58 protein-coding genes and 1 pseudogene (2 of these 59 only partly in view) are annotated in these 54,901 nt (G+C 70.4%); 29 read left to right on the forward strand and 30 right to left on the reverse strand.

What is annotated here, in order from left to right:
• A protein-coding gene (locus tag BLQ91_RS25980; protein ID WP_090100692.1) for an alpha/beta fold hydrolase crosses the window boundary here: on the forward strand, window positions 1-323 show its 3' end. 1,096 nt of this gene lie to the left of the window's left edge; only the last 323 of its 1,419 coding nucleotides appear in the window; its start codon lies beyond the left edge, outside the window; the stop codon is at window positions 321-323.
• 884 nt (window positions 324-1,207) lie between these two features.
• On the opposite strand, the gene BLQ91_RS25985 is transcribed toward BLQ91_RS25980, so the two are convergent.
• Complete coding sequence (locus BLQ91_RS25985; protein ID WP_143022811.1) at window positions 1,208-1,690, reverse strand: hypothetical protein; 483 nt, start codon at window positions 1,688-1,690, stop codon at window positions 1,208-1,210.
• A gap of 218 nt (window positions 1,691-1,908) precedes the next feature.
• Between BLQ91_RS25985 and BLQ91_RS25990 the strand changes: the two genes are divergently transcribed.
• Window positions 1,909-3,336: a DHA2 family efflux MFS transporter permease subunit gene (locus BLQ91_RS25990; protein WP_090100697.1), complete on the forward strand. Its 1,428-nt coding sequence runs from the start codon at window positions 1,909-1,911 to the stop codon at window positions 3,334-3,336.
• A gap of 62 nt (window positions 3,337-3,398) precedes the next feature.
• On the opposite strand, the gene BLQ91_RS25995 is transcribed toward BLQ91_RS25990, so the two are convergent.
• On the reverse strand, window positions 3,399-4,520 hold the full coding sequence (locus BLQ91_RS25995; protein WP_090100699.1) for an epoxide hydrolase family protein: 1,122 nt from the start codon (window positions 4,518-4,520) through the stop codon (window positions 3,399-3,401).
• Between the two features lie 143 nt (window positions 4,521-4,663).
• Here BLQ91_RS25995 and BLQ91_RS26000 point away from each other — a divergent pair, with 143 nt between their 5' ends.
• From BLQ91_RS26000 to BLQ91_RS26015, 4 genes are all read left to right on the forward strand, one after another.
• Entirely contained in the window at window positions 4,664-5,908 is a 1,245-nt protein-coding gene (locus BLQ91_RS26000; RefSeq protein WP_090100701.1) for a cytochrome P450, read from the forward strand.
• A 239-nt stretch (window positions 5,909-6,147) separates the two neighbouring features.
• A complete protein-coding gene (locus tag BLQ91_RS26005) occupies window positions 6,148-6,471 on the forward strand; it encodes a 2Fe-2S iron-sulfur cluster-binding protein (protein ID WP_090100703.1) in 324 nt (107 codons plus the stop codon).
• A gap of 13 nt (window positions 6,472-6,484) precedes the next feature.
• Complete coding sequence (locus BLQ91_RS26010) at window positions 6,485-7,264, forward strand: SDR family NAD(P)-dependent oxidoreductase (protein ID WP_090100705.1); 780 nt, start codon at window positions 6,485-6,487, stop codon at window positions 7,262-7,264.
• Between the two features lies 1 nt (window position 7,265).
• Window positions 7,266-8,483: an NAD(P)/FAD-dependent oxidoreductase gene (locus tag BLQ91_RS26015; RefSeq protein WP_090100707.1), complete on the forward strand. Its 1,218-nt coding sequence runs from the start codon at window positions 7,266-7,268 to the stop codon at window positions 8,481-8,483.
• A gap of 109 nt (window positions 8,484-8,592) precedes the next feature.
• Here the strand turns inward: BLQ91_RS26015 and BLQ91_RS26020 are convergent, their stop codons facing one another.
• Window positions 8,593-9,198, reverse strand: coding sequence for a response regulator transcription factor (locus tag BLQ91_RS26020; protein WP_090100709.1), 606 nt, complete (start codon window positions 9,196-9,198; stop codon window positions 8,593-8,595).
• A 108-nt stretch (window positions 9,199-9,306) separates the two neighbouring features.
• Between BLQ91_RS26020 and BLQ91_RS26025 the strand changes: the two genes are divergently transcribed.
• Together BLQ91_RS26025 and BLQ91_RS26030 are read left to right on the forward strand one after the other, a co-directional pair.
• Window positions 9,307-9,894 carry a flavodoxin family protein gene (locus BLQ91_RS26025; RefSeq protein WP_090100711.1) on the forward strand — a complete coding sequence of 196 codons (588 nt, stop codon included), beginning with the start codon at window positions 9,307-9,309 and terminating at the stop codon, window positions 9,892-9,894.
• 5 nt (window positions 9,895-9,899) lie between these two features.
• A complete protein-coding gene (locus BLQ91_RS26030; RefSeq protein WP_090100713.1) occupies window positions 9,900-10,907 on the forward strand; it encodes a ketoacyl-ACP synthase III family protein in 1,008 nt (335 codons plus the stop codon).
• A 57-nt stretch (window positions 10,908-10,964) separates the two neighbouring features.
• Here BLQ91_RS26030 and BLQ91_RS26035 read toward each other — a convergent pair whose 3' ends face one another.
• The 5 genes from BLQ91_RS26035 to BLQ91_RS40485 form a co-directional block, all read right to left on the reverse strand.
• Complete coding sequence (locus BLQ91_RS26035; RefSeq protein WP_090100715.1) at window positions 10,965-12,494, reverse strand: FAD-dependent monooxygenase; 1,530 nt, start codon at window positions 12,492-12,494, stop codon at window positions 10,965-10,967.
• Between the two features lie 146 nt (window positions 12,495-12,640).
• Entirely contained in the window at window positions 12,641-14,866 is a 2,226-nt protein-coding gene (locus BLQ91_RS26040; RefSeq protein ID WP_176959961.1) for a sensor histidine kinase, read from the reverse strand.
• Between the two features lie 126 nt (window positions 14,867-14,992).
• Complete coding sequence (locus tag BLQ91_RS26045) at window positions 14,993-15,637, reverse strand: hypothetical protein (RefSeq protein WP_090100720.1); 645 nt, start codon at window positions 15,635-15,637, stop codon at window positions 14,993-14,995.
• Window positions 15,638-15,656: 19 nt separating this feature from the next.
• A complete protein-coding gene (locus BLQ91_RS26050) occupies window positions 15,657-17,918 on the reverse strand; it encodes a TOMM precursor leader peptide-binding protein (protein WP_090100722.1) in 2,262 nt (753 codons plus the stop codon).
• Entirely contained in the window at window positions 17,915-18,097 is a 183-nt protein-coding gene (locus BLQ91_RS40485; RefSeq protein ID WP_143022812.1) for a hypothetical protein, read from the reverse strand. Before BLQ91_RS40485 ends, BLQ91_RS26050 begins: the two co-directional genes overlap by 4 nt.
• 209 nt (window positions 18,098-18,306) lie before the next feature.
• Here BLQ91_RS40485 and BLQ91_RS26055 point away from each other — a divergent pair, with 209 nt between their 5' ends.
• From BLQ91_RS26055 to BLQ91_RS26090, 7 genes and pseudogenes are all read left to right on the forward strand, one after another.
• The gene (locus tag BLQ91_RS26055) at window positions 18,307-19,116 is read left to right on the forward strand and encodes an AfsR/SARP family transcriptional regulator (protein ID WP_090100848.1); all 810 of its coding nucleotides are present in this window, start codon (window positions 18,307-18,309) and stop codon (window positions 19,114-19,116) included.
• Between the two features lie 210 nt (window positions 19,117-19,326).
• On the forward strand, window positions 19,327-19,578 hold the full coding sequence (locus BLQ91_RS26060) for an acyl carrier protein (protein WP_090100723.1): 252 nt from the start codon (window positions 19,327-19,329) through the stop codon (window positions 19,576-19,578).
• 27 nt (window positions 19,579-19,605) lie between these two features.
• Window positions 19,606-20,535 carry an aromatase/cyclase gene (locus tag BLQ91_RS26065; protein WP_090100726.1) on the forward strand — a complete coding sequence of 310 codons (930 nt, stop codon included), beginning with the start codon at window positions 19,606-19,608 and terminating at the stop codon, window positions 20,533-20,535.
• 216 nt (window positions 20,536-20,751) lie between these two features.
• Window positions 20,752-21,366: pseudogene (locus BLQ91_RS26075) on the forward strand (beta/alpha barrel domain-containing protein); the annotation flags it as partial.
• A gap of 95 nt (window positions 21,367-21,461) precedes the next feature.
• Window positions 21,462-22,730 (forward strand): beta-ketoacyl-[acyl-carrier-protein] synthase family protein, encoded by a 1,269-nt coding sequence (locus BLQ91_RS26080; protein ID WP_090100733.1) that lies wholly within the window; start codon window positions 21,462-21,464, stop codon window positions 22,728-22,730.
• Window positions 22,727-23,941 carry a ketosynthase chain-length factor gene (locus tag BLQ91_RS26085; protein WP_090100735.1) on the forward strand — a complete coding sequence of 405 codons (1,215 nt, stop codon included), beginning with the start codon at window positions 22,727-22,729 and terminating at the stop codon, window positions 23,939-23,941. The genes BLQ91_RS26080 and BLQ91_RS26085 overlap by 4 nt, the downstream gene beginning before the upstream one ends.
• 67 nt (window positions 23,942-24,008) lie before the next feature.
• Window positions 24,009-24,926 carry an acyltransferase domain-containing protein gene (locus tag BLQ91_RS26090; protein WP_143022813.1) on the forward strand — a complete coding sequence of 306 codons (918 nt, stop codon included), beginning with the start codon at window positions 24,009-24,011 and terminating at the stop codon, window positions 24,924-24,926.
• A 139-nt stretch (window positions 24,927-25,065) separates the two neighbouring features.
• On the opposite strand, the gene BLQ91_RS26095 is transcribed toward BLQ91_RS26090, so the two are convergent.
• A complete protein-coding gene (locus BLQ91_RS26095; protein WP_090100740.1) occupies window positions 25,066-25,860 on the reverse strand; it encodes a cyclase family protein in 795 nt (264 codons plus the stop codon).
• Between the two features lie 113 nt (window positions 25,861-25,973).
• Between BLQ91_RS26095 and BLQ91_RS26100 the strand changes: the two genes are divergently transcribed.
• Genes BLQ91_RS26100 through BLQ91_RS26110 form a run of 3 tightly spaced genes read left to right on the forward strand, consistent with a single transcriptional unit; the run spans window position 25,974 to window position 28,203 of the window.
• Window positions 25,974-26,264, forward strand: a complete 291-nt coding sequence (locus tag BLQ91_RS26100; protein WP_090100742.1) for an antibiotic biosynthesis monooxygenase family protein — start codon at window positions 25,974-25,976, stop codon at window positions 26,262-26,264.
• Complete coding sequence (locus tag BLQ91_RS26105; protein ID WP_090100849.1) at window positions 26,264-27,262, forward strand: CaiB/BaiF CoA transferase family protein; 999 nt, start codon at window positions 26,264-26,266, stop codon at window positions 27,260-27,262. Before BLQ91_RS26100 ends, BLQ91_RS26105 begins: the two co-directional genes overlap by 1 nt.
• An 11-nt stretch (window positions 27,263-27,273) precedes the next feature.
• Entirely contained in the window at window positions 27,274-28,203 is a 930-nt protein-coding gene (locus tag BLQ91_RS26110) for an LLM class F420-dependent oxidoreductase (RefSeq protein WP_090100744.1), read from the forward strand.
• A gap of 18 nt (window positions 28,204-28,221) precedes the next feature.
• Here BLQ91_RS26110 and BLQ91_RS26115 read toward each other — a convergent pair whose 3' ends face one another.
• The 6 genes from BLQ91_RS26115 to lpdA form a co-directional block, all read right to left on the reverse strand.
• Complete coding sequence (locus tag BLQ91_RS26115; protein WP_143022814.1) at window positions 28,222-28,719, reverse strand: hypothetical protein; 498 nt, start codon at window positions 28,717-28,719, stop codon at window positions 28,222-28,224.
• A gap of 56 nt (window positions 28,720-28,775) precedes the next feature.
• Window positions 28,776-29,504, reverse strand: coding sequence for a lipoyl(octanoyl) transferase LipB (gene lipB / locus BLQ91_RS26120; RefSeq protein WP_090100748.1), 729 nt, complete (start codon window positions 29,502-29,504; stop codon window positions 28,776-28,778).
• Window positions 29,461-30,039 carry a phosphatase PAP2 family protein gene (locus BLQ91_RS26125; protein WP_090100751.1) on the reverse strand — a complete coding sequence of 193 codons (579 nt, stop codon included), beginning with the start codon at window positions 30,037-30,039 and terminating at the stop codon, window positions 29,461-29,463. The genes lipB and BLQ91_RS26125 overlap by 44 nt, the downstream gene beginning before the upstream one ends.
• A complete protein-coding gene (locus BLQ91_RS26130) occupies window positions 30,036-30,926 on the reverse strand; it encodes a TIGR01777 family oxidoreductase (RefSeq protein WP_090100753.1) in 891 nt (296 codons plus the stop codon). The genes BLQ91_RS26125 and BLQ91_RS26130 overlap by 4 nt, the downstream gene beginning before the upstream one ends.
• A gap of 104 nt (window positions 30,927-31,030) precedes the next feature.
• Window positions 31,031-32,809: a 2-oxoglutarate dehydrogenase, E2 component, dihydrolipoamide succinyltransferase gene (gene sucB, locus BLQ91_RS26135; RefSeq protein WP_090100755.1), complete on the reverse strand. Its 1,779-nt coding sequence runs from the start codon at window positions 32,807-32,809 to the stop codon at window positions 31,031-31,033.
• Window positions 32,810-32,860: 51 nt separating this feature from the next.
• Complete coding sequence (lpdA, locus tag BLQ91_RS26140; protein WP_245733812.1) at window positions 32,861-34,249, reverse strand: dihydrolipoyl dehydrogenase; 1,389 nt, start codon at window positions 34,247-34,249, stop codon at window positions 32,861-32,863.
• Between the two features lie 181 nt (window positions 34,250-34,430).
• On the opposite strand from lpdA, the gene BLQ91_RS26145 reads away from it, so the two are divergent.
• Entirely contained in the window at window positions 34,431-34,757 is a 327-nt protein-coding gene (locus BLQ91_RS26145) for an oxidoreductase (protein ID WP_090100757.1), read from the forward strand.
• Here BLQ91_RS26145 and BLQ91_RS40490 read toward each other — a convergent pair.
• The 3 genes from BLQ91_RS40490 to BLQ91_RS26155 all read right to left on the reverse strand — a co-directional run bounded on the left by BLQ91_RS40490 (window position 34,721) and on the right by BLQ91_RS26155 (window position 36,187).
• Complete coding sequence (locus BLQ91_RS40490; RefSeq protein WP_143022815.1) at window positions 34,721-35,086, reverse strand: hypothetical protein; 366 nt, start codon at window positions 35,084-35,086, stop codon at window positions 34,721-34,723. The two genes, BLQ91_RS26145 and BLQ91_RS40490, sit on opposite strands and share 37 nt — an antisense overlap.
• Before the next feature lie 241 nt (window positions 35,087-35,327).
• The gene (locus BLQ91_RS26150) at window positions 35,328-35,789 is read right to left on the reverse strand and encodes an OsmC family protein (RefSeq protein ID WP_090100759.1); all 462 of its coding nucleotides are present in this window, start codon (window positions 35,787-35,789) and stop codon (window positions 35,328-35,330) included.
• Window positions 35,790-35,839: 50 nt separating this feature from the next.
• The gene (locus tag BLQ91_RS26155) at window positions 35,840-36,187 is read right to left on the reverse strand and encodes a S1 RNA-binding domain-containing protein (RefSeq protein ID WP_143022816.1); all 348 of its coding nucleotides are present in this window, start codon (window positions 36,185-36,187) and stop codon (window positions 35,840-35,842) included.
• Between the two features lie 315 nt (window positions 36,188-36,502).
• On the opposite strand from BLQ91_RS26155, the gene BLQ91_RS26160 reads away from it, so the two are divergent.
• Window positions 36,503-37,102, forward strand: coding sequence for a nucleotidyltransferase family protein (locus BLQ91_RS26160; protein WP_090100763.1), 600 nt, complete (start codon window positions 36,503-36,505; stop codon window positions 37,100-37,102).
• Window positions 37,103-37,155: 53 nt separating this feature from the next.
• On the opposite strand, the gene BLQ91_RS26165 is transcribed toward BLQ91_RS26160, so the two are convergent.
• Entirely contained in the window at window positions 37,156-38,628 is a 1,473-nt protein-coding gene (locus tag BLQ91_RS26165) for a leucyl aminopeptidase (RefSeq protein ID WP_090100765.1), read from the reverse strand.
• A 196-nt stretch (window positions 38,629-38,824) separates the two neighbouring features.
• On the opposite strand from BLQ91_RS26165, the gene BLQ91_RS26170 reads away from it, so the two are divergent.
• A complete protein-coding gene (locus BLQ91_RS26170; protein WP_090100768.1) occupies window positions 38,825-40,099 on the forward strand; it encodes an amino acid permease in 1,275 nt (424 codons plus the stop codon).
• On the opposite strand, the gene BLQ91_RS40495 is transcribed toward BLQ91_RS26170, so the two are convergent.
• Entirely contained in the window at window positions 40,023-40,292 is a 270-nt protein-coding gene (locus BLQ91_RS40495; protein WP_143022817.1) for a hypothetical protein, read from the reverse strand. The two genes, BLQ91_RS26170 and BLQ91_RS40495, sit on opposite strands and share 77 nt — an antisense overlap.
• Before the next feature lie 92 nt (window positions 40,293-40,384).
• Here BLQ91_RS40495 and BLQ91_RS26175 point away from each other — a divergent pair, with 92 nt between their 5' ends.
• Window positions 40,385-41,473, forward strand: a complete 1,089-nt coding sequence (locus tag BLQ91_RS26175) for a branched-chain amino acid aminotransferase (protein WP_090100769.1) — start codon at window positions 40,385-40,387, stop codon at window positions 41,471-41,473.
• Here BLQ91_RS26175 and cobS read toward each other — a convergent pair.
• The 3 genes from cobS to cobU are packed head-to-tail and all read right to left on the reverse strand — an operon-like array spanning window position 41,470 to window position 43,776.
• Window positions 41,470-42,171, reverse strand: a complete 702-nt coding sequence (gene cobS, locus BLQ91_RS26180) for an adenosylcobinamide-GDP ribazoletransferase (RefSeq protein WP_090100771.1) — start codon at window positions 42,169-42,171, stop codon at window positions 41,470-41,472. The genes BLQ91_RS26175 and cobS overlap by 4 nt on opposite strands.
• Window positions 42,168-43,229, reverse strand: coding sequence for a nicotinate-nucleotide--dimethylbenzimidazole phosphoribosyltransferase (cobT, locus tag BLQ91_RS26185; RefSeq protein WP_090100773.1), 1,062 nt, complete (start codon window positions 43,227-43,229; stop codon window positions 42,168-42,170). Before cobT ends, cobS begins: the two co-directional genes overlap by 4 nt.
• Window positions 43,222-43,776, reverse strand: a complete 555-nt coding sequence (cobU, locus tag BLQ91_RS26190) for a bifunctional adenosylcobinamide kinase/adenosylcobinamide-phosphate guanylyltransferase (RefSeq protein WP_090100775.1) — start codon at window positions 43,774-43,776, stop codon at window positions 43,222-43,224. Before cobU ends, cobT begins: the two co-directional genes overlap by 8 nt.
• 16 nt (window positions 43,777-43,792) lie before the next feature.
• On the opposite strand from cobU, the gene BLQ91_RS26195 reads away from it, so the two are divergent.
• A complete protein-coding gene (locus tag BLQ91_RS26195) occupies window positions 43,793-43,993 on the forward strand; it encodes a hypothetical protein (RefSeq protein ID WP_090100777.1) in 201 nt (66 codons plus the stop codon).
• Window positions 43,994-44,002: 9 nt separating this feature from the next.
• Here the strand turns inward: BLQ91_RS26195 and BLQ91_RS26200 are convergent, their stop codons facing one another.
• Genes BLQ91_RS26200 through BLQ91_RS26210 form a run of 3 tightly spaced genes read right to left on the reverse strand, consistent with a single transcriptional unit; the run spans window position 44,003 to window position 46,278 of the window.
• Window positions 44,003-44,989, reverse strand: a complete 987-nt coding sequence (locus BLQ91_RS26200) for an aldo/keto reductase family protein (protein WP_090100779.1) — start codon at window positions 44,987-44,989, stop codon at window positions 44,003-44,005.
• 32 nt (window positions 44,990-45,021) lie between these two features.
• Window positions 45,022-45,654 carry a class I SAM-dependent methyltransferase gene (locus tag BLQ91_RS26205; RefSeq protein ID WP_090100781.1) on the reverse strand — a complete coding sequence of 211 codons (633 nt, stop codon included), beginning with the start codon at window positions 45,652-45,654 and terminating at the stop codon, window positions 45,022-45,024.
• Window positions 45,655-46,278: a DUF3043 domain-containing protein gene (locus tag BLQ91_RS26210; protein WP_090100783.1), complete on the reverse strand. Its 624-nt coding sequence runs from the start codon at window positions 46,276-46,278 to the stop codon at window positions 45,655-45,657.
• Between the two features lie 42 nt (window positions 46,279-46,320).
• On the opposite strand from BLQ91_RS26210, the gene BLQ91_RS26215 reads away from it, so the two are divergent.
• The gene (locus BLQ91_RS26215) at window positions 46,321-47,358 is read left to right on the forward strand and encodes a glycerate kinase family protein (RefSeq protein WP_090100785.1); all 1,038 of its coding nucleotides are present in this window, start codon (window positions 46,321-46,323) and stop codon (window positions 47,356-47,358) included.
• Window positions 47,359-47,526: 168 nt separating this feature from the next.
• A complete protein-coding gene (locus tag BLQ91_RS26220) occupies window positions 47,527-47,895 on the forward strand; it encodes a HesB/IscA family protein (protein WP_090100787.1) in 369 nt (122 codons plus the stop codon).
• Window positions 47,896-47,965: 70 nt separating this feature from the next.
• On the opposite strand, the gene BLQ91_RS41630 is transcribed toward BLQ91_RS26220, so the two are convergent.
• The gene (locus tag BLQ91_RS41630; RefSeq protein WP_176959949.1) at window positions 47,966-48,139 is read right to left on the reverse strand and encodes a hypothetical protein; all 174 of its coding nucleotides are present in this window, start codon (window positions 48,137-48,139) and stop codon (window positions 47,966-47,968) included.
• Between the two features lie 157 nt (window positions 48,140-48,296).
• Here BLQ91_RS41630 and BLQ91_RS26230 point away from each other — a divergent pair, with 157 nt between their 5' ends.
• Window positions 48,297-49,229 (forward strand): carbohydrate kinase family protein, encoded by a 933-nt coding sequence (locus BLQ91_RS26230; protein ID WP_090100851.1) that lies wholly within the window; start codon window positions 48,297-48,299, stop codon window positions 49,227-49,229.
• Between the two features lie 7 nt (window positions 49,230-49,236).
• Window positions 49,237-50,001 carry a class I SAM-dependent methyltransferase gene (locus BLQ91_RS26235; RefSeq protein ID WP_090100792.1) on the forward strand — a complete coding sequence of 255 codons (765 nt, stop codon included), beginning with the start codon at window positions 49,237-49,239 and terminating at the stop codon, window positions 49,999-50,001.
• A gap of 34 nt (window positions 50,002-50,035) precedes the next feature.
• On the opposite strand, the gene asnB is transcribed toward BLQ91_RS26235, so the two are convergent.
• The gene (asnB, locus tag BLQ91_RS26240) at window positions 50,036-51,964 is read right to left on the reverse strand and encodes an asparagine synthase (glutamine-hydrolyzing) (RefSeq protein WP_090100794.1); all 1,929 of its coding nucleotides are present in this window, start codon (window positions 51,962-51,964) and stop codon (window positions 50,036-50,038) included.
• Window positions 51,965-52,145: 181 nt separating this feature from the next.
• Here asnB and ctaC point away from each other — a divergent pair, with 181 nt between their 5' ends.
• Together ctaC and BLQ91_RS26250 are read left to right on the forward strand one after the other, a co-directional pair.
• Window positions 52,146-53,078 carry an aa3-type cytochrome oxidase subunit II gene (ctaC, locus tag BLQ91_RS26245; protein WP_236223471.1) on the forward strand — a complete coding sequence of 311 codons (933 nt, stop codon included), beginning with the start codon at window positions 52,146-52,148 and terminating at the stop codon, window positions 53,076-53,078.
• A 12-nt stretch (window positions 53,079-53,090) separates the two neighbouring features.
• Window positions 53,091-53,507 carry a cytochrome c oxidase subunit 4 gene (locus tag BLQ91_RS26250; protein WP_090100796.1) on the forward strand — a complete coding sequence of 139 codons (417 nt, stop codon included), beginning with the start codon at window positions 53,091-53,093 and terminating at the stop codon, window positions 53,505-53,507.
• A 156-nt stretch (window positions 53,508-53,663) separates the two neighbouring features.
• On the opposite strand, the gene BLQ91_RS26255 is transcribed toward BLQ91_RS26250, so the two are convergent.
• Both BLQ91_RS26255 and trpD read right to left on the reverse strand, forming a co-directional pair.
• On the reverse strand, window positions 53,664-54,344 hold the full coding sequence (locus tag BLQ91_RS26255; protein WP_090100853.1) for a lysophospholipid acyltransferase family protein: 681 nt from the start codon (window positions 54,342-54,344) through the stop codon (window positions 53,664-53,666).
• Between the two features lie 201 nt (window positions 54,345-54,545).
• Window positions 54,546-54,901, reverse strand: the end of a protein-coding gene (gene trpD, locus BLQ91_RS26260; RefSeq protein WP_090100798.1) for an anthranilate phosphoribosyltransferase. 685 nt of this gene lie beyond the right edge of the window; 356 of the gene's 1,041 nt are visible here — the last part of the coding sequence; the start codon falls outside the window, past its right edge; the stop codon is at window positions 54,546-54,548.

A 54,901-nucleotide genomic window follows, 5' to 3' on the forward strand; every position in this document is an offset into this window, starting at 1 on the left:
GGGTCGGGACGTTCGCGACGTTCGAGCACGCCGAGCCGTTCACGGAGGTGGTCCGCGACGGATACCCCGTGGGCCTCGTCGTGCAGACCGACAGCGACCCGTGGAGCTGCTACGAGGGCGGCGTCGAGATGGCGCGGTCCCTGGGGCACCGCATGATCACCGTGACGGACTCGGGCGGGCACGAGACGTTCGCCTTCGCCGGCAACGCCGTGGTCGACCACCTGGTGACCCGTTACCTGGTCGACGGCGTGCTGCCGGAAGAGGACGTGACGTGCGCGGGTGACCCGCGGCCCGAAGTGCCCGCGGACGAAGTGGTTCGCTGAAGTCTTCCCTCCCCTGCGGGCGGGCCGTCGATCGGACGGCCCGCCCGCAGACTTCGTCCCGCCGAGAGCGAGGAAGCGAAGTGGCGCGAGTGCGGATGTCGTGGCCGTCTGGCGACGTGCACGGGATGCACGCGCAGGTGATGTCCGGACTGCCCATCGGACTCCGCGCAGCCAAATCGTCCCTTGTGGACGTTCGTGCCGCGTTGCGGGCGAGCCGCGAGCCGGCCGGCGCGGTCCGCGACGCCGAGCTGGGCGTCGACGAGCTCGGCGAGCGGGAACCAGGTGCTGGGCCGGGGTTCACCGTGAGGTGGCCGCGTCGGCGGTGGCGACGAGCTGTGCTCCGCGGCGAGGAGGCCGTGATCCGGCTGGTGCCGGAGCGCCTGCGGCCCGGCAACACCGCACTGGTTCGCGCGGTGGCCGGGCGCAGCGGGGAAGTGGGCGGGCGAGGTACTCGCGGGGCTGGGCGATCGCCCGCGCCCGGTCGAGCCCGACGACGTGCCGGCTCGCCGTGGACGACGACCTGGAGTCCGTGATGCGGCCGCGAGGGCTGCCGTCGCGGCCGCACTTCGACGTGCACGTCGTCGGTGGCCGGCCGCGCGAGGCGGTGTTCCCCCGGCTGCGCCTTCGGACGGGCGTTGTCACGGGGGCAGGCCGGTCGGGGTGCCGCACCAGAAGCGGTTCGCCGAGCGCATCGGCATCAGGGGCGAACTCTTCCGCGGGCCGACCGCGGCGCAGGGACCGGAAGCTCGACAGCCGGGCCTGGGTGCGTCGCGGATGCTGTGGCGTCACCGGAGATCGGGGCGGTGGCCGCCGGAGAACACCTGCGAGAGACCCTGCTCCGCGAGTTTGCCCCGCCGCCGCGGAACAGGGTCTCCTCCGTCAGGTCAGATCCGGACCACGGTGATCGACGCCGGGGCGGTCGCGATGAAGTTGCCGCTGACGTCGTAGATCGTGGACATGCCCGAGGTGGACAGCGTGTTGCCGGAGATGGAGCCGGCCTGCTTCACGTCGACTGAACCGGTCGGGTTGCCCGCGTTGTCGAACAGGTATTCCCGCACGCTGAATTTGACGGAGTTGGTGCCCGTGGACACCCACGTGCCGGTGCCTTCGCCGTAGCCGTGTTCACCGTCGCCGGAGCGCAGGCACACGGAGCCCGAGGACGCGAAGTTGAGGCTGATCGGGCCGCTGCCACCCTGGTGCTGCACGGTTCCCTTCCAGGCGCCGACCACCGAGTGGTACTTGGGTTTCACCTCTGTGCTGGTCACCGGTTCCCCTCCGGCCGCTGCGGCGCTCGGCTGGACGGCTCCGGTGAGCGCGAACGCCGCTGCCGAGGCGAACACGGCCAAGTTCTTGACAATACGGGGCATCTGAATCATTCCTTTGCGGATCGAAGGCGATCGAAGGCAGCGTGGCCAACGCACCTCCAAGTGCGGTCGAGGACGACTACAGGACCCGATGCCGCCGCGGGCGGGGGACTTGAGCGCGGTCCGATCGCGGATGTACCGCGTGGCGAGACGCTGGGTCCCCTGAGGAGTGCGCACACCGCCTGCGCGCGCTCTCGGTACACCAGCGAAGGAGCCAACCGATGTCGAATACCAACCAAGGACGAACAGGTCTCGTTCTGCTCGCCTGTTGCGTGGGGCAGCTGCTGGTGGTGCTCGACGGCACCATCATGAACGTGGCTCTGCCGTCCATCCAGTCGGCCCTGCGGTTCGACGCGAGCACCCTGCCGTGGGTCATCAACGCCTATCTGATCCCGATGGCCGGCCTGCTGCTCCTCGCCGGTCGCATGGCAGACCTGTTCTCCCGGCGCGGTTTCTTCCTCGCTGGTGTCGGGCTGTTCACCCTGGCGAGCCTCGCCGGCGGGTTCGCCCAGAACGCGACAACGCTCATCATCGCCCGTGCGGCGCAGGGGGTCGGCGTCGCGCTGATGTCCCCCGCGACGCTGACGGTGCTCGGCACGACGTTCACCGAACCCGCGGCGCGGGCCAAGGCGTTCGGGCTGTGGGGTGCCGCGGGAGGCAGTGGTGGTGCGATCGGCGTGCTCGCCGGTGGCGTGGTCACGGACTGGCTGTCGTGGCGCTGGGTGCTGCTGCTGAACGTCCCGGTCGGCATCGCGCTGTTCGTCGTGGCCGCCATCTCCATCGCACCGTCGGCCGCCCCCGCCGGGCCGCGCAAGCTCGACGTCCTCGGCGCCCTGTCGGTGACCATCGGTATCGCGGCGCTGGTGTACGGCATCGCGGAGGGCGAGCGCGAGGGATGGACCTCGCCCGTCAGCGTCGTCTCGTTCGCGATCGCGGTCGTCGGCATCGGGCTGTTCCTGTTCGACCAGGCGAAGCTCTCCAGCGCGCCGCTGATGCCGCTGAACGTGTTCCGCAACCGCGCGGTCGTCGCCGCGAACGTCTCGATGTTCTGCATCGGCGCCGCGATGGCGGCGACGTTCTACTTCCTGACGTTGCTGATGCAGCTCGTCCTCGGGTACAGCCCGCTGCTCACGGGCCTCGCGTACCTGCCGCTGTCGCTCGCGATCTTCCTCGGCGCCACCGCGGTCGCTGCGCAGACGAGCAAGCTCGGCGAGCGGTTCACGCTGGTGAGCGGCCTCGGTGTCAGTGTGCTCTCGCTGGGGTGGATGTCCCTCGCCGGTGCGCGCGCGTCGTACGTCATCGACCTGCTCGGCCCGTGCGTGCTGTTCGGCATCGGTGTGGGCATGATCCTCGCCACGACGGCGAACCTGGCCACCGCGTCGCTGCCGTCGAGCCAGCAGGGTCTCGCGTCCGGGCTGCTCACGACCGGGCAGACGGTCGGTGGCGCGGCCGGCCTGGCCCTGCTCGTGGCCGTCGCCAACGCGGGCGGCGGCAAGTCGCAGATCGGTGACGAGATGGCGTCCGGGTACTCGCACGCGTTCCTCGGCGCGGCCGGCCTCCTCGTCGCCGGACTGCTCGCGGCACTGACGGTGCCCAAAGCGTCCGGCGCCGTGACGAAGGACCCGGCGCGGGTCGTCACGCACGTCTGAGCGCGCAACGGAAAAGGGGGAGCTTCCCGAGCGGGAGCTCCCCCTTTTCCGTACCCGTCCGGTCAGTCGAGCACGCGCAGGAACGCGCGGAGCTCCGCGGCGAGTTCCACGGGGCGTTCCAGTGCCGGGAAGTGGCCTCCCTCCGGCAGGTCGCGCCAGTACCGCAGGTCGGTGAAGCGGGTGCGGGCCCACGCACGCGGCAGCCACGCGTCGTTGGGGAACACCGACGCGCCGGTGGGCACGTCCGTGGGGTTCATCGGCTCCTTGTCGAAGCTCTCCCAGAACAACCGGGCCGACGAGGTGCCGGTGCCGGTGAGCCAGTAGGTCGACACGATGTCGAGCAGCTTGTCCTTCGGCACGGCCTGCTCGAGGTCGTTGTCGTGCCCCGCCCACTCCCAGAAGCGGTCGACGATCCAGGCGAGCAACGCCGCGGGGGAGTCGGAGAGGCCGTAACCGAGCGCCTGGGGGCGGCTCGACTGGATCGCGGCGTACCCGGAGCGGTTCTTGCCGAACGCCTGCATCCGCGCCATGGCCCGCTGGTCGCGCTCGTCGAGTTCGACCTGCTCCTGCGGCGGGCGCGCGAGAGGCATCGTGAGGTGGATGCCCGCGAGGTGCTCGGGGTCGGCGGTGCCGAGCGCGGCCGAGACCCACGACCCCCAGTCGCCGCCGTGCGCGACGTAGCGCTCGTACCCGAGCCGGGACATGAGCTCCGCCCACGCCTCCGCGATGTGCTGCACCGTCCACCCGGTCGTCGCCGGCCTGTCGCTGAAGCCGTGGCCCGGCAGCGACGGGCACACGACGTCGAACGCGTCGGCCGGGTCTTCCGGGTCGGTGAGGAGGTCGATGATGTCGAGGAACTCGACGGACGCGCTGGGCCAGCCGTGCGTCAGCAGGATCGGCGTGGCCGAGGGGTGCGGCGACCGCACGTGCAGGAAGTGGATGCCGACGCCGTCGATCGTGGTGCGGAACTGCGGCAGCGAGTTCAGCCTCCGCTCCACCACACGCCAGTCGTACGCGTTCGCCCAGTGGTCCGCGAGCTCGGTCAGGTACGCCAGCGGTGGCCCCTGCGACCAGTCGTCGACGGTCTCGGCGTCCGGCCAGCGCGTTCGCACCAGTCGCTCCTTCAGGTCGTCCAACGCGGACTGCGCGACGGAGACCGTGTACGGCTCGATCTTCTGGCTCACCTGCTCACCTCCAGTAGGAGTGACTTCGACGCGGACGACGCTAGGGCGTCGCGCTCGACACACCCTTGAGTCCACAATGGACCTTTGAGTGACTCTCCAGATCACGGTGGCACCCTCACGGCAGCCGACCAGGAGGACTCGTCATGACCACAAGTGCCGTCGAACCCGGCAGCGCCGAAGCCGAGGAGACGTTCCCCTACCAGAGGCAGTGCCCGTTCACGCCTCCGAAGCAGTACGACGACATGATGGACGAAGACGTCGTCCAGGTCACGCTGACGGGCTCCGGGCTGCGTATCTGGACGATCAGCGGTTACCACACGATCAAAGAGCTCTTGACCGATCCGCGGATCAGCGCGTCGCGGAAGCACGACAACTTCCCGTTCTACTTCATCGCGCCGCCGGAGTTCCGCACCGAGACCTCGTTCATCGGTTACGACAACCCGGAGCACACGAAGACGCGGCGCAAGGCCGCCGTGACGTTCACCAACCGCCAGGTGAAGCGGCTGCGACCGCGGATCCAGGAGATCGTCGACGACTACATCGACAAGATCCTGACGATGACGCCGCCGATCGACTTCCACCGCGAGTTCTCGCTCGCCGTGCCGATGACGGTCATCTGCGAGCTGCTCGGCATCCCGCAGGACGAGCACGACTTCTTCATCGAGCACGGCACGTGCCTGCTGGGCGGTCACTCGACCCCCGAGCAGCGCCAGGCCGCGATCGTCGAGGTCAACGCCTACGTCGACAAGCTGATCACGTTGAAGGAGAAGGAACCCGGCGAGGACCTGCTCAGCCGGGCGATGGCCGAGTACGCCGCCTCCGGCGAGGAGTACACGCGCCGCGACCTGTTCAACATGATCCGCCTGCTGATGAACGGCGGCCACGAGACGACGGCCTCGATGCTGTCGCTGGGCACCGCCGCCCTGCTGGAGAACCCGGACCAGCTCAAGCTGCTGCTCGACGACCCCGAGGGCATGATCGAGCCGGCCGTCGAGGAGCTGGTGCGCATCGCGACCATCGGTGACACCGCCATCCCGCGCGTCGCGCTGGAGGACATCGAGATCGCGGGCAAGACCATCAAGGCCGGTGACGGCATCCTGTGCCTGGGGCTCAACGGCAACCGCGACCCGGAAGTCTTCCCGGAGCCGGACAAGCTGGTCCTGGAGCGCGGCACCCGCAAGCACCTCGGGTTCGGCCACGGCCTGCACCACTGCATCGGCGCCGACCTCGCGCGCCTGGAGATGCAGCTGGTGTGGACGACGCTGTTCCAGCGGATTCCGTCGCTGCGGCTGGCCAAGCCGTTCCTGGAGATCCCGCGCAAGGAGGGCGCCGTGATCTACGGCCTCTGGGAGCTCCCGGTCACCTGGGACGTCCCCGCGGGGGACTGAGCGGACACGGGAGGGGGCCTCGCCTCGGCGGGGTCCTCCTACGTGGCCCGGGCGCCTGGTGTGCCGGGGAACCGGGGCCTGCGAACGTGCGGGCCGCGCCGGTTCCCGCCTGCGCTCCGCCGCCGCGGCCGCGCGCCCGGACGGCCGCGGCACGTTCAAGGTGGTCTCCACCGCGTGCAAAGCGCCACCCGTCACTGTGAACCCTGTCCGGCGAGCCGCAGATCCGTGGGAGAACTGCCATGCCAAAGATCACTTATGTAGCGCACGACGGCATCGAGACCGTTGTCGACGTTGCCCAGGACGACACCGTGATGCGCGGCGCTGTTCTCAACGGCATCAAGGGAATCGTCGCCCAGTGCGGCGGTGGCGCCTCCTGCGGCACGTGCCACGTGTACGTCGATCCGGAGAACACCAAGCCGTTGTCGGCGATGCACCAGGTCGAGGACGAGCTGCTGTACTTCACGGCCTGCGAGCGCAAGGAGAACAGCCGGCTGAGCTGTCAGCTGGCTGTGACCGGGGAGCAGGACGGCCTCGTCGTGCACATGCCTGAGAAGCAACTCTGAGGAGAGAAGAAGCATGAGCCAGCGACGGGTCGCCTTGGTCACGGGCGCCACCAGTGGAATCGGTCTCGAGGTCGCGCGCAGCCTCGGCAAGGAGGGCCACGCGGTCTTCGTCGTGGCGCGCACCGCCGAAAACGTGCAGACCACGGTGAAGCAGCTCCGAGAAGAAGGGTACGAGGCGGACGGCGCGGCCGCCGACGTCACGTCCACTGAGGACATCCGCTCCGCGGTGCAGAAGGCGGTCGACGTCTTCGGGCCCGTCGAAATCCTCGTGAACAACGCGGGTCGTGGCGGCGGCGGCATCACCGCCGAGCTGGACGAGAACCTCTGGCTGGACGTCATCGACACCAACCTCAACGGTGTCTTCCGCTTCACCAAAGAGGTCCTGTCCACCGGCAAGATGGTCGAGCAGACCTGGGGCCGGATCATCAACATCGCCTCCACCGGCGGCAAGCAGGGTGTCGTGTTCGCCGCGCCCTACTCGGCTTCCAAGCACGGCGTCGTCGGTTTCACCAAGGCCGTCGGCATCGAGCTCGCGAAGTCCGGCATCACCGTCAACGCGGTGTGCCCCGGCTACGTCGAGACCCCCATGGCCGGCCGCGTCCGCCAGGGCTACGCGAACCACTGGGGTGTGACCGAGGACGAGGTCCTCGAGAAGTTCAACGCCAAGATCCCGCTGGGTCGGTACAGCACGCCGGACGAGGTCGCCGGTCTCGTGACCTACCTGACCACGGACACCGCGTCCTCGATCACCGCGCAGGCGCTCAACGTCTGCGGCGGGCTGGGCAACTACTGACATGCGTGGCGAGTCGGTAGTCGTCGTCGGGGCCGGGCAGGCGGGCTGCCAGGTCGCGGTGTCCCTGCGCGAGCAGGGGCACCGCGGCCCCATCACGCTCATCGGTGACGAGCAGGCCGCGCCGTACCAGCGGCCTCCGCTCACGAAGGACTACCTGGCGGGGCAGACCGACCTCGCCGGGCTGGTCCTGAGGCAGGACTCCTACTACGGGGACAACGGCATCGAGCTCGTCCGCGGCGAGCGGGTGGTCGGTGTCGACCGCCAGGCGCGCGTCGCGGTGCTCGGTTGTGCCCGCACCGTGAGCTACGAGCACCTGGTGTTCGCGACGGGGGCGCGGCCGCGCACGCTGCCGATCCCCGGCGCGGAGCACGTGCTGAACCTGCGCACGGTCGCCGACGCGGACGCCATCCGGCGCAAGCTCGACGGCCGGACCGGTCTCGACGTCGTCGTCATCGGCGGCGGGTTCATCGGCCTCGAGTTCGCCGCCGTGGTCAGGAAACTGCGCCACGAGGTGACCGTCGTCGAGACCCAGCCGCAGGTCATGCAGAGGGCCGTCTCGGCAGAGACGGCGCGGCACCTGACCAACCGGCACCGCAGTGAAGGCGTCCAGGTGCTCACCGGAACAGGTGTCGCGGCCGTCAGGGAAGGTCTCGTCGAGCTCACCGACGGCACGGTGCTCGTGGCGGACCTCGTCGTCGCCGGCATCGGGGTCGTCCCGAACACCGAGGTCGCTCAGCGCGCCGGACTGGCGGTGGACGACGGCATCGTCGTCGACGCCCACCTGCGCACCGCTGACCAGCGCGTTCACGCGGTCGGGGACTGCGCGCGGTTCGCCAGCACGCTCACCGGCGGCCTCACGCGCCTCGAGTCCGTGCAGAACGCCACGGACCAGGCGGCGACGGTCGCGAGCGCGATCCTGGGCGGTGCGGAGCCCTACACCGCCCTGCCGTGGTTCTGGAGCGACCAGTACGACCTGAAGCTGCAGATCGCGGGACTCACCGACGGCCACGACCGCGCGGTCACCGTCGGCGACCCGGCGGAAGGCAGGTTCTCGGTGTTCTGCTTCAAGGACGACCGGCTGGTCGGCGTGGAGGCGTGCAACCGCCCGATCGACTTCCTGATGGGACGCCGGATCCTCGAGGCGGGCAACGCGCTCACCCCGGAGATCGTCGCCAGTCCGGGCTTCGACCTGCGGACGAGCCGGCAGCAGGCGGCGTGACGGGTGCGGGTCACGGGTGATGCCCCGGGGCGTCGTCCCGCGAGTCCCGTCCGCGGTGGTCGCGGGCCTCGCCCGTGACCCTCTCGTCGGACGGACTCGCGGGACACGGCTAGAGCCAGCCGGCTTCCTCGGCGATGCGGATGGCGTCCACCTTGTTGCGGCCGTTGAGCTTCGTCATGATCGTCGTCAGGTAGTTGCGGACGGTGCCGGCCGAAAGCGACAGCGCGACAGCGATGTCAGGCGCGTCGGTGCCGTTCGCCGCCAGCCGGAGCACCTCGAGCTCGCGGTCGGTGAGCGGGCACTCGCCGCGGTCCCACGCGGCGAGGGCGAGCTTGCTGTCCACGACGCGCTCGCCCGCGTTGACGCGGCGGATCGCCTCGGCGAGCTCCGAGGGGGGCGCGTCCTTCAGCAGGAACCCGTCGACGCGGGCCGCCAGCGCCCGGCGCAGCGTGCCCGGCCGGCCGAGCGAGGTGAGCATCAGCGTTCTGATCTGCGGCATCGTCTCGCGGATCGTCGCCGCGGCAGTCAGCCCGTCGAGGATCGGCAGGTCGATGTCGATCACGCAGACGTCCGGGCTGTGGTGACGCGCGGTCGGCACGATCCGGTCGCCCGAGCTGACCTCGGCCACGACCTCGATGTCCGGTTCGAGGTTGAGCAGCGCGATGAGAGCACCGCGCACCATGTGCATGTCCTCCGCGAGCAGAACCCTGATCATCGCGCCCCTCCGCGCGCCACCCTATCCCCGAACGTTCATGTCGCGCTCCACGCCACATCGAGGCGACCCGAGAAGGGTGGGAAGAGCCGCCTGGTGAAGGGATGCGCCGTGGAACGCAGCGTCAACGTGACAGTCGTGTACTACTCCTCGACCGGGACGATCCACCGCCTGGCCGAGGAGATCTCCGAGACGGCCGAGAAACAGGGCGCCGAGGTGCGGCTGGTCCGTGCCGCGGAGCTGGCGCCGCGGCACGCGGTGGACTCCCGGCCGGCCTGGGCGGCGCATCTCCGCGACACCGAGGACGTCCCGGTCGCGTCGGCCGGCGACGTGCTGTGGGCCGACGCCGTCCTGTTCGGCACGCCGACCCGTTTCGGCAACGTCTCCGCGCAGCTCAAGCAGTTCATCGACACGCTGGGGCCCGCGTGGTCCGGCGGCCTGCTCGCGGACAAGGTGTACAGCGCCTTCACCTCCGGCGCCAGCACGCACGGCGGCATGGAGACCACGCTCGTGTCCATCTACAACATGGCCTGCCACTTCGGCGGGATCATCGTGCCTCCAGGTGGCGACCTGAACCCCTACGGCACCTCGCACGTCCTGGGCGCGGACAACGCTCCGGTCGGCGACAGGGCGTTGCGGGCGGCTCAACTGCAGGCGGAACGCGTCGTGCGGGTCGCACGCGCGCTGAAGGAGGTCTGACCGCGGTGCGAGTGAAGGATGTTTTCGTCAGTGGCAGCGGAGTGCGGCTGCCGTCGACGCTGACGGTCGCGGACGCGATCGTCTCGGGGGAGTGCGAGCCCAGGCTCGTCGCGCGGACGGACGTCGAGTCCGTCTCGGTGTCCCCGGACGAGTCGGCGGCGGAGATGGCGGTCGAGGCGGCGAGGGTGGCGTTGGCCCACGCGGGATCCACGCCCGGCGACGTCGATCTGATCCTGCACGCCACCACCTACCACCAGGGCCAGGACCTGTGGCCCGTCGGCTCGTACATCCAGCGCGAGACCGTGCGGAACTCCTGCCTGGCGCTGGAGATCCGGCAGATGTCCAACGGCGGGCTGGCCGCGATGGACCTCGCGGTGTCCTACCTGTCCGCGAGGCCGGGCAGGGACGCGCTCCTGACGTCGTCCGACCGCTTCTGCCTGCCGGGCATCGACCGGTGGCGAACAGATCCCGGAACTCCTTACGGCGACGGCGCGTCGGCCGTCGTGCTGTCCACGCGCGGCGGCTACGCGAAGCTGCTTTCGCTCGCCATCAACGCCGACTCGGACCTCGAGCCGTTGCACCGCGGCGACGTGCCGTTCGGCCTCGCGCCGTTCTCGCACCGCATCCCGGTGGACTTCGAGGAGGCCAAGCAGACGTTCAGCCGGGAGTTCGGCCTCTCCTACGGCATCAACAAGGCCAACGCCGGCCAGGCGCTCGCCGTCGAGCAGGCGCTGTCGGACGCCGACATGAAGATCGGCGACGCCGATTGGGTGATCCTGCCGCACTTCGGCCGCCGCCGCCTGGACGTGAACTACCTGCGCCCGTACGACATCGCGCCGGAGCGCACCACCTGGGAGTGGAGCCGCACGGTCGGCCACCTCGGCGCGGGCGACCAGTTCGCGAGCCTCGACCACCTCGTGCGGACCGGCAAGGCCGAGTCCGGGCAGCGGATCGTCATGTTCGGCGTGGGCGCCGGCTACAGCTGGGGATGCGCGGTCCTCGAGATGCTGTGATCACCGCAGAGCTGCCGGCGAGGCCGAGCTGAGCCCGCGCGACAGCCGGACGTCAGGTCAGGCGGCGGGCGTCGAGGCGGGTTCGCCGTACCACCTGCGGAGCGCCTCGGTGAGTCCCCTGCCCCGGTCGCCCGCCCACGCCACGTATCCGTCCGGGCGGACCAGGAGAGCCTCGGCGGGCGCGTTCTCGGCCGCGGCGGTCACCAGGTCGACCCGGTCGGTCCAGGCCGCCGCGATCCCGGCCGCCTGGCCGTCGCCGCTCAGGTCGACGAGCAGGGACCGTCCGGTGCGCGCCAGCTCGGCCAGCCGGACCGGGCGACCCGCGCGGGTCAGCCGGAGGTCCGGCACCCACAGCCCGGCGAGCGGGTGGTCATCCGGTCCCGCCGTCGGGTAGCGCACGTCGGCGCCGGCCAGCATCGTCGCGATCTGCCGGGTGTTCGCCGGTTCGGCCAGCAGCGCGCCGAACACCTCCCGCACCGCCGTGCTCTCGCTGCCCGGGCTGAGCAGTGCCAGCTGGGCCAGCGTGAACATCATCATCCGCCTGCCCGCGCAGTGGCGTTCCTCGTGGTAGGTGCCGAGCAACCCGGGCGGTGCCCACCCGCCGATCTCGGCGGCCAGCTTCCAGCCGAGGTTGGCCGCGTCCTGCAGGCCCACGTTGAGCCCCGGCGCGCCGATCGAGGAGTGCACGTGCGCCGCGTCGCCCGCGACGAACACCCTGCCCACCCGGTAGTCGCCGGCCAGCCGGGTGTTGGTGCCGCCGAGCCGCCGCAGCAGGCGCGGGCCGTCGGTGCCCGGTTCGCTCATCGGCAACTCCCGGCCGTACACGCGGGCCACGGCCTCGCGGATCTCGTCGAACGTCACGGGCACGTCGGCGGGCACCTCGGGCCGGTCCCACTCGATCGCGACGATCCGGTGCGTGCCGGGGAGCGCGATGGAGGCGAGCACCCCGGTGTCGGTGCGGCGGTAGCTCAGCCCGCCCGGCAGCGCGTCGTCGGTGAGCAGCTCGCGCACCGAGTCCGGCACCACCACGTCCGCGGCGCGGGTCGTCATGCGGCGTGACGTGACGCCGGGGAACGCGATGCCGGCCAGCGCGCGCACCGCGCTGTGCCCGCCATCGCAGCCCACCAGGTACCCGGCCCGCAGGGTCCCGGTCGACAGCTCCACCGTCACGCCGTCGGCGTCCTGCGTGAAGCCGACCAGGTCGTGCCCGCGGCGGAGGTCGGCTCCCAGGCCGAGGGCCCACTCCTCCAGCCCCGCCTCCAGATGCCACTGCTGGATCGTGAACCCGTACAGCGGGTTGTCCTCCCAGCCGTGCAACCACAGCGGCATCGCACCGTAGACGTAGGCGGGCAACGGGGCGGGCGGAGCGGAGTCGCCGCTCAGCCGCTCGTACAGGCCCCGGTGGTCGAGCAGCCGGACGACCTGGCCGGTGATCCCGCCCGCCTTCGGCTCGGCGGCGCGCTCCGCCGAGCGTTCGACCACGACCGGCCGGACTCCGGACAGGCACAGCTCGGCGGCCAGCATCAGCCCGACCGGTCCGGCGCCCACGATCACGACGTCGGCGGTTTCCGGTGCGGAGGGTGGCATGACTTTCTCCAGGGGACAAGGGGTGCTGCGGCACCAGTGATGGGACTTGGTCCCGTCACCGTAGCAGAAGTGATGAGACCAAGTCCCATCACTGTGGGCGTGGGTCAGCGGGAACGCGGCTGAACCGCGGTTCCCGCTCGACGCGATCAGGCGATGGGGATCTCGGCCCGCAACCGGTAGGTGTGCTCGGGCGTGAGGCCCGCCTGCAGGTCACCGCCCAGCGCGCGGACGCGGGTCGTGAGGTTGCCGATCCCGCTGCCGTCGCGCGAGCTCTGGTGGCTCGACGAGATCCCGTCGTTGACGATGTCCATCGTGACGAGTTCGCGAGAGCTGGACACCACGATCTCGCAACGCCCGGCCTTGCTGTGCCGCAGCAGGTTCGTCACGCCCTCGCGCAGCACGGTCGCGAGGGTGACCTTCACCTCCTTGGACAGCCGGTCGCAGGCGTCGATCCTGACGGTGACGTCGATGTCCGCCGCGGACAGCAGTGCCCGCGCCGACCGGGCCTCCTCGTCGAACGACAGCTCGCGGTAGCTCAGCGCCACCGACCGCACGTCCGCGAGCGCCTGCCGGGAGATCTCCAGCACCTCGGTGAGCTCCTGCCGCGCCCGGTCCGGGTCGGCGGTGAGCAGCCGGTGCGTCAGCTCGCTCTTCAGCGTGATCGCGGAGAGGCTGTAGCCGAGCAGGTCGTGCAGGTCGCGGGCGAACCGCAGCCGTTCCTGCGTGACGGCCGCCGCCGCGAGCTCCTCCCGCGCCTCGTGCAACTGGTTCACCATGGACCGCAGCCGGGTCAGCGCGTAGAGCACCAGGCCGTGGTTGGTCGTGGCCATCACGCCGTACGCGATGGCCACCGCGTTCTCGCCGAGCGCGCTGTAGATCACGCCCTGCAGCGCGACGACCGAGAAGAACGCGATCCACCCGGCGCGGCGCGGCAGTAGCAGGGCCCCCGCGCCGGCGAGGAAGCCGGGCACGCCCGCGAGGTAGGGGTTGGCGAACACCAGGGGAGGGACGAACACGCAGAACGCCAGCCCGGCGAGCACCAGGACACGCCGCGACAGGCTCAGCCGGACGTGCGGGCGGATCACCACGCCCAGCACGAGCACGGCGGCGCCGACGATGCCGATCGCGGCGACCTCGACCCCGGCCGACCTGGCCGGGTAGTACGTCACCAGCGTCATCGCCATCGCCGCGTACCCGACCACCACGGCGGTGATCAGCACCTGCGCGAACCGCATCGCGATCGGCGGGCCCGAGAAGCGCGGCGCGGCCGCGTGGTTCTCCGGTGCCGGTTCCACCGGCACCTCGGCGTGCAGGTGGTAGGTGCCGCCCGAGGTGGTCCGGGCGACCAGGGAACCACCGATGGCCGAGGTGCGGGTGGTGAGGTTGCTCAGACCGCTGCCGCGCCTGGCGCCGGTCTCGGCGAGTGCCCCGTCGTTGACGATGTCGATCGACGCCAGCCGGTCCGTGCCGGAGATCGTGATGGTGCAGCGGGTCGCCTCGCTGTGCCGCAGCAGGTTCGTCACGCCCTCGCGCAGCACGGTCGCGAGCACCGTCCGGGATCGGGGTGAGAGGTCGGGGTGGTCCGTCTCGATAGTGGCCCGCACGCCCGCGGCGGTCAGCACCGACCGCGCCGACTCGATCTCGTCGGCGAGCGACAGTTCGCGGTAGCTCGAGGCCACCGCGCGAACGTCGGCCAGGGCCTCGCGGGCGATGCTCAGGATCTCCGTCAGCTCCCGCACGGCGTGTTCGGTGTGCGTGCCGATCAGCCTGCAGGTCAGCTCGACCTTCAGCGTGATCGCGGACAGGCTGAAGCCGAGCAGGTCGTGCAGGTCGCGGGCGAACCGCAGGCGCTCCTGCGAGACCGCGAGGTCGGCGAGCTCGGAGCGGGCGGTCTCCAGCTCCGCGACCAGCGTCGGGAGCCGGGACAGGCCGTAGACGACCAGGCCGGCGACCATCGACTGCACCACGTAGTAGGCCAGCTGGGCGGGGTCGCTGACGTACAACGACCTGATCGCGCCGTTGCTGAGCGCCACCGCGAAGAACACCAGCCACCGCACCCGGCGTGGCAGGACCAGCAGAGCGCTGCCCGCCAGGAAACCGGGCATGCCGTGCCAGGCGTTGGGGAAGAACGGCACCGGCGCGTACACCAGCCCGGCCATGACGCCCAGCGCGAGATGCGCCCTGCCCGAACGCAGGTCGGACCCCGGCCGGCTGAACACCCGCAGTTGCAGGTACCCGATCAGGAGCAGGCAGACGAGCGCGGCCGCGGCGCGCGCGGGTGTCGGACCGGCGTTCAGGACGTAGGAGAAGGCGTTGCCGAGGTAGTTGGCGAAGACCACGCTGATGACGACGTACGCCAAACGACGGGACACGGACGAGCGTTCCTGTCGTGATGTCACAGCAGCTCCCACGCGAGGGTCGGGACGCGGCCATGATACGGGCGTGTCTTGGGAAGTCGCGCGATTTGCGATCCGTGACCGGAGCACCATGACAGCGGCTCAGCACCTGGCCGGGACGATGAGCCCGGCTCCGGCGAGATAGGCGACGACGTCGGCGACCAGCGTCTTCTCGACGTGCAGCGTCTCGGCGACCTCGGTGATCGTGCCGGCGTTGTCCAGCAACGACTTCGCGATCTCCGTGGCGGGCGCGCCGTGCAGGATCACCTGGTAGGTGAGGCCCGGGCACGCCAGCGCCTGGTCTCCGTTGAGCCGCTCGATCCCGGTGCCCCACCGCATCGTGACGGGCTCGTCGTCCCTGATGAAGGGCAACCAGAAGTTGGCGTCCCGCGTCACGGCGACGAGCGACAGGATCGGGCCGGCGCCGTCGTTGAGCCCGAGCGACGGCACGACGCAGCCACCGAGCAGGTCGAGCGTGTTCTTGAGCTTGCGCCAGATGAGGCACGGTCCGGCCCCGGCCCTCCACCTCACGAAGTTCTCGTGCAGCGCGGAGATGTTCTCCAGCGCCACCGGCCCCAGGCTCATGCGGTGCAACGCCTCGCGCACGAGCGGGCTGGTGTCCGCGATCTCGATCGAGCCCCACCTCCCGTGCACGGTCAGGTGCTCGCTTCCCTCGTCGACGAACGCGTCCTCCAGCAACGACCACAACGGGCGGCAGGCCGGGATGTGCGACTCGGTGGGCACCACGGCGCCTCCGCTCGGGCAGCTACATGAACAGGGGGATCGGGTTCAGCTCGTCGTACCGGTGGGGCCGGGTCAGTCGCCCCAGTTGTACCGGCACGTCGTAGAGGCGCCCTTGAGCGAACCTCGACCAGAAGTGCCGCAGGCCGGGCACGACCACCCGGACGACCGGCAACCCGAGGTCGGGCCTGGTCTGGTCGAGGACCAGCAGCTCCATCCCGCGGTCCTCGAGGGTGGCGCGGATGGCGTGGACGTCGTCGGCCAGGTCCTCGCGGTGCGTGTAGCCGTGGTGCAGGGCGACGCGCGCCGGCTCGGCCGAGTCGGGGACGAGCCACGGGTGGTCCGCGATCGTGGCGGTCTCGAACCAGCGCCGGACGTCCACGTCGAGACCGCGCGTGCCGGTGGACCCGCACACCATCGGCATGCACTGGTTGAGCTCGGTGAGCGCCCGGCGTGCGGCGATCCGCGGGTCCAGGTGCGCCCCGCAGCCGAGCACGATGTCCTCGCGCGGGCCGCCGCCGGTGCGGCGTGACAGCGCGACCATCACCGGCACGCCGAGATCCGCCGTCACGTCGAGCAGCCACACCTCGCGGCCGAGGCTCGCGTGCACCTCGCGGTTCCGCGTGATCCACGGATCGTGGAACGAGTCCAGGTCCATGCCCGGTGCCGCCGTGCGGTTGTACCACCAGATGGCGACGGCGTCGCGTTCGACGAGCTCCAGGAGCCCCTGCAGCACGGCGTCTTCCAGGCTGCTGCCCGCGGCGCACCCGTTGGAGTTCGCTCTCACGCTCGGCGAACAGGGGGCGCCGAAGTAGAGCAGGCCGGTGGGCAGGAGCTTGTGCCGCTGCCCGGTGAGCGACCACAACGGTGTCCAGTCCATCACCTCGTCCTCGTCGAACGGGGTGGTGACGTGCTGGAAGTCCGAGTGCGCCGCGTTCCACCGCTCGCGGCCGGCGAACTGGTGCGGGTGGTAGTGCTGGACGGTGTCGGGGTGGATCGCCCGGCCGGTCAGCGACCGGTAGCTGCCGCTCACCCGGGCCTCGTCGCCGACGTACACGCCGCTGCGTCGTTCCACGGCCTCGCACAGCGCCCCGACGCGGGCGTCGAGGGCCGTGACACCCTTGCCGCCGGTGTCCGCGCGCAGCGCCGAACGCAGCCCCTCGATGCCTTCCCCGGCGGCGACGTTCGAGCCGGAGCGGAAGGAGTTGAAGAACGCGGGGCCGTTGTCGTCGCGGCGGATCTCCTTGACGATGCCGGTGACCGGGCCCACCAGGTGCCGGTAGGTGTCGAGCACCTCCTGCGGGGGTGACGACCGGTGGCCGCCGCCGTCGCTGGAGTGCTTCGCGCGGCTCGTGAGCTCGACCGGCTCGAACGCCCTGCGCGCGACGACTCCGGGGTCGCCACAGCCCGAGCACTGCGGACGGACCCGCACGTCGTGCTGCGCGACCCGCATGGTCAGGCTGTCGTAGCTCCAGATGGTCCGCTGCGCGTCCTGGCGGATGCCGGCGAGCCACTTGGCCGTCTCCACCGAGGCGATCTCCAGCGCCATCGCGCTGAGCGACGGCAGGCCGATGGCAGGCCGTGGTGCGGGACCCTGTTGCCCGCACCGCCGCCGCACGTGTGCCTCGGCTTTGCGGTTCGCCGACAACCGGACCGCCAGGCATCGCCAGCACGGGCCGTCGCCGGGGGTGAAGAACGGCCCGACGGACACTTCCGCGCCCACGGGCTTGACCAGCAGCCAGGGCTTTCCGGCCGCCCGGTGCGCCTCGTCGATGTCGCGCAGTTCGGGTGCCAGGTAGTCGGCACAGGCGACGACCGTCAGGTCGCCACCCCGAGGGGTGACCATGATTTCGTTGCGGTGCAAGGCTTCCACGAGCGAGTCGTGCGCGATGTCACCGATCGCGACGACGGAGACGAGCGACGTCGTTGTCGCCGCCACCGCGTCCGAGGAGTCGAGGCCCGCCGCGTCCCAGTAGGCGAGCGTGGCCTCGGTCGTGGCTGAACCGTCCTCCTCACCGCGTGGCCCGATCAGTCCCGCCGCGGCGAGCCTGGTGAGCATGCGGCCGACCGTGTCGGCCGTCAGACCGGCGGGCAGGTCACGCAGCACGGCGGCGAGGTCACGAGTGCCGTCGAGCAGCGGTGCGAGCGACTCGACGTGGGAACCCTGGATCGCGGTGACCCCGGTTTCCCCGATCAGGTACACGGCCTCGCCCTGGACGATCTGCGGTCGCAGGTGGCGCCGGAACCCGATGCGTTGTTCGTGCGGTTCAGCCAGTTCGGGTGTCATGCAGCGAGGACCTCGTCCTGCACGCGGTACGCGCTGCCCGGCGCCGTGGCCGTCCAGCCGACCCCGATGAACCAGTCCATCGAGGCCTCGCGGTCGAACTGGTAGATCTTCATGTCGTCGGAGTCGTCCGCGGTGACGACGGAAGAAGGCAGGTGCTCCACGTTGGCGGTGGGGTGCATGTTCAGCTCCGGGGTTTGGGGTGATTTGTTGTGGGTAAGCATGCGGACCGGTGTTGATGCCTCGGTAGTTACTGACTAATGCGCCGCCGTATGAAGTTTTCATACCCCTCGCGGGCAGAACTCATCTGACATCGGTGGTCCGTGCACTAACGCGCCCCCGTTGGGCCGAGCAGACTAGTGGCGTGCTCGGAACCGAAGGAGGAGTCGCGATGCAGATCAAGGTTTTGGGGCCTGTCGAGGCCGTGCTGAACGGTCGCTCGGTGACTCCCACGGCGGCCAAGCCGCGGCAGATCCTGGCACTGCTGGCGCTGAACTCCAGGCAGGTCGTCTCCGTGCCCACGCTGGTGGAGGAGCTGTGGGGCGACCGGCCGCCGCGCAGTGCCCGCACCACCCTGCAGACCTACATCCTCCAGTTGCGCAAGCTGATCGGCGACGCGCTGTCGTCGTTCGGCGAGAACGGCGCGAAGGAGGTGCTCGTCACCCGGTACGGCGGCTACCTGCTCGACGTGCCGCCGGAGTCCGTCGACGTGCACGAGTTCGAACGCGTCGCCCGCGCCGGCCAGCAGGCCTACGACGTCGAGGACTACGCCAGCGCCTCCCGGCTGCTGCGGCAGGCGCTGGACATGTGGCGCGGCACGGCCGTGGTGGACGTGCGGCCCGGGATGCCGCTCGGCATCGAGGTCGTGCGCCTGGAGGAGGCGCGCCTGAGCGCCCTGGAGACGCGCATCGACGCGGAGCTGCGGATGGGCAAGCACACGGTCTTGCTCAGCGAACTCTCCGTGCTGAGCGTGCAGAACCCGATGAACGAGAACCTGTGCGCGCAGTACATGATCTCGCTGTTCCGCGCCGGCCGGCAGTGGCAGGCGCTCGACGCGTTCAAGGCCCTGCACACCACGCTGAACCGGGAGCTCGGCGTCGAGCCCTCGTCGCGCCTGCAACTGTTGCAGCACGCCATTCTCACGTCCGACCCGCGACTGGACAGCACGGAAACCGTGCAGTTGCAACGTCTTCTCGCCTGAGTCCCGTTCCGCGGTGTCCCGGCTCCGGCCGAGCGGGGCCGCACGTCAGACCCGAGCACATTTCCAGCGGCTCCCGCCACACCGTGGCAGGGGCCGTTTTCGCTGTGCCGCCAGGGTTTCTTCGAGGGCATCTCCAGCGGCCCACTGCCGCGCGCTGACAACCTCGGTCATGGCGCGCGGAAACCGCCCGCTGGAGGAAAGGAAGCTACCGTGAGCGCACTGACCATCGAGGGTCTCCAGGAGATCCTCAACGAGGCCGCGGGCGACGACGACTCGTTCAAGCCGGGCCAGGACATCCTCGACACCCCGTTCCTCGAGCTGGGCTTCGACTCCCTTGCCCTGCTGGAGACGGTCGCGCTGATCAAGCGCAAGCACGGTGCCTCCATCGCCGACGACGAGATGGCGTACATCGAGACGCCACGTCAGCTGCTGGACAAGGTCAACGGACAGATCGCGGCCTGACGCCGGCGAACCGGAACGGAGACGGACATGACGCACACCACCACGCACACGGTCATGATCGGGGCTCCCGCCAAGGTGGTGTACGACTTGGTCGCGGACGTGACGACCTGGCCGTACATCTTCGGACCCACGGTGCACGCCGAGGTGTTCGAACGGGATGGCTCGACCGAGCGGTTGCGGTTGCACGCGTTCGCCAACGGTGACGTGCGCACGTGGACGTCTCGTCGCGAGCTCGACCCGGCGAACCTGCACATCTCCTTCGAGCAGGAGCGCTCGGCGGCACCGGTGAAGACGATGGGTGGGGAGTGGCGGATCGTCCCGATCGCCGACTCGGCGACTCGGGTCGATCTGCTCCACCACTTCACGGCAGCGCAGCCGGAGGCGGTCGACCTCATCCTGAACGCCGTCAACAACAACAGCGACGCCGAGCTCGCCGCCCTCAAGCGGGCGGCCGAGTACGGCGACGACTACGACAAGCTGGTGCTGTCGTTCTCGGACAGCGTCACGATCCAGGCGGGCCGCGAGGACGTCTACGAGTTCCTGTACCGCTCGGACCTGTGGCCACAGCGACTGCCGCACGTGGCGCGCTTGGACCTCACCGAGGCCGTCACCGGGGTGCAGTCCATGGAGATGGACACCCGCAGCCCGGACGGGTCGATCCACACCACGCACTCGGTGCGGGTCTGCACCCCGTACGAGGGCATCGTCTACAAGCAGACGCACACGCCGCCGATCATGGCCGCGCACGTCGGCCGGTGGACGTTCCGGGACCTCGCCGACGGTGCGGGCATCGAGGCGACCTCGCACCACACGGTCGTCATCCGGCCCGAGGCCGTCCCCGAGGTGCTGGGGGCCGACGGCACGGTCGAGCGCGCTCGCGAGCTCATCCGCACCGCGCTGGGCACCAACAGCCTCACGACGCTTCGACACGCCAAGGAATTCGCCGAGAACGGATGAGGTGACGCGATGGGGTCGGGTGGCGCGGACTTGCTCATCACCGCTGCACGCGCCGCAAGTCGCAACGGGCTCCACGTGGTGTCCATGTACCTGGAGAAGGCCGCGATCGAACATCAGCGCAACGGGTGTCCCGCGGAGGTGGGGCACTGCGCTCATGAGATCGAGGCTGCCCGAGTACTGCTGTCGGGCTTCTGAACGCCGAGGCACGGAGGCCGGATGAAGCTCTACGACGTGTCGCTGCGCCGCCCCGGCCTGTCCACTTCGGACCGGCTGGTCGCGGCGCGGCGCCTCGACGCGCTCGGGGTGGCGTTCGTCGACGGAGGCCGGCCGGCACAGCGGTTCTACCGCCGTGCCGCGATCGAGCTCCGGCTGCGGACCGCCACCCTCATCGCCTCCGGTGCTCCGGAGGACCTCACCGCACTGATCACCGCGGAGACCCCCGCGGTGGCGATAGTTGTCCAAGGGCACGGCTTCTCGGAGGTCCGCGAAGCCGTGCGCCGACTCGTGCGCGCCGGACGACGAGTGGTCGTCGAGGCGCGGGACTTCTTCGACGGCTGGCTGATCGACCCCGAGCACGCTCTGGAGGTCGTTCTGACCGCCGCGGAGGCTGGGGCGGAAACCGTGTTGCTGCACGACACCGCCGGCGGGCTGTGGCCGGACCAGATCGGCGAGATCGTCGAGACGATCGCGGAAACCGGTGTGCCCGTCGGCTTCGGATGTCACGACGACGGTGGTTCGGCGGCGAAGCAGCTGTTCGCGACCGAGGCGGGGGCCGGGCTCGTACAGGGGTCCTACGCCGTAGTTCGAGGTGGCCTCGATCGGGCCGTCTCACCATCGGTTCATTCGGCAGAGACAGGTATCGCTCCCGTGCCCTGTCCGAGATTGGAGCAGACCATGTCCGCACAAAAGGCGATTGGAGGTGTCCGATGAGTCGTCGCGCCGTCATCACCGGGGTGGGCGTGGTCGCACCTGGTGGCATAGGAACGAAGGCGTATTGGAAACTGCTGTCCGAAGGGCGTACGGCGACTCGCACCATCACGCACTTCGACGCGTCTCCGTACCGCTCCCGCATGGCGGGTGAGGCAGATTTCGACCCCGTGCGCGAAGGTCTGACGCCGCAGGAGATCCGCCGGCTCGACCGCGCGGCGCAGTTCGCCGTCGTCGCGGGTCGTGAGGCGATGTCCGACTCCGGCATCGAGTTCGACCAGCTCGACCCCGGCCGCATCGGCGTCTCGCTCGGCACCGCGGTCGGCTGCACGACCTCGCTGGAGCGCGAGTTCATCGTCGGCTCCGACCGGGGCAAGTACTGGGAGGTCGACCAGTCCTACGCCGTCCCGCACCTCTACGACTACTTCACGCCGTCCTCGATGGCGACGGAGCTGGCGTGGACGGTCGGCGCGGAGGGACCGGTCTCCGTGGTCTCCACGGGCTGCACCTCCGGTCTCGACTCGGTCGGTTACGCGGCCGAGCTGATCATGGAGGGCTCCGCGGACGTCGTCGTCACCGGCGGCACCGAGGCCCCGCTCTCCCCGATCACCGTGGTGTGCTTCGACGTGATCCGCGCGTCCAGCACCCGCAACGACGACCCCACCACGGCGTGCCGGCCGTTCGACAAGACCCGCGACGGCCTGGTGCTGGGCGAGGGTTGCGCGATCATCGTGCTCGAGGAGCTGGAGCACGCGCGGGCTCGCGGCGCGCACATCTACGGTGAGATCGGCGGCTTCGCCTCGCGGTGCAACGCCTACCACATGACGGGCCTGCACCCCGAGGGCATCGAGATGTCCGACGCCATCAACATCGCGCTGAAGCAGGCGCGGGCGGACGCCACGGACGTCGGCTACATCAACGCGCACGGGTCGGGCACCAAGCAGAACGACCTGCACGAGACGGCCGCGTTCAAGCGTTCGTTGGGTGCGCACGCGTTCAAGACCCCGGTCTCCGGCTTCAAGTCGATGATCGGGCACTCGCTGGGTGCGATCGGGTCCCTGGAGATCGTCGGCTCGCTGCTGGCGTTCGAGCAGGACCTCATCCCGCCGACGGCGAACCTGCACGAGCCGGACCCCGAGTGCGACCTCGACTACACGCCGCTGGTCGCGCGCGAGAAGAAGGTCAACACGGTCCTCACGGTGGGCAGTGGTTTCGGTGGATTCCAGAGCGCCATGGTGCTCAAAAAGGTGGAAGGGGCAGGCCGGTGACTCGTGCGGTGGTGACGGGAATCGGCATCGCCTCGCCGACCGGGCTGGGGCCGACCGCCTACTGGCGGGCGACCCTGCAGGGCGAGGCGGCGATCAAGCCGATCACCCGGTTCGACAGCGCCAACTACTGGGCCAAGATCGCCGGTGAGGTACCGGGCTTCGAGGCAGGCCGGCACCTGCAGGGCCGGCTCCTGCCGCAGACGGACCACATGACGCGGTTGACGCTGGTGGGCACCGACTGGGCGTTGCGCGGCGCGGGTGTGCAGCCGAACGACATCCCGGACACCGACATCGCGGTGATCACCGCGGCGACGGCGGGCGGGTACGAGTTCGGCCAGCGCGAGCTGCAGAAGCTGTGGCTCCAGGGGCCCGAGTACGTCTCGGCGTACCAGTCGTTCGCGTGGTTCTACGCGGTCAACACGGGCCAGATCTCCATCCGGCACGGCACACGCGGTCCCGGCGCGGTGGTGGTGTCCGAGCAGGCCGGTGGCATCGACTCCATCGGCCACGCCCGGCGCCAGCTGCGCAAGGGCGTGCAGCTCGCGCTGACCGGCGGCATGGACTCCTCGCTGTGCCCGTGGGCGTGGGTCGCCCACCAGGCGTCGGGACGACTGTCGCGCAACAACAACCCGAAGCGCGCCTACCTGCCGTTCGACCGCGACGCAGCCGGTTACGTCGCGGGCGAGGGTGGCGCGATCATGGTGGTCGAGACGCCGGAGTCGGCGGCGGGCCGTCCCGGCACGCGCATCTACGGCGAGATCGTCGGGTACGCCTCGACGTTCGACTCGAAGATGCCGTCGCGGGAGCCCGGCCTCAAGCGCGCGGCCGAGCTCGCACTGCGCGACGCCGGCATGGACGCCTCGGAGATCGACGTGGTGTTCGCCGACGCGGCGGGCATCCCGGAGCTCGACAAGGCGGAGGCCGACGCGATCAAGGCGATCTTCGGGCCGTACGGCGTGCCGGTGACGGCCCCGAAGACGATGACGGGCCGCCTGTTCGCCGGTGGCGGCTCCCTCGACGTGGCGTCGGCGATCCTCTCCATCTACTGGAGCGCGATCCCGCCGACCATCAACGTCGAGAACCTCGTGCCGGAGTACGAGCTCGACCTCGTCATGAACGAGGCTCGGCACGGCAAGATCAAGGCCGCGCTGGTGCTCGGACGCGGCAAGGGCGGCTACAACTCCGCCATGGTGGTTCGCGAATACAGGTGATGTCGTGCCTCGGGGGCCGTGGGGGTTTTCTCTCTCACGGCCCCCGAGCCGTTTCTGGAGGCGACTTGTGGACGTAGCACTGATGTTTCCCGGGCAGGGGTCGCAGTACCCGCGGATGGCGGCCTCCCTGTACGGCACGGACGCCGTGTTCACCTCGGTGGTCGACGAGGTGTTCGAGCTCTTCGGCGAGGTCGGCTCGGTCGCCTGCGAGGACTGGCTGTCCGGCGCCGACATCGACCACGTGTCCCGCGCGCAGCCGTTGCTGTTCGCGGTCGACTACGCGCTGGGCCGCACCGTCCTGTCGTGGGGCGTGGAGCCCGTCGCGCTGATCGGGCACTCCGCCGGCGAGGTCGTCGCGGCGACGCTGGCGGGCGTGTTCTCGCTGGAGGAAGCCGTGTCCCTGGTGCGCGACCGCGTGCTGTCCGCCGTGCCCATCCCGTCCGGCGGCATGCTCGCCGCCGCCGCCTCCGAGGCCGACCTGCTGCCGTACCTGGAGGGCGACGTCGCGATCGCCGCGGTGAACTCCGCGCGGCAGACCATGCTGGCGGGCTCCGACGAGCCGCTGGCACGCGTGCGGGCACGGCTGGAGGCGGACGATTACATCGTCGTGACGGTGCCGGCGTCGACGCCGTTCCACAGCCCGGCGATGCAGCCCGCCGTCGACGAGGCGCTGGCGTCGTGGAGCGCTTCACCCGTGGCGCCGTCGATGCCGCTGTACTCCGGCTACACGGGCAAGCTGATGACCGAGGAGGACGCGCTGTCCCCGCGGTTCTGGACGCGCCAGCTGACCGACGCCGTCTACTTCGGACCGGCGCTCACCGAGCTGGTGGCGATGTACGACGTGCTGCTGGTGGAGGCGGGGCCGGGCCAGACGCTGACGTCGTTCGCGCGCCGCACGAAGGCCGTGCGATCCGGTGCCTCGCAGGTGCTGCCGCTGCTGGACGCCGCCGACTCCGTGGAAACGGCTCGTGCTCGTCTGGCGTGAGCTCGCGAACGACAAGGGCCGCCCTCTCCCGGAGGGCGGCCCTTGAGCGCTGCTAGTCGATGCCGCGGACGATGTGGTCTTCGTTCTCGGGTGGCCATATGTCGCTGTTTTCCATACCTACCAAGGTAAGTACGGTGATTCAGCTCTCACTTGAGACCTGGTCGTCGAGCAGGGCCACGGCCCTGGTCCAGCCCGCCCCGGCGCCCTTGATCTTGACCGGGAACGCGACGACGGTGAACCCGAAGTCCGGCAGGGCGTCGAGGTTCGCCAGGCGTTCGATCTGGCAGTACTCGCGGTCGCGGCCGGCGAAGTGCGCGGGCCACAGCACGCTCTCGTCCTCGGTCTGCAGGTAGCGCTTGACGATGTCCGGGAACGGCGCGTCGAGGCTGAACGCGTCGGTCGCGATCACCTTGACCCCGAGGTCCAGCAGGAAGTTCGTGGCGGGACCGTCGAGTCCGGTGTAGTCGGTGAAGTAGGCCTGGGTGCCCGCGTGCTCGGCGGCGCCGGTGTCGAGGATGACGATGTCCATCGGCTTGGGCGTGTAGCCGATGCGCGCGAACTCCTTCTCGAGCACCTCGACGCCGATGACGCCGGTGCCGTGGCCGCGCACGTCGAGCTTCACGCCGGGGTTGTGGAACCACTCCAGCGGCATCTCGTCGATGTGGCGCGGGATCCCGTTGCCGTACGTGGTCTTCGAGCCGTAGTGCGACGGCGCGTCGACGTGCGTGCCGGTGTGGGAGGTGAGGCTGATCCGGTCCAGCGTGAGGAACTCGGAGTCCCGCAGCACGGAGACGTCGAACTCGATGCCGAGCCGCGCCTTGAGCTGCTCGGCCATGTGTTCCGCGCCCTGGGCGGCCGTGAGCACCTCGTGCGTCACCGGGTCCGCTTCGTACGCGGATGCGTCAATGTGGGAAGACAGATCGATGATGCGCATGGAGCAGAGCCTGGCGGGCGTTCCTTGAGCACGTCTCAAGACGCGGTGTGCATGGTTTTACCGACGGACAAAAGGAAATCGCCCACACCGCTGCTTCAGGGGAGTGCCACCTCATGATCACCTTCCTCAACCGCTTCACGCTCACCGGTGACCCCGAGGAGTTCGAGAAGGCCTTCGACGAGACGGCGGCCTTCCTGCGCGGGCAGCCGGGCCTGATCAAGTACACGCTCTCCCGCCAGCTCGACGACCCGGCCTCCTACATCAACATCGCGCTGTGGGAGAGCGCCGACGCCCTGCGCGCCGCCCTGGCGCACCCGGACTTCGGCAACCACGCCAAGGCGATGCGCGGCCTCGCCGAGTCCTCGGGCGCCATCTACAACCCGCGCCTGTCGTTCGAAGCCTGATCATGGGTCCACTGGACGGACTGGAGGTCGTCGAGTTCGGCGGCATCGGCCCCGGTCCGCACGGCGCGATGCTGCTCGCGGACCTCGGCGCGACGGTCACGCGCGTCGAACGCCCGTCCGGCGGGCTCTCCGTGGTGCCGGACGCCTCCCGCGACTTCCTGTTGCGCGGCAGGCGTCCGGTGGCCGCGGACCTCAAGTCGCCGGAGGGCCGGGACGCGGTCCTGTCGCTCATCTCGTCCGCGGACGTGGTGATCGAGGGCTTCCGCCCCGGCGTGCTGGAACGGCTCGGGCTCGGACCGTCCGACTGCCTCGCGGTCAACCCCGGCCTGATCTACGCGCGGATGACCGGCTGGGGCCAGGACGGCCCGCTCGCCCAGCGCGCCGGCCACGACATCAACTACCTGTCGCTGACCGGCGTGCTGCACGCGATCGGCAAACCGCCGCTGAACCTCGTCGGCGACTTCGGCGGCGGGTCGCTCTACCTGGTGCTGGGCGTGCTGGCGGCGTTGTGGGAGCGGCAGCGCACCGGACGCGGTCAGGTCGTCGACGCGGCGATCGTCGACGGCGTGGCGTCGCTCGCGCAGATGATCTGGTCGATGAAGGCGCAGTCGGTGTGGCAGGACGCGCCGGATGCGAACCTGCTCGACGGCGGGTGCCCGTTCTACTCGATCTACGAGTGCGCGGACGGCCGTTCCGTCGCCGTGGGGTCGCTGGAGCCGCAGTTCTACGCCCTGCTCCTGGCCGGGCTGGAACTGGACGCGGCCGACCTGCCCGAGCAGATGGACCGCGACTCCTGGCCGCTGCTGCGCAAAACGTTCACCGAGGTGTTCCTGACCCGGACGCGCGACGAGTGGTCGGAGGTCTTCGCCTCGACCGACGCCTGCGTGACACCGGTGCTGACGCTGCAGGAGGCGTCCTCGCACCCGCACCTGGTGGCACGAGGGGTGTTCACGCAGGAAGGAGCCGCCGTTCCTGCGCCGCGCTTTTCCAGCGACTAGATTCGGTCTTCGTGGAACTGCGCATCTTCACCGAGCCCCAGCAGGGGGCGAGCTACGACGACCTGCTCCGGGTGGCGCGGACGGCCGAGGCCGCCGGTTACGGCGCTTTCTTCCGCTCCGACCACTACCTCAAGATGGGGTCGGTCGACGGCCTGCCCGGCCCGACCGACCCGTGGATCACGTTCGCCGGGCTCGCCCGCGACACGTCGACGATCCGCCTGGGCACGCTGATGACCGCCGCGACGTTCCGCCACCCCGGCCCGCTCGCCATCAGCGTCGCCCAGGTCGACCAGATGTCCGGCGGCCGCGTGGAGTTCGGCATCGGCGCCGGCTGGTACGAGGCCGAGCACACCGCGTACGGCATCCCGTTCCCGGCGCTGGGGGAGCGCTTCGAGCGCTACGAGGAGCAGGTCGCGATCATCACCGGCCTGTGGGAGACCCCCGAGGGCGGCACGTTCTCGTTCGAGGGCAAGCACTACGCGCTCACCGACTCGCCCGCGCTGCCCAAGCCCGCGCAGGAACGCGTCCCGGTGCTGATCGGCGGCATGGGCGCCAAGCGCACCCCGGCGCTGGCCGCGTCCTACGCCACCGAGTTCAACCTGCCGTTCGTCGGCATCGACGCCGCGGTGGAGCAGTTCGGGCGCGTCGACGCCGCGTGCGAGGAGATCGGCCGCGACCCGGAGGAGCTCATCCGCTCCGTCGCGCTCGTCGCGTGCGTGGGCCGCACCGACGCCGACATCGCCCGCCGTGCCGCCGCGATCGGCCGGGAGGTCGACGAGCTCAGGGAGAACGGCCTGGCCGGCACCCCGGCCGAGGTCGTCGACCGCATCGGGCAGTGGCGCGAGGCGACCGGTGTGCAGCGGGTGTACCTGCAGGTCCTGGACCTCGCCGACCTCGACCACATCACCGAGGTCGCGTCGGACGTGGCTCCCCAGCTCTGAGACCTCGGACATCGGACATCAGGCGAGCGCTTCGCGGACCGCCGCCGGCATCGGCAGGACGTGCTTCGCGAACGGTCGCCGATGTCCGATGTACCGCAGCTGCAGGCCGGGGTCCTCGAGGTAGCGCCGCTCCAGCCCGCCCTGCCCCAGCACCAGCTCCAGCCCGCGCCCGAGCATCGACGGCGAGTCGAGGCCGAACCGCTCGCGCAGCACGTCGGCGGCGGCGTGGTCGCCGAACTCCAGCGCCGCCCGCCGGACGGACCCGGCCGGCACCACCAGGTACTGCTCGTCCGCGCGCACGCCGTCGCGGTGCGGGATGCCGAGCGCGTCGAGCGCCTTCTGGTGCGCGCCGCCGTCGAGCCCGAGGAAGTACCGCTCCCACTCCGCGACCTGGATCTCGCCGGGCCACGTGCGCGCGGGCGCGGCCACCGCCACCGGCCCGGTCGACGTGGTACCCGCCGCTGCCAGTGCCGTGACACCCGCAGCGGTGAACAACTGGCGTCGGGACAACCTCACGACGCACCCTCCTCCGCAGGCCCCGAAGGAGAACTCCGCCGCTCCCCGCCGCAGGGCTACGGAATGCTAGCGAAGGTGATACCCGCGGCGACGGGGCCGGAACGGGTCAAAGTGCGGTCCGTCAGGGGGAGCGTGCCGTCGAGCGCCGCGAGCACGGAGTCACGGGCGATCGGCAGCACCTCGGCGACGGTGACGTCGCGGCCCAGTTCGTGCGAGAGAGAAGCGACGCCCGCGTCCTTGATGCCGCACGGGATGATGTCGTCGAACGCGTCGAGGCTCGCGTTGCAGTTGATCTCGAAGCCGTGCATGGTCACGCCGCGCTGCACGCGGATGCCGATCGCGGCGACCTTGCGCTCGGGACCGCGGTCGTCGGCGGGCAGCCACACGCCGCTGCGGCCCTCGACCCGGCCGGTGTGCACGCCGAGCTTGTCGCAGACGTCGATCAGGCCCTGCTCGACGCGCCGCACGTACTCCACGACGTCGATCGGGTCGGCGAGCTTGACGATCGGGTAGCCGACCAGCTGGCCGGGACCGTGCCAGGTGATCTTGCCGCCGCGGTCGACGTCGACGACCGGCGTGCCGCCACCGCGTGGGCGCTCCTCGTCGAGGGTGCGCCGGCCGCAGGTGTAGACGGGCGGGTGCTCGAGCAGCAGCAGCGTGTCCGGGGTGGTGCCGGCGGCACGCGCCTCGGCGATCTCCTTCTGCAGGTCCCACGCCGCCATGTAGTCGATGAGCCCCAGCTCACGGATGACGACGGGGTCTGACGAGGTGCGGCACGAGTTCACGACCCGACGTTACCAACCCCAGAGCGGTGGCCGCCAAGAGTCCGACGCCCGTCACACCCAGCGCCGCGCCGAGGACGTCGGTGACCCAGTGCATCTCCAGCACGACCCTCGCGAACCCGGCCACCAGCACGGCGAGCACGGCCCACAGAACCCCGCGCCTGAGCAGGACGACCAGGGTGAAGCAGACCGACGCGACCGCCACCGTGTGCCCGCTCGGGTAGCTCGGCAGGTGGTACTCGACGGGGCGCACGCGGTCGAAGAGGAAGCGCGTGAAGATCGTCGCGCAGCACAGGGCGTGCAGCGCGAGCGCCTTCCACAGCCGCGGGTCGCGCCGCCGCCAGGCCAGCACGGACAGCACCGCCGCGAACGCCCACCCGACCGTCGGCCCCAGGACCAGGCTCACCGCGAACGCCGTGGCCCGCAGCCAGTCCGGTCTCGGCAGCACGTCGTGCGCCCAGACGTCGAGCACCGTCGTCTCCGGCAGACCCAGCAGGATCCACGAGATCACCAGCACCGCGGCGAACGCACGAGTCATGCGACCGCCGCGTTCAGGGCGGACGGCAGCGCCGGGTGCAGGAACGGGAACCCGTGCGCCTCCAGCACCCCCGGCGTGAGGCCGGGACCGCTCAGCAGCAGCTCCTGCGCCATCTCACCGCCGAGCAGCGTCTTCAGCGCGAACGCCGGGACGACCCACGGCGTCGGCCGGTTCAGCGCCGCACCGGCCGCCTTGGTGAACTCGGCGTTCGTCGCCGGGGTGGGCGCGGCGACGTTGACCGGGCCGCGGATCTCCTGGTGCTCGGTGACGAACCGGTAGGCGGACACGACGTCGTCCAGCGACACCCACGGGAAGAACTGCTCACCGGTCCCGAGCTTGCCGCCGAGGAAGAACTGGAACACCGGCTTCAACCGGCCGAACACGCCACCCGACGGGGAGATGACGACGGCGGTGCGCATCAGCACCACCCGGACGCCACCCGCCTGGGCCGCCGACGTCGCCGCCTCCCAGTCCTGCGTCAGCCGCGCCATGTAGGTGTGCCCGGCCGGCGCGTCCTCGCCCACGAGCCGCGATCCGGTGTCGCCGTAGAAGTGGGCGCCGGAGGAGTTGATGAGCGCGGGGACGCCGTGCTCGACGACCGCCGCCGACAGCACCTCGGTCGGGACGACCCTGCTGTCGTGCAGGACCTGCTTGCGCGCGTCGTCCCACCGCTTGTCGCCGATGCCCGCGCCGCACAGGTTGATGACGGCGTCGACGCCGTCGAACGTGCCCTCGTCGACGCGGCCCGCGTACGGGTCCCAGCCGCGTTCGTCGGGGGCGGCGGCTTTGCGGCGCACCAGTCGCAGCACCTCGTGACCCGCGGCGCGCATGGACGCGACGAGGCTCGAACCGATCAGGCCGGACGATCCCGCGATGACGACTCGCATGCCTAGATCGTTCCGCACCAGACCATTCCGTGCACAGTGGCACGAATGTGCCGAAGGCCACCCCGGGCAGGACCCGGGGTGGCCTTCAGATCAGCGTGGTCGCGTCAGAGGCCGAGGTCGGCCTCGAACGCGCCCTCCTCGAGACGGTTCTTGACCGTCGTGAGGAAGCGGCCCGCGTCCGCACCGTCGACCAGGCGGTGGTCGTAGGTGAGCGCGAGGTACATCATCGAGCGGATCGCGATCGTGTCGTTGCCGTCCTCGTCGGTCAGGACGACCGGGCGCTTCTTCACGACGCCGACGCCCAGGATGCCGACCTGCGGCTGCTGGATGATCGGGGTGTCGAAGAGGGCGCCGTTGCTGCCGAGGTTGGTCAGCGAGAACGTGCCACCGGCGAGCTCGTCCGGCGTGAGCTTGTTCGACCGGGCACGCGCCGCCAGGTCACCGATCTTGTGGGCGATGCCCGACAGGTTCAGGTCACCGGCGTTGTGGATCACGGCGTTGAGCAGGCCGCGCTCCGTGTCGATCGCCAGGCCGAGGTGCTCGGCACCGTGATAGGTGACCTCCTTGCGCTCCTCGTCGATCGACGCGTTGAGCACCGGGTGGGCCTTGAGCGCCTCGATGGCGGCCTTGGCGAAGAAAGGCAGGAACGTGAGCTTCGCGCCCTCACGAGCCTCGAACGCCTTCTTCGCCTGGTTGCGCAGGCGGGCGATCTTGGTGACGTCGACCTCGAACACCTGGGTGAGCTGGGCCGACTGCTGCAGCGACTCCCGCGTGCGCTGCGCGACGATCTGGCGCAGGCGCGGGAGCTTCTGCACGGTGCCGCGCTTGCCCGAGTTGTCGGCCGCGGCCGGGGTGGCGGTGCGGGCGGCGGGGGCGGTGGCGGCCGGTGCAGCGGCGGCGGGCGCCGGAGCCGGGGCCTTCTTGGCCTCGACGGCGGCGAGCACGTCCTGCTTGCGAATGCGGCCACCGACACCGGTGCCCTTGAGCGAGCCCAGGTCGATGCCGTTCTCCGACGCGAGCTTGCGCACGAGCGGCGTCACGTACGGCGTGCCGTTCGCGTCGTCCGAGGAGGACACAGCAGACGCGGCAGACTCAGCAGACGCGGCAGGCGCAGCGGGAGCTTCCTGCTTCGGCGCCGGGGCGGCCTGCGGAGCCGGGGCCTGCTGCTTCGGGGCCTCCTCCTGCTTCGGCGCGGGGGCGGGGGCCTCCTGCTTCGGCTCGGGCTTCGACTCCGGCGCGGGAGCGGACTGCGCCGCCGGGCTGCCGGAACCGACGACGGCGAGCTTGCCGCCGACCTCGACGGTCTCGTCCTCACCGGCGACGATCTCGAGCAGCGTGCCCGCGACCGGCGACGGGATCTCGGTGTCGACCTTGTCGGTCGAGACCTCGAGCAGCGGCTCGTCGACCTCGACGCTGTCGCCGACCTGCTTCAGCCAGCGGGTGACGGTGCCCTCGGTGACGGACTCGCCGAGCGCGGGCATCGTGACGTCGGTGCCCTCGGCGGAACCACCGGACTGGGCGGGCGCCGCGGGAGCCTCCTGGGCTTCCTCGGAAGGCTGCTGCGGAGCCGGCTGCGTCTGCTGCGGCTCGGGTTCGGGGGCGGACTCCTGCGCCGGGGCGGGCGCGGGCTCGGCGGAACCGCCGTCACCGTCGCCGATGACCGCGAGCTCGCCACCGACCTCGACGGTGTCGTCCTCCTGCGCGACGATCTTCTGCAGGACGCCCGCCGCGGGGGAGGGGATCTCGGTGTCGACCTTGTCGGTGGACACCTCGAGCAACGGCTCGTCCACCTCCACCCGGTCGCCTTCCTGCTTCAACCACCGGGTGACCGTGCCCTCGGTGACACTCTCACCGAGTGCGGGCATCTGGACGGAGAAGGCCATTGTTCGCTGACTCCTCGTGCTCTCGTGTGGCTGACTTTGTGTGGGGAACGGTCAGCCGTGCACGTGCAGCGGCTTGCCGGCCAGGGCGAGGAACGCCTCGCCTAGGGCTTCAGTCTGGGTCGGGTGGGCGTGGATCAGGGGAGCCACGTCCTCCGGGTAAGCCTCCCAGCTGTAGATCAGCTGGGCCTCACCGATGAGTTCGCCGACGCGCTCGCCGACCATGGTGATGCCGACGACCGGGCCGTCGGGCGCCTTGACGAGCTTCACGCCGCCGGCGGTCTTGAGGATCTGGCTCTTGCCGTTGCCCGCCAGGTCGTAGACGAACGTCTCGGCCGAACCGTACTTCTCCTTGGCCGCGGCCTCGGAGAGACCGACGGAGGCGACCTCGGGCTTGCAGTAGGTGACGCGCGGGATGCCCGCCTCGTCGATGACCTTCGGGTTCTGGCCCGCGATCTCCTCGGCCACGAAGATGCCCTGCTGGAAACCGCGGTGCGCGAGCTGCAGGCCCGGCACGATGTCGCCGACGGCGTAGACGTTCGGCAGGTTCGTGCGCAGCCGCTCGTCGGTGACCACGAAGCCGCGCTCGATGGTGATCCCGGCCTCCTCGTAGCCGTGACCCGCGCTGTTGGGGCCGCGGCCGACCGCGACGAGCAGCAGGTCGGCGTCGAGGACGTCGCCGTTCTCCAGCGTGACCGAGACACCCGAGTCGGACTGGGTGGCGCCGGTGAACTTCACGCCGGTCTTGAACTTGATGCCGCGCTTGCGGAACGCGCGCTCCAGCTGCTTGGACGCGTACTCGTCCTCGGCGGGGACCAGGCGGGGCAGGGCCTCGACGATGGTCACATCGGCGCCGAACGAGCGCCACACGCTCGCGAACTCCACGCCGATGACGCCGCCGCCCAGCACGACGACCTTCTCCGGGATGAAGTCCAGGTTGAGCGCCTGGTCGCTGGTGATGACCCGGCCGCCGATCTCCAGACCGGGCAGGCTGCGGGCGTACGAACCGGTCGCGAGGACGACGTTGCGGCCCGTGTAGCGCCGGCCGTTCACCTCGACGGTGTTCGGGCCGACGAACGTGCCCGCGCCCTCGACCAGGGTGACCTTGTTGGCCTTCGCGAGACCCTGCAGGCCCTTGTAGAGCCGCGAGATCACGCCGTCCTTGTACGAGTTGACGCCGGCGATGTCGATGCCCTCGAGCGAGGACTTCACACCGAACTGGTCGCCTTCGCGGGCGTTGTCCGCGACCTCGGCCGCGTGCAGCAGCGCCTTGGTCGGGATGCAGCCGCGGTGCAGGCAGGTGCCACCCAGCTTGTCCTTCTCGACCAGGACGACGGACAGGCCGAGCTCGGCCGCGCGGAACGCGCAGGCGTAGCCGCCCGAACCGCCGCCGAGGATGACGAGATCGGCGTTGGTGGCCGACTCCAGTTCCGGCGAAGTCACTTCGGATCTCCTCGGGATTACTTACTACGCGCGGGTGCGCGCGAGGTACGCGGCCATCTTGTCACTAGTTGCCGGAGCACGGTGATCCGGCATGGGGACACCGCGTCACGAACCCGATCATTCACCTACTCATAACACCCTTTCCTGGCACGATGGCGGAGGCAAACACAGGAGGTGCCCGATGGGGCTGTTCGACCGTTTCCGCAGGAAGTCACGCCCTGGTGTGCTGCGCACCGCCTCCAACCAGGACACGAGCCACCTCGAGCAGTGGACGAGGAGCCGCCAGGGCGTCGAGGCCTACGTGGAACCCAGGACGACGGTGACCGAAACCACTGTGGTCCTGGTCGCCCACGACGGCGAGTGGACCCGCCGCAGGGTCGCCTCCCCGGACGCCGCGAGGTCGTTCGCACGCAAACTCGGCATGCCGATCTACGACGCGGGCATCGTCGGTTACCCCAAGCGCATGCGCGACTACACCGCGCGCCAGAAGAAGCTCGGCAACGGGTAGAGCGCGACCACCCGCCGCTCGCCCGCCCCGCCGCCGGTCTCGTCCGGAGTGCCGTTGATCGTCGCCACCGACGCGCACCGGTCGAGCACGCCCTCGAACTCCGCGACGGCCCGCCGCGCGTGCTCGTCGACCGCCGCGGCTCGGCGGTGAGCCCGGCGAGCGCCCGGCCCGCGATCTCCCGTTCGCGCTCCGAGCCCGGCTCCACTCCGGACCGTTCCGCCTCCCACGCCCCGGCCTCGACCAGCCGATGCCGTTCGACGCGTGCCATCCCCCGGCACCTCGCCGCGGAAGTTCTCGTCCCGCACCATGTCCGCGAGCTCGATCCACACGTGCACAACTCGTCGAGCAGCCGTTCACCGTCCTCATCGGACAGTGGTGCGAGCTCGTGCGTCAACGCCGCCTGCCGCGCTGCCGCCCTGGCTCGCCACGGTCCTCGGCACCGCTCGGCGTGCCCTCAGGTGCCGCATCCGCCGTTCGACGATGCCGGGTGCGTACTCGCGAGGTCGTGCAACGTCAGCTCCTCGGCCGGCACCCTGCGGCCTCGACCAGCTCGGGACCCAAGCCCTTCCCTCACACCACGGTCGGCTCGTGCCGCACGGGGAAGTTCACGCTCGCCGCGATGAAGCACATCGAATGCGCCTTCTCGTGCAACGCCTGCGCCGTCTCCCTGGTCGCCGGATCGGCGACGGCCACGACGGGGTGGAGCAGCACCTCGGTCATCCGCCCCGACCCGTCGGGGTGCTCCGCCATCGTCCCGGTCGCGTGGTCGCGGTACTCGGTGACGACGACGCCGTTGACCGACGCGAGGTGCAGGAACCACAGCATGTGGCACTGCGCCAGCGACGCGACGAGCAGCTCCTCGGGGTTGTGCCGGCTCGGATCACCCCGGAACGACGGATCGGACGACCCGAGGATCGTCGCCTTGCCCGCGACCCGGATCTCGTGCGCGCGCTCGTAGGTCTTGTGCCCGGACGTCCCGCTCCCGGTGTTCCCGGTCCACACGACGTCGGCCTCGTAGTGATGCGTCCCCATGGGGAAATCCTCCTCCGCCCGGCCGCGAGGACCTAGCCCCGCCGGACGCGTCAGCTTTCGAGCAGCTTCCGGCGCAACGCCTCCAGCTGCTCCTCCAGCAGGACCTCGCTCTCGGTCCTCTCGCGCGGGGGCGGCTCGGGCAGCAACGCCCTGATCGACAGCGACACCTGCTCCCGTTCTAGGTCGACGTGGAGCACGAGCGCCCGCACCCGGTCGCCGACCGCCAGCACGTCGACCGGATGTTCGATCCGCTCCCAGGAAATCTGCGGAATGCGCACCAGTGCCACCACCGGACCGGGCGCCCCGTCGAGTGCGACGAACACTCCGAACGGAAAAATCGCACTCACACCGCCCTCGACGACCATGTCCTTGTCGAGGCCGGCGAGAAACTCGTTCACCGCCACCGATACCCCCGATTCGGCGCCACGACCGCCACTCCCAGGACGCGGCCGACAGCACCCTCACGCCGCCAGCCAACCACACCCAGCACTCCACCCAAACCGATATATCAGTTTCGCGACCGTGCTGAACTGCATCTTTGCAACAGATTTTTTGCCTTCGTTCGCAAACGAGCCGTTGCAAGGGTTGCGAGGAGGTGCCGGGCGGCGAGGCTCGGCCGACGAAATCGAACCGGGGACGACCGGCCGTGGCGTTTTCCGCAGACCTCGGAAATTGCGCCCACCCTCGAATCGGGAAAGGGCGATGATCCGGCCGTGGAGACGAAGCTCGGGCGATTGCCCGTGGACGAACAGCTGGCGGCGTTGCGGACCGTCCTCGAAAGCAACGAAATCCTGGTGGAGGTCCTCGCCGGAGCGGCCGAACTGCGGTTGCCCGACTGGTACCTCACCGCCGGTTGCGTGTTCCAGACGGTGTGGAACGTGGTGACCGGCAGGCCTCCGGCCGAAGGAGTCCTGGACCACGACCTGTTCTACTTCGACCCCGACCTGTCCTGGGACGCCGAGGACACCGTCATCAGGGCGGGCGCGCGGAGGTTCGCCGGTCTGCCCGCGACGGTCGAGATCCGCAACGAGGCCCGCGTCCACCTCTGGTACGAGCGGAAGTTCGGCGTTCCCTGCCCGCCCCACGAGTCGGCCGAAGCGGCCATCGACTCGTTCGCCGCCACCACGTGCTGCGTCGGCGTCCGGCTGGAGCGGGACGGACGGTGGCGCGTCTACGCGCCGCACGGTCTCTCGGACATTTTCAACCTGGTGGTGCGCCCGAACCCGGTCCTGGCTCCCCGCCACGTCTACGAGACGAAGACCGCCAGGTGGTGCGAGCAGTGGCCGGCGTTGCGGGTGCTCCCGTGGCCCTGAAACGCGGAACGGGCGGAGACCCCGGAGGATCCCCGCCCGTTCGCAGCGGAGACTCAGCCGTTGGCCGCGATGTCCGCCAGCACGGCCGCGATGGTCCGCACCGGGACACCGGTGCCGCCCTTCGAGGTGTAGCCGTACGGGCCGCCGGTGTGGAACGCCGGGCCGGCGATGTCGATGTGCGCCCACTGCACGCCCTCGGCCACGAACTCGCGCAGGAAGAGGCCCGCCGCGAGCATGCCGCCCCAGCGGTGCCCGGTCACGTTCGCGAGGTCGGCGAGGCGCGAGTCGAGGTCCGCGCGCAACTCCTCCGGCAGCGGCATCGGCCAGGCCGACTCGCCGACGGCGGTGCCGATCGAGGCCACGCGGTCGCGGAACTCGTCCGAGCCCATGACGCCCGAGGTGCGCTTGCCCAGGGCGACGACCTGCGCGCCGGTCAGCGTCGCGGTCTCGATCAGGTAGTCCGGGCCGTCCTCGCACGCGCGCACGATGGCGTCGGACAGGATCAGGCGGCCCTCGGCGTCGGTGTTGAGGACCTCGACGGTCTTGCCGCCGTACATGGTCAGCACGTCGCCGGGGCGGTACGCGTCACCGGACGGCATGTTCTCCGCCATCGGGATCGACGCGATGATCTCCAGCGGGTACTTGAGCTTCGCGGCGAGCACCATCGTGGCGACGATCGCGGCGGCGCCCGACATGTCCGAGGTCATCTCGTCCATGTTCGCGGCCGGCTTGATCGAGATGCCGCCGGTGTCGAACGTGATGCCCTTGCCGACGAGCGCGACCTTCTTGACGGCCTTCGCGCCCTTGTACGAGATGCGCACGAGGCGCGGCTGGCGCGTCGAACCGCCGCCGACGCCCAGGATGCCGCCGAAGCCCTGCTTCTTCAGCGCCTTCTCGTCGAGCACCTCGACGTCGAGGCCCGCCGCCGTGGCGAGCTTCGCGGCGCGGTCGGCGAACGAGCCGGGGTAGAGGTCGTTCGGCGGGGTGTTGATGAAGTCGCGCGCGGTGGCGACGGCCTCGGCGATCGCGACGGCGGCCTTCAGCGCGGCCTTGTTCTCCTTGGAACCGGCGGCGTGCAGGTCGACCTTCACGACCGGGCCCTCGCCCTTGTCGGACTTGTACTCGGTGAACGTGTAGGCGCCGAGCAGCGTGCCCTCGGCCGCGGCGCCGACGTGCAGGGCGGCCAGCGTGGTGATCGCGCGCTTCTTGCCGGCCAGCGCGCGGGCGGCGACACCGGACGCGCGGCGCACCTGCTCCTCGCCCGCGCTCTTGCCGAGGCCCACGGCCAGCACGAGCGGAGCGGCGATCTTGCCGAACGTCGGCACCTTGACGAGCTCGTCGGCCTTGCCGGACGCGCGCAGCGTGCCGAGCACGTCGAGCAGCGCGCCGTCGAACGCGGCGGCGACAGCTTCGGCACCGGGTGCGAGCTCCAGACCGTTCGCACCCTGCAGGGTGCCCACGACGACTGCGTCCGCGGCGGTGGTGCTCAGGTCACCCTCGGTGAGGGCCAGCTTCGGGGCTGTCACGTGCTGCTCCAGGGTTGGTGCGGGGGCTCGGGATCGTGACCCATGCTAAAGGTCGGACTGGTCCACCCACGGCGAGGCCCGCCACGTTCGCCGCAATCCGTGACGTTCACAGTTGCGCACAGTGGCGATTCGCCCGTTTCACGTATCAGTCGACCGGGTGGTTACGGCCGGATGACGCATCTGAGAACGTGTACCCGTGACCCCCACGCCTCGCGAGATCGTCACCACGGTCGCGCTCGGTCTCCCCGCCGTGCTCGGAGCGGGTGTGTTCGCCGGATTGGCCCCTGCCGCAGGTCTTGCGGGCTGGTGGCTGCTCCCGGCACTGGCCGTGACCGCGCTCGCCGCCCTCTGCTCGGCCTTCTCGACCGCCGACCAGTCCCGTGCCTACCCGGACGTCGGCGGCGGTTACGGATACGTACGTGCCCAGCTCGGCGTGTGGCCCGCGAGGATGACGGCGAGCGCCCACCTCGTCGGCCGCGCCGCGATGGCGGCGGCCGTGGCGTCGATGTTCGGCGCGTACGTGGTGCCGGACCAGCCGGTGGCCGGCGCGCTCGCTCTCGTCGTCGCGACGGCGGTGCTCGGCGCGGCCGGGTTCCGCTTCACCACCGGGGTCAGCGTGGTGGTGTCGCTGGTCGTCCTCGCCGTGCTGGCGCTCGTGGTCGCGTCGAGCTTCTCGATCGCGCCCGTGCCGTCGGCGGGGGAGACGGGCGCCCCCGGCGAGCTCGTCGGCGTCGCCGGCCTGATGTTCACGGCGTTCGCGGGTTTCGAACGCATCACCGCGCCCCACCGCGGTGAACGGCCGCATCCGCCCGGGGTGCTGAAGTTCGCGATCCCGATCCTCGTCGGACTGTCGTTCGCGGTCTACCTGGCCGTGGGCGCCGGAGTGCTCCGCCAGCTGGGCAGCGCGCGTCTCGCATTGTCGCCGGCTCCGCTGCGCGACGCCCTCGTCGCGGCGGACGCCTCGGCGCTGGTGCCGCTCGTGCAGGTGGCCGCGGCCGTGGCCGGGGTGGCGGTGCTGCACTTCGTGCTGGCGTCCGCGCACCGCACGCTCACCGGGCTGGCCGAGGACGGCGACCTGCCGACGCGCCTGAAGCCGGGGGTGCTGAGCCTCGTCCTGACCGTCGCCGGCGTGCTCGCCGTGGTGCTCATGCCGCTCGCGACGGCGCTGGGCGTGGCAGCGTGCGCGACGCTCTTCTACTACGCCTTCACCAACGCGTCGGCGCGAGTGCTGCTGCAGAACGACCGCACGTGGCCCATGCGCACGGCCTGCCTCGGCCTGGGGCTCTCGGTGCTGCTCGCGATGAGCCTGCCGGTGCCCGCGCTGCTGATCTCGATCGCGGCACTGGGCGCCGGCACCGGCCTCATCGGACTGACGGCGTCTCTTCGCGCGTCGCTCAAAGAGTCACGGACAGAAAAACGAGAAGAGTCACCCCGACGCACACCGCCAGCCCGTACACCCGGCCGTTCGTAGAGGGCTTCTCCTTGCTGATGCCGTAGTAGAAGGCCAGGAAGAAGACGGCGAGGAAGACCGCGGCGACGACTCCTCCCACACCGCCGATGACCCACCCGTCGAGCACCGTCATGCCGGTGCCCAGGACGAGCAGCGCGGCCTGCGACACGGTGCGGACGTCAGCACCCCGTGAAGATCCTTCTTCCTTGGTCATGAACGGGCACTCTATAGAGCTTCACTTAGTAGGACGTCCGAGTTTTGGGAAGACGATTTTCCGTATCCCGACCAGCGGGTTACCGTGCTCACATGACGAGCGAGTTGCCTTTCACCCGGACTCCCCACCCGCACCCGGCGACCCCGGAGCGCGTAGCGGAGGTACTTGCCAAGCCGGGCTTCGGGCAGCACTTCACCGACCACATGGTGACGATCCGCTGGAACCGCGAGAAGGGCTGGCACGACGCTGAAGTCGGCCCGTACTCCACCCTCGCACTGGACCCCGCGGCAATGGTGCTGCACTACGGCCAGGCGATCTTCGAAGGGCTCAAGGCCTACCGGCAGCCCGACGGCTCGATCGCGTCCTTCCGCCCTGAGGCCAACGCCGAGCGCTTCCGCGCCTCGGCCCGCCGCATGGCGATGCCCGAACTCCCCGACGAGCTCTTCCTGGAGTCCGTGCGGCAGATCCTCGCGGTCGACGACCGCTGGGTGCCGTCCGCCGAGGAGGAGTCCCTCTACCTGCGGCCGTTCATGATCTCCACGGAGAAGGGCCTCGGCGTGCGACCCGCGTCCGAGTACCTCTACGTGCTGATCGCCTCCCCCGCCGGCTCCTACTTCGCGAGCGGCGTCCGCCCGGTGAGCGTGTGGCTCTCGACCGAGTACGTCCGCGCGGCGCCCGGTGGCACCGGCGCGGCCAAGTTCGCCGGCAACTACGCAGCCTCCCTCGTGGCCCAGGCGCAAGCCGCTGAGAAGGGCTGCGACCAGGTCGTCTGGCTCGACGCGGTGGAACGCCGCTGGGTCGAGGAGATGGGCGGCATGAACCTGTTCTTCGTCTTCGGCGACAAGGTCGTCACCCCGGAGCTGACCGGCACGCTGCTGCCGGGCATCACCCGCAGCTCGCTGCTGGAGCTGGCCGCCGACCTCGGCCTGTCCGTGGAGCAGCGGCGCGTCTCGACCGAGGAGTGGGAGAAGGCCAACGCCTCCGGTGAGCTCACCGAGGTCTTCGCCTGCGGCACGGCGGCGGTCATCACGCCGGTCGGCCACGTCAAGCACGCCGGTGGCGAGTTCGACATCGCCGACGGCGGCACCGGCTCGGTGACGATGAAGCTGCGCGAGCGCCTGACCGGCCTCCAGCACGGCCACGTCGCCGACTCCCGCGGCTGGATGACGACCCTGGGCTAAGCGACGACCAGAACGGCCAGAAGCGCGATTTCGGCGGCAGCACCGAGCACATCACCGGTGATGCCGCCGAAACGCTTCCCGGTGTGCTTCACGAGTCCCCACACCAGCGCACCCGCGACGACGACGGCGACGACGGCACGGATGCCGAGCGGGACCGCCGCGAGCGCGAGCGCGGCCCACGTTCCGATGACGATCCCCGGGTGCTGTGTGCCGGCGACGAGCGCACCGAGCCCTTCTGGTCGTGCAGCGGGCACGCCGCGCAGGCAACAGATCCCGAACGCGGCCCGGCTCGTCGCGAACGCGAGCAGCACGACGCCCCAGTGCGCGTGGGGGAGTGCGGCGGCCTGCGCGCCCAGCACCACGATCAGCGAGACGACGCCGAACGGCCCGGCGCCGCCGTCCTTCATGACCGCGAGCGCGCGCTCCGGCGGCCCGTAGCACCCCAGTCCGTCGGCGACGTCGGCCAGCCCGTCGAGGTGCATGCCCCTCGTGACGAGAGCGACGACGCCGACGGCCAGGAACCCGGCGACGAGCTCCGACACACCGGACGTCGCCAGCAGGTGGAGCACGCCGACGACGAACGCGCCGATGACGGCGCCGACGACGGGTGTCATCGCGATGGCCCGGCCCGCCGCCGTGCGGTCGACGTCGTCGACGCGCAGCGGCAGGACCGTCAGCCAGGAGAAAGCCAGCCTCATTCTTTGTTCGTGACGCCGGCGCTCTCGAAGGTGGCCATCTCGGCGAGCACCTTCACCGCCGACACCAGCAACGGCAGCGCCGCCACCGCGCCGGACCCCTCGCCGAGCCGCATCTCGAACTCCAGCAGCGGCTTCAGGTTCAGGTGCCCGAGCGCGATCGCGTGCGCGGGCTCGGCCGACTGGTGCCCGGCGACCCACCACTCGCGCGCACCGGGAGCGAGCTCCTCGGCGACGACGGCGGCCGCGCCGACGACGACGCCGTCGAGCACGACCGGGGTCTTGCGGACCGCGGCCTGCGCGAGGAACCCGGCCATCGCCGCCAGGTCCGCGCCACCGGCCGTGGCGAGCAGCGCGACCGGGTCGCTGATCTGCAGGCGGGCCCGGCGCAGCGCGTCCCGGATCGCCGCCGTCTTGCGCATCCACGCCTGGTCGTCGATGCCGGTGCCGCGCCCGACGACCGCGACGGGCTCCGATCCGGTCAGCGACGCGATCAGCACGGCCGCGGGGGTCGTGTTGCCGATGCCCATGTCCCCGGCGACGAGCACGTCGGCGCCCGCGTCGACCTCCTCGTCGGCGACCGCGCGGCCCGCCGCGATCGCGAGCTCGCACTGCTCACGGGTGAGCGCGTCCTCGCGGTCGATCGACCCGGACGAGCGCCGCACCTTGTGCTGGCTGACCGCCGCGGGGGTGTCCGCGTCGACCGCCATGTCCACCACGCGCACCGTGGCGCCCGCGACCTGCGCGAGCACGTTCACCGCGGCGCCACCGGTGAGGAAGTTCGCGACCATCTGGCCGGTCACCTCGCTCGGGAACGCCGAGACGCCCTGCGCGGTGATGCCGTGGTCGCCCGCGAACACGACGACCCGCGGCCGCACGAACGGCTTCGGCGGCACGACGCCCTGGCAGGCCGCGACCCAGTTGCCCAGCTCCTCGAGCCGTCCGAGTGAGCCGACCGGCTTGGTCAGCACCGCGTGGCGGGCCTCCGCCTCGCGCAGAACGGTCTCGTCCGGCGGTTCCACCGGCGGGAACTCGGTGCTCACCTGGGGCTCCTTAACCATGTCGTCTCTCCCGCAGTCTCAGCGGGATGCCCGCGACGAGGAGGGTGACCTCGTCGCACACCTCGGCGACGCGTGCGTTGAGCGCGCCGAGGTGATCGCGGAAGAGCCTGCCAGAGCGCGTCGACGGAACGACGCCGAGGCCGACCTCCGCCGTCACGAGCACGAGCCGCGCCCGGCACGTGGCGACCGACCACACGAGCTTGTCGACGGCACCGGTCACGACGTCGGAGACGTTCCCCTCCCACGCGCCGGCGTCGTCGAGCACGCCGACGAGCCACGTCGACAGGTCGTCGACCAGGATCGGCGGGTCGTCGTAGGCGGTGGCGGTGAGCAACGCGGGCAGGTCCGCGGGACCCGGCGCCTCGACGGTGTGCCAGGTGGACGGACGCCGCGCGACGTGCTGCGCGATCCGTGCGTCCCAGTCCGGGTCGTCGGGGTAACGGCGGGCAGTGGCGACGTACGTCACGACCGGCTCGGTGAGCAGGCCTTCCGCGTGTGCCGACTTGCCGGAACGCGCTCCGCCGAGCACGAGCGTCCGAGATGACAAGAGTTAGCCTTCGTCCGTGGAATACCGCTGGCGCTACCAGGATGCACAGGGACGGGACGTCACGGGCCCGGATGTGATGTTCGCGGACCAGACCCAGGCCGAGGAGTGGTTCGGCGACCAGTGGCGCGACCTGCTCGACGCCGGGGTCGAGCAGGTCACGCTGCTGCGGTCGGAATCCGAGGTGTACGGCCCGATGAGCCTGCACCCTGCTTCCTGACGACCGGGCTCAGCCCTGGGCGGTCAGCCTCGGGTCGTCGGTGACGACGCCCTCGAGCACGGCGTCGATCTTCTTCAGCACGTCGTCGCCGAGCTCGACGTCGACGGCCTTGACGTTCTCGCGAACCTGCTCCGGACGCGACGCGCCGATGATCGCGGAGGCGACGTTCGGGTTCTTCAGCACCCACGCGACGGCGAGCTGCGCCAGCGTGACGCCCACCTCGTCGGCGATCGGCTTGAGCTGCTGCACGGCGTTGAGCACGTCGTCGCGCATCCAGCGGGCGATCATCTGCGAGCCGCGCTCGTCGGCCAGCCGCGACCCCGCCGGAGCCTCGGCACCCGGCAGGTACTTGCCGGTCAGGATGCCCTGGGCGATGGGGGAGAAGACGATCTGGCTGATGCCCTCGCGCTCGCAGGTGGGGACGACCTGCGGCTCGATGACGCGCCACAGCATCGAGTACTGCGGCTGGTGCGACACGAACGGCACCTGCAGCTCACGGGCCAGCGCGGCACCGCGGGTGATCTGCTCGGCGGTCCACTCGGAGACACCGACGTAGAGCACCTTGCCCTGGCGGACGAGGTCGGCGAACGCCAGCATCGTCTCCTCCAGCGGCACGCTGTGGTCGTACCGGTGCGCCTGGTAGAGGTCGACGTAGTCGGTCTGCAGGCGCTTCAGGGAGGCGTTGGCCGACTCCATGACGTGCTTGCGGCCGAGCCCGCGGTCGTTGGGGCCGCCCGGACCGGTCGGCCAGTAGACCTTCGTGAGGATCTCGAGCGACTCGCGCCGCTCACCCTTGAGCGCGCGGCCGAGCACCGACTCCGCGGCGGTGTTGGCGTAGACGTCGGCGGTGTCGAAGGTCGTGATCCCCGACTCCAGCGCCGCCTTCACGCACGCGTGGGCCTGCTCCTCCTCGACCTGGGACCCGTGGGTGAGCCAGTTGCCGTACGAGATCTCACTGATGGACAGGCCGCTGCGGCCGAGTCGACGGAACTTCATACGTCCGAGCTTAGCCGAAGTCGTTCGTGCTGCTAATGAACTTCGGGTGCCCGCCAGACCAGCGAGTACCGCCAGAACACGTGCCTGCGGATCCGCGCGCCGGGCACGATCTCCGCTGCCGCCGCGCGGATCTCCGGCAACGTCGGAGCTGTCGTCACGACCGGCATCTCGGGGTCGTGCGGCGAGCCGCCGGTGCCCCTCACGGCCTTCGCCAGGCCGACGACCGCGTTCGCGGGCAACGCCACGAGCTCCACCGCCCGGTCCGTCCACGTCGCGGTCAGGTACAACCCGACGACGACCAGCGTGCCGCCCGGCTTCGTCAGCGCCGCGAGCCTGGCGAGGCCTTCCCGCAACGGCAGGTGGTGCAGGCTCGCCTCGGCGGTGACGACGTCGTACCGCTCCAGGTCGTGCGTGAGCACGTCGCCGTGGATCCACCGCACGCGGTCGCTCGTCGCACCCGCTCGCTCGATCATGCGCGCGCTGGCGTCGATCGCGGTGACCTCGTCCGCCCTGATCGACCGCGCCAGGTCACCGAGCCCGCACCCGACGTCCAGCGCCGATCCGGCCCCGGACGGCAGCTGCCGGAGCAGCCGGCGGCGGTACCACTCGTTGTGGTTCCACCGCAGCCTCTCCGGCAGCTGGAGCTTGCGCGGCCTGCCACGCACCTACTTGACGGCCTCGCCCGGCTTCACCCGCGGCTTCGGCACGCGGAGGCGGCGCAGCTGGCTCGCGCGGATGAACGAGTACCAGCCGATGGAGATGCCCTTGATCGGCTCGGTCGGGAACTTCGCCCGCACCTTGCGCGTGACGAGCCTGCCGAGCACGAGGCCCTCGATGACCATCGCGATCAGCATGAACGTCGTCGCCAGCGTCGCGTACCGCTGCACGGCCAGCGACGGGGTCAGCAGCGCCACGAACACCAGGATCGCGAGCGGCATGAACAGGCCCATGAGGTTGCGGCGCGAGTCGACCAGGTCGCGGATGTACGCCTTCACCGGACCGCGGTCGCGCGGCAGCAGGTACTTGTCCTCGCCCGCCATCATGCGCTGACGGCGCTCGGTGGCCGCGGCACGGCGCTCTTCCTTGCTCACCTTGCTGCCGCGCATGCGCTTGAACGCCTCGCGCTGCGTGCGGGGAGGCGGCGGAACGGGACCGGAACGCCTGCCCTGGGCCTCACGCCGCTTGGGCGTGGGCCGGCCCTTGCCCACCACGGGGGTGGACTCGGCCTCGGCGGTCGGCTCGGTGGCCGGGGCTTCGGTGTCGGCGGCGTTGCGGCGCAGGAACCTCACGGCAACAGGGTAGGACAGCGGTCCTTCTGTACCTTTCGCGAGGTGCGCGTACTCATCGCCCCGGACTGCTTCGGCGGCACCCTGACCGCCCGCGAGGCCGCCGACGCCATCGCCACCGGCTGGCACGAGGCCAAGCCCGACGACGTCGTCGTCCAACGCCCGCTCGCCGACGGGGGCCCCGGTTTCGTCGACGTCCTGCAGGCCGCGACAGGGGGTGATGTCCGGCACGTCACCGTCACCGGCCCGCTCGGCGACCCCGTCGAAGCGCGCTGGCTCAGCAGCGTGCACACCGACGGCCGGCGCGTCGCGTACATCGAGTCCGCCGAAGCGTGCGGCCTCCACCTCATCCCGGCCGAGGTCCGCGCGGAGTCCTGCGAGACGGCCACCACGCGAGGCGTTGGTGAGCTGATCGCGGCAGCCGTGGCTGACAACAACGTCATAACGGTCGGCCTCGGGGGCTCCGGCACGACCGACGGTGGCTCCGGCATGCTCGCCGCACTCGCCGACGCGGGCATCGACCTGACTGATATATCGCTTGTGGCGGCATCCGACGTCGAGAACCCGCTCCTCGGGCCGCACGGCGCCGCGCGCACGTTCGGCCCGCAGAAAGGCGCCTCGCCGGAGGCCGTCGAACGCCTCGAAGCGAAGCTCGCCGCGATGGAGGTCCTCCACCCGGTGGCCGACGTGCCGGGCGCCGGAGCGGCGGGCGGCCTGGGCGCCGCACTCCTCTCCCTGGGCGCGGCGGTGACGTCGGGCGCGGGACTGGTCCGCGAGCTCACCGGCCTCGACACCGCCCTCGACGACGCCGACATCGTCCTCACCGGCGAGGGCAGCTTCGACTGGCAGTCGCTGCGCGGCAAGCTCATCACCGCCGTCGCCTCGGGCGCCGCCGACCGCGGCATCCCCTGCATCGCCATCGCAGGCCAGGTGAGCGTCGGCCGCCGCGAGATGGGCGCCGCCGGCGTCCAGGACGCCTACTCCGTCTCCGAGCACGTCGGCTCCGTGCAAAAGTCGATTGCGGACGCGCGCAAAAGTCTCGTTGCAACGGCCCGGCACGTCGCGCGGCAGTGGTCGCGCTGAGTGCGAGGAACCGACTGATATATCGGTTGGCCTGAGCGTGGTCTACGTGACAGTCGACACCCAGGGCGGCAAAGGGTGCCGTTGTGGGACCATGGGAGGCGGAACAAGGCGGGGAACGCCCGTGTTGTTGATGGGTGAACCGCCCGCAGAGGACCTCTTAGGAGAGCCATGACGACCGCTCAGGATGCCGCTTCGACCTCCCAGGCGCCGAGCCACGGCGTGACGCTGACCGATGCGGCCGCCGGCAAGGCCAAGGCACTGCTCGACCAGGAGGGCCGCGACGACATGCACCTGCGCATCGCCGTCCAGCCCGGCGGGTGCGCGGGCCTGCGCTACCAGCTGTTCTTCGACGAGCGTTCGCTCGACGGTGACGCGCTGGTCGACTTCAACGGTATGAAGGTCGCCGTTGACCGCATGAGCGCGCCCTACGTCGAAGGCGCTGTCATCGACTTCGTGGACACGATCGAGAAGCAGGGCTTCACGATCGACAACCCGAACGCCGGCGGGTCGTGCGCCTGCGGCGACTCGTTCCACTAAGGCGAACAACGCGTGAGGCCGCGTTCCCGCATCGACGGGAACGCGGCCTCACGCGTGTGTGGACCAGGAATCAGACGCCGTACTCGGCGAGACCTTCGACCTGGTGGGTGCACCGCTCGTCGACCCGCCACGGCGCGGCCGCGCGCGGGGCGGGGAGGGGGTGCTCGGGGTGGGTCAGAGCGAAGGGGAGCTGCGCGCAGTCGTCGATCAGCTCACTCATCGTGGTCGCCTCAGGGATCGTCACGCCCTGACCGTATTGGGACGGCTTGACCTGGGATAGCCCTACCAAACGGTAGTCTTCACAGCTGCACTCGTCCGGGTGAGCTGTCACCCAGCGCAACAAGGAATGAGGACTCGACGTGCCCCTAGCCGTGTGCGGCAGCATCGCGACCGACCATCTGATGCACTTCCCGGGTCGTTTCGCGGACCAGCTGGTCGCGGAGCGTCTCGACCGCGTGTCGCTGAGCTTCCTGGTCGACGACCTCGTAGTCCGCCGCGGTGGCATCGGCGCGAACATCGCGTTCGGGCTCGGCGTGCTCGGGGTGCGGCCGGTGCTCGTGGGTGCCGTGGGCAAGGACTTCGACGACTACCGCTCGTGGCTCGAGCGGCACGGCGTCGACACGTCCGGCGTGTACGTGTCCGAGGTCGCGCACACCGCGCGGTTCGTCTGCACGACGGACGACGACATGTGCCAGATCGCCTCGTTCTACGCCGGCGCGATGGCCGAGGCCCGCAACATCGAGCTCTCGCCGATCGCCGGCCGCGTCGAGAACCTCGAGCTCGTCGTCATCAGCCCGGACGACCCCGCGGCCATGCTCCGCCACGCCGAGGAGTGCCGTCAGCGCGGCTACCGGTTCGCCGTCGATCCCTCGCAGCAGCTCGCCCGCATGGACGGGGAGCAGGCACGCGCGTTCGTCGAAGGCGCCGAGTACCTGTTCAGCAACGACTACGAGTGGGAACTGCTGCTGCAGAAGACCGGCTGGACCGAGGCGGACGTCCTCGCCCGCGTCGGCCGGCGCGTCACGACGCTCGGCGCCAAGGGCGTCGAGATCGTCGACCGCGACGGTTTCGCCCTGCACGTGCCCGCCGTCCCCGAGGTCGCGAAGACCGATCCCACCGGCGTCGGCGACGGCTTCCGCGCGGGCTTCCTCGCCGGCACGGTGTCCGGCCTGAGCCTCGAACGCGCTGCTCAGCTGGGGTCGTTCATCGCCGTCGAGGTCCTCGAGACCGTCGGCACGCAGGAGTGGGTGCTCGAACGCGACCCGGCCCTCGCCCGCATCCGCGGTGCATTCGGCGAAGAAGCAGCTGAGGAGATCGCCCCAGTCCTGCCATGATCGGACAATGGGGACGTACCTGTTCGGCGACTCCGGTGAGTCGCTCGACCCGAAGTTCGACGCGCTGAGCTCCCTGCTCGACGCGGGCACGTTCGCCCGCGTCGAGCAGCTCGGCGTCGCAGACGGCTGGCGCTGCCTCGAGGTCGGGGGTGGGGGTGGCTCGGTCGCGAACTGGCTCGCCGACGTCGTCGCCCCGTCCGGCCACGTGACGGTCACCGACATCGACGTCACACGGCTCGAGGAACGCGACAACGTCACCGTGCTCGAGCACGACGTCGTGTCCAACATCCTGCCGGGCAACGCGTTCGACCTGGTCCACGCCCGCCTGGTGCTCTTCCACCTCCCCCAGCGCGACGCCGTCCTGCGCAAGCTGCGCGACTCGTTGCGCCCCGGCGGCTGGCTCGTGCTCGACGAGTTCGACTGCCTCCCGCTCGAGGTCCTCTCCGCCGCCCCCGACGACGCAAAGCTGATCATCCGGGTGAAGAACGCCCTGCTGACGCTGCTCCAACACGCGGGCGCCGAACTGGCGTGGGGCGCGCGCATCGAGAGGGCGCTCCTCGACGCCGGCCTGAACGACGTCAGCGGCTCCCGCGAGGTGCGGGAGTGGCGGGGCGGCTCGGCCGGCTGCCGCCTGCTCGCCGCGACCGCCCGCCTGGTGCGCGCGAGGCTGCCGCTCACCGACGACGAGTTCGACCGCTACCTGGAGCTGATGGCGTCGCCCGAGACCGTCGTCAGCTCGTACGCGATGTGCAGCGCCCAGGGACGCCGCTGACGGAGGAGGGCCCCTCCGCGGAGGGGCCCCGACGCTAGAGCTTGACCGGGTACTGCGGTTCCGGCACCACCGGCTTGATGCGGTCCTCGACGAAGATGCCGTGCCAGATCATGAACACCAGCAGCGCCCAGATGCGGCGGCTGTGGTCGAGCACGCCGGAGCGGTGCTCCTCGATCAGGCGCAGCACCGCGTTCTTGTCGATGTACCGGTCCGTCTGCGACGAACGCACGACGTCGACGGCCCAGTCGTGCATCTCGTCCTTGAGCCAGTGCCGGATCGGCACCGGGAAACCCAGCTTGCGGCGGTTGAGCACGTGCGCCGGCACGATGTCGCGGATCGCCTTGCGCAGCGCGAACTTCGTCGTGTCCTTGGTGATCTTCAGCTCGCTGGGGATCTGCGACGCGATCTTGAAGACCTCGGGGTCGAGGAACGGGACGCGCAGCTCCAGCGAGTTCGCCATGGTCATCTTGTCGGCCTTGACCAGGATGTCGCCGCGCAGCCACGTGAACAGGTCGACGTGCTGCATGCGCGTGACCGGGTCCCAGTCGCGCGACTCGCGGTACGGCTGGGCCGTCACGTCCATGTGCGACACCGACGGGTCGTACGTCTTCAGCACCTGGCGCAGGTGGTCGTCGAGGAAGATGCGCGCGTTGCCGTAGTAGCGCTCTTCCAGCGTCAGGGCGCCGCGACGCAGCAGGTCCTTGCCGCGCACGCCGTGCGGGATCTTCGTCGAGACCTTGCCCATGGCCTTGCGCAGCGCGCCCGGCACCTTCTCGAAGCCCGCCAGCGACAACGGCTCGCGGTAGATCGTGTACCCGCCGAACAGCTCGTCCGCGCCCTCACCGGACAGCACGACCTTCACGTACCGGCGCGCCTCGCGGGCGATGAACCACAGCGGCACCAGCGCCGGGTCGGCCACCGGGTCGTCGAGGTACCACGTGATCAGCGGCAGCGAGTCCATCATCTCCTGCGCGCTGACCGTGCGGACCACGTGCTTCACACCGATCAGCGCCGCCGACTCCGCGGCCACGTCGACCTCGGAGAAGCCCTGGCGCTCGAAGCCCGTCGTGAACGTGATCAGGTCCGGGTTGTGCTCCTTGGCGAGCGCCGCGACGACCGTCGAGTCGATGCCGCCGGACAGGAACGAGCCGACCGTCACGTCCGCGCGCATGTGCTTGGCGACCGAGTCGCGCAGCGCCGCCGTGATCTCGTCGTAGAGCGCGTTCGCCTCGCCCTCACTGCGCACCGTGCGCACCTTGAAGTGCGCCGGGAAGTACCGCTCGAACTTCGGCGACTCGCCCGGGACCAGCGTGAACGAGTGCCCGGACGCCACGCGGAAGATGTGGTCGTGCAGCGAGGCGGGCTCCGGCACGTACTGCAGCGTGAGGTAGTGCTGCAGGCTCTTGACGTTCATCTTCGGCACGATGCCGATCGAGGAGGCGATCTCCAGAAGGATCTTCTTCTCGCTGGAGAACGCGACGCCCGCCTGGCCCTGCGCCCAGTACAGCGGCTTGATGCCGAACGGGTCGCGCCCGCCGAAGACGACCTCGCGCTCGGAGTCCCAGATCATGAACGCGAACATGCCGCGCAGCTTCGTGATCGCCGCGGTGCCGTAGTAGTGGTACGCGGCGACGATCGTCTCGGTGTCGCCGTCGGTGTGGAAGACCGCGCCGAACGACTCGGTCAGCTCCGCCCTCAGCTCCAGGTAGTTGTAGATCTCACCGTTGAAGTTGATCGTGTACCGGCTGGGCGACTCCGGCGGCCCCCAGGTCAGCGGCTGGTGCGAGTGCTCGATGTCGATGATGGAGAGGCGGTTGAAGCCGAACACGACCTCGTCGACCCGCCTGGTGCCGCTCTCGTCCGGACCGCGGTGCCGCATGCAGCGCAGCGCCGCCTCCACCGCCGGGCGCGCGCTCTCGGCCTCGTTCTCGCTGGGGCAAACAAGTCCTGCCAGGCCGCACAAGGCTCTCGCACCTCTCAAGGAACAGGAAGGGGAAGACCACGGGGAAGTCCCCAGTATGCCCAAGGGGCTCTGTGTGACCGAAACTGCACCGCAGCGGCAGTGCCCCCAAGGGGTGAGCGCGGTTGCGCTGGGCTACGCTCCCGCTTGATCCGTTGGCATGGAACGAGGAGGCGGGCGAGCAGTGGGCCTGAAGGAGGGCACCAGGGCATCCCGGCTGGCGAAGACCGCTGGGCTGGTAGGCCTGGTCGGTATCGGGGCCACCGGTTGCTCCACGGACGAGGTGCTGCGCTTCGGATGGCCGGTGGCCGTCACGCCGCAGGCCGAAGCGATGCGCGAGCTCTGGACCTGGTCCGTGATCGCCGCGCTCGTCGTCGGCGTCATCGTGTGGGGACTGATCGCGTGGTCGGTGGTGTTCCACCGCAAGAAGTCGGAGGAACTGCCCCGTCAGACGGCGTACAACCTCCCGCTGGAGATCGTGCTCATCGTCGTGCCGACGGTGATCGTGGCGGTGTTGTTCTACTTCACCGCCGTGACGCAGAACTACGTCACGGACAAGTCGGGCAAGCCCGACGTGAACGTCGACGTCATCGCGTTCCAGTGGAACTGGGAGTTCCAGTACCCGGACCACAAGACCGAAGAGGGCAGCGTCGTCAGCACGGTCGGCACCTCGGGCGAGGTCCCGGTCATGGTGCTGCCGGCCGGCAAGCGCATCCAATTCACGCTGCGCTCGACCGACGTCATCCACTCGTTCTTCGTGCCGGAGTTCCACTTCAAGCGGGACGTCTTCCCGCAGCCGGAGAAGAACAACCAGGACAACGTCTTCCAGATCGACCAGATCGACCGTCCCGGTGCGTTCGTCGGCCGGTGCGCCGAGCTGTGCGGCTCCTACCACGCGGTGATGAACTTCGAGGTCCGCGCCCTGGAGCAGGACGACTTCGAGAAGTACATCGAGCTGCGCAAGCAGGTCAACGAGAAGACGGGCAAGCCGTACACCACGGCCGAGGCCCTCTCGCAGGTCAACTGCGGTGAGCTGTGCGCGCCGCTGGCCACGACGACCACCCCGTTCAACACCGACCGGACGGCCCGCGAAGCCTCCGGCGCGGGTCAGAAGTAGGGACGCTCCGCGATGAAGATCGAAGCTCGCGTATTCGACCTGGTGATGGCCTTCTCGTTCCTGATGGCCCTCGTCTACGGCTACTGGACGCACCTGGCGACCGGCCACGTCGAGCCCACCGGCACGGTGGCGCTCGCGCTGACCGGTGGCCTGGCCCTCATCACCGGCACCTACTTCCGGTTCGTCGCCCGCCGCATCGAGGTGCGGCCCGAGGACAACCCGGACGCCGAGGTCTCCGACGGTGCCGGTGAGCTGGGCTTCTTCAGCCCCGGCTCGTACTGGCCGGTCGGTCTCGCCGCCGCGGCGGCGACCACGGGTGTCGCGGTGGCGTTCTGGCACGTGTGGCTGCTCGTGATCGCCGTCGTCATGGTGCTGATCGCGGTCGGCGGCCTGGTGTTCGAGTACCACACCGGCCCGAACCACGACTGATCTCCGATACCGGATTTCGCCGAGGCCCTCTCCGTGCGCGGAGAGGGCCTCCGTCGTTTCCGACGCTGATATCCGGTATGTGATACATCGCATATCGGACGAAGAAGAGCCCTCCCGCCGGCAAATCGGCGGGAGGGCTCTTTCGCGGGTTCCGGACTACGCGGCGGCGGGCACCGGCGTCTTCTGGTACACGTCCACGTACTCCTGACCGCTCAGGTCCAGGATGCGGTAAATGATCTCGTCGGTGACGCTGCGCAGCACCGGCAGCGAATCCTGCATGCCGTCGTAGCGGCTGAAGTCGAGCGGCTCGCCGAAGCGGACCGTCACCGGCACGACCTTCGGGAACCGGCTGCCGACCGGCTGAACCTTGTCCGTGCCGATGATGCCGACAGGGACGACCGGGGCCCCGGACTCGAGCGCCATGCGCGCCACGCCCGTGCGGCCGCGGTGCAGCTTGCCGTCGAGCGAGCGGGTGCCCTCCGGGTAGATGGCGAACGCGTCACCGCGGGCGAGGATCTCGGCCGCCGTGTCGAGCGCCGCTCGCGCGTCACGGCCCTTGCCGCGGTGCACCGGCACGTGGCCGAGCGAGGAGAAGAACCATCGCGACAGCGAGCCCTTGAGGCCGGTGCCCGTGAAGTACTCCGCCTTCGCGAGGAACGACACGCGGCGCGGGACGACCATCGGGATCACGACGCTGTCGATGAAGCTGAGGTGGTTGGCCGCCAGGATGACCGGGCCGTCGGTGGGGATGTTCTCCAGACCGTCCACCACCGGGCGGTAGACAAGACGGGCTGTGCGCGCGACGACGTGCTTCATCACTGGGTAGAGAAGGGCCATGACCCCCAGCATTCCAGGTGGGGGTTGCCGCCGCGTTACCACGTGGCGTGCGTCTCGGCCCCGTCACTCGCTCGGACTACGCCGGTGCGGAGGTCGTGCGATCAGGGTCACGCACCGGCGACGAGGCGTGACGAAACTCGCCCCGCGACGCCGGAAACGGGCAGCCGAACGGGTCGCGCCTGCCCGCCTCCGGGACGAGGACTAGCCCTTCAACGACGCTGAGAGCTCCACCCAGCGGCTCAGCAGGGACGCCGCCTTGCCCGAGTCGATGGCGTCGGCCGCACGGCCCAGCGAGGCCGTCAGGTCGGCGTGCAGGTCGTCGGAGAACCCGCCGTGCGCCGCGATGGCACCCGCCGCGTTCACGAGCACCGCGTCGCGCACCGACCCCGTCCTGCCGCCCACGAGGTCGCGGACCACCTGGGCGTTGACGGACGCGTCGCCGCCCTTCAGGTCCTCCTCGCGCGCCGGCTTCACGCCGAGCACCGCCGGGTCGATGGTCTCCGTGCGCACCACGCCGTCCTGGGCGAGCCAGGCGGACGTCGTCGTGGTCGTGGTGA

Source organism: Lentzea jiangxiensis, from assembly GCF_900104175.1.
GTDB classification, from domain to species: Bacteria; Actinomycetota; Actinomycetes; order Mycobacteriales; family Pseudonocardiaceae; genus Lentzea; species Lentzea jiangxiensis.

Excerpts from the sequence above, each read along its gene's own strand:
- BLQ91_RS26235 (WP_090100792.1), top strand. The coding sequence starts at position 49,237 with ATGGGGACGTACCTGTTCGGCGACTCCGGTGAGTCGCTCGACCCGAAG.
- BLQ91_RS25985 (WP_143022811.1), bottom strand. The coding sequence starts at position 1,690 with ATGCCCCGTATTGTCAAGAACTTGGCCGTGTTCGCCTCGGCAGCGGCG.
- BLQ91_RS26175 (WP_090100769.1), top strand. The coding sequence starts at position 40,385 with ATGACGAGCGAGTTGCCTTTCACCCGGACTCCCCACCCGCACCCGGCG.
- BLQ91_RS26230 (WP_090100851.1), top strand. The coding sequence starts at position 48,297 with ATGCACTTCCCGGGTCGTTTCGCGGACCAGCTGGTCGCGGAGCGTCTC.
- BLQ91_RS26255 (WP_090100853.1), bottom strand. The coding sequence starts at position 54,344 with ATGGCCCTTCTCTACCCAGTGATGAAGCACGTCGTCGCGCGCACAGCC.
- BLQ91_RS26145 (WP_090100757.1), top strand. The coding sequence starts at position 34,431 with ATGGGGCTGTTCGACCGTTTCCGCAGGAAGTCACGCCCTGGTGTGCTG.
- BLQ91_RS26010 (WP_090100705.1), top strand. The coding sequence starts at position 6,485 with ATGAGCCAGCGACGGGTCGCCTTGGTCACGGGCGCCACCAGTGGAATC.
- BLQ91_RS26055 (WP_090100848.1), top strand. The coding sequence starts at position 18,307 with ATGCAGATCAAGGTTTTGGGGCCTGTCGAGGCCGTGCTGAACGGTCGC.
- cobS (WP_090100771.1), bottom strand. The coding sequence starts at position 42,171 with ATGAGGCTGGCTTTCTCCTGGCTGACGGTCCTGCCGCTGCGCGTCGAC.
- BLQ91_RS26035 (WP_090100715.1), bottom strand. The coding sequence starts at position 12,494 with ATGCCACCCTCCGCACCGGAAACCGCCGACGTCGTGATCGTGGGCGCC.
- sucB (WP_090100755.1), bottom strand. The coding sequence starts at position 32,809 with ATGGCCTTCTCCGTCCAGATGCCCGCACTCGGTGAGAGTGTCACCGAG.
- BLQ91_RS26100 (WP_090100742.1), top strand. The coding sequence starts at position 25,974 with ATGATCACCTTCCTCAACCGCTTCACGCTCACCGGTGACCCCGAGGAG.
- BLQ91_RS26065 (WP_090100726.1), top strand. The coding sequence starts at position 19,606 with ATGACGCACACCACCACGCACACGGTCATGATCGGGGCTCCCGCCAAG.
- BLQ91_RS26150 (WP_090100759.1), bottom strand. The coding sequence starts at position 35,789 with ATGGGGACGCATCACTACGAGGCCGACGTCGTGTGGACCGGGAACACC.
- BLQ91_RS26000 (WP_090100701.1), top strand. The coding sequence starts at position 4,664 with ATGACCACAAGTGCCGTCGAACCCGGCAGCGCCGAAGCCGAGGAGACG.
- BLQ91_RS26125 (WP_090100751.1), bottom strand. The coding sequence starts at position 30,039 with ATGACTCGTGCGTTCGCCGCGGTGCTGGTGATCTCGTGGATCCTGCTG.
- BLQ91_RS26005 (WP_090100703.1), top strand. The coding sequence starts at position 6,148 with ATGCCAAAGATCACTTATGTAGCGCACGACGGCATCGAGACCGTTGTC.
- BLQ91_RS26220 (WP_090100787.1), top strand. The coding sequence starts at position 47,527 with ATGACGACCGCTCAGGATGCCGCTTCGACCTCCCAGGCGCCGAGCCAC.
- BLQ91_RS26095 (WP_090100740.1), bottom strand. The coding sequence starts at position 25,860 with ATGCGCATCATCGATCTGTCTTCCCACATTGACGCATCCGCGTACGAA.
- BLQ91_RS26080 (WP_090100733.1), top strand. The coding sequence starts at position 21,462 with ATGAGTCGTCGCGCCGTCATCACCGGGGTGGGCGTGGTCGCACCTGGT.
- BLQ91_RS40495 (WP_143022817.1), bottom strand. The coding sequence starts at position 40,292 with ATGACCAAGGAAGAAGGATCTTCACGGGGTGCTGACGTCCGCACCGTG.
- BLQ91_RS40485 (WP_143022812.1), bottom strand. The coding sequence starts at position 18,097 with ATGCACCCCACCGCCAACGTGGAGCACCTGCCTTCTTCCGTCGTCACC.
- BLQ91_RS26250 (WP_090100796.1), top strand. The coding sequence starts at position 53,091 with ATGAAGATCGAAGCTCGCGTATTCGACCTGGTGATGGCCTTCTCGTTC.
- BLQ91_RS26200 (WP_090100779.1), bottom strand. The coding sequence starts at position 44,989 with ATGAAGTTCCGTCGACTCGGCCGCAGCGGCCTGTCCATCAGTGAGATC.
- BLQ91_RS26020 (WP_090100709.1), bottom strand. The coding sequence starts at position 9,198 with ATGATCAGGGTTCTGCTCGCGGAGGACATGCACATGGTGCGCGGTGCT.
- BLQ91_RS26130 (WP_090100753.1), bottom strand. The coding sequence starts at position 30,926 with ATGCGAGTCGTCATCGCGGGATCGTCCGGCCTGATCGGTTCGAGCCTC.
- cobT (WP_090100773.1), bottom strand. The coding sequence starts at position 43,229 with ATGGTTAAGGAGCCCCAGGTGAGCACCGAGTTCCCGCCGGTGGAACCG.
- BLQ91_RS25990 (WP_090100697.1), top strand. The coding sequence starts at position 1,909 with ATGTCGAATACCAACCAAGGACGAACAGGTCTCGTTCTGCTCGCCTGT.
- BLQ91_RS26050 (WP_090100722.1), bottom strand. The coding sequence starts at position 17,918 with ATGACACCCGAACTGGCTGAACCGCACGAACAACGCATCGGGTTCCGG.
- BLQ91_RS26015 (WP_090100707.1), top strand. The coding sequence starts at position 7,266 with ATGCGTGGCGAGTCGGTAGTCGTCGTCGGGGCCGGGCAGGCGGGCTGC.